General features: G+C 63.6%; 53 protein-coding genes and 1 pseudogene. 37 read left to right on the top strand and 17 right to left on the bottom strand.

The genetic code is table 11. From position 1 onward, the window contains the following. Positions 1–12: 12 nt before the first annotated feature. From uxaC to BLQ01_RS19405, 10 genes are all read left to right on the top strand, one after another. Entirely contained in the window at positions 13–1,419 is a 1,407-nt protein-coding gene (gene uxaC / locus BLQ01_RS19450) for a glucuronate isomerase (protein ID WP_026542299.1), read from the top strand. Next, a complete protein-coding gene (locus BLQ01_RS19445; protein WP_051420985.1) occupies positions 1,416–2,786 on the top strand; it encodes a mannitol dehydrogenase family protein in 1,371 nt (456 codons plus the stop codon). Before uxaC ends, BLQ01_RS19445 begins: the two co-directional genes overlap by 4 nt. 36 nt (positions 2,787–2,822) lie before the next feature. Then, entirely contained in the window at positions 2,823–4,052 is a 1,230-nt protein-coding gene (gene manD / locus BLQ01_RS19440) for a D-mannonate dehydratase ManD (RefSeq protein ID WP_026542300.1), read from the top strand. Then, a complete protein-coding gene (locus BLQ01_RS19435) occupies positions 4,042–6,327 on the top strand; it encodes a gluconokinase, GntK/IdnK-type (RefSeq protein ID WP_091553752.1) in 2,286 nt (761 codons plus the stop codon). The genes manD and BLQ01_RS19435 overlap by 11 nt, the downstream gene beginning before the upstream one ends. A gap of 346 nt (positions 6,328–6,673) precedes the next feature. After that, a complete protein-coding gene (gene chvE, locus BLQ01_RS19430) occupies positions 6,674–7,798 on the top strand; it encodes a multiple monosaccharide ABC transporter substrate-binding protein (RefSeq protein ID WP_026542302.1) in 1,125 nt (374 codons plus the stop codon). A gap of 122 nt (positions 7,799–7,920) precedes the next feature. Further along, positions 7,921–9,450 (top strand): multiple monosaccharide ABC transporter ATP-binding protein, encoded by a 1,530-nt coding sequence (gene mmsA, locus BLQ01_RS19425; protein ID WP_026542303.1) that lies wholly within the window; start codon positions 7,921–7,923, stop codon positions 9,448–9,450. A 5-nt stretch (positions 9,451–9,455) separates the two neighbouring features. Continuing rightward, positions 9,456–10,739: a multiple monosaccharide ABC transporter permease gene (gene mmsB / locus BLQ01_RS19420; RefSeq protein ID WP_026548132.1), complete on the top strand. Its 1,284-nt coding sequence runs from the start codon at positions 9,456–9,458 to the stop codon at positions 10,737–10,739. A gap of 99 nt (positions 10,740–10,838) precedes the next feature. Beyond that, positions 10,839–11,825, top strand: a complete 987-nt coding sequence (locus tag BLQ01_RS19415) for a LacI family DNA-binding transcriptional regulator (RefSeq protein ID WP_091553749.1) — start codon at positions 10,839–10,841, stop codon at positions 11,823–11,825. A 26-nt stretch (positions 11,826–11,851) separates the two neighbouring features. Beyond that, a complete protein-coding gene (pyrE, locus tag BLQ01_RS19410; protein ID WP_026542306.1) occupies positions 11,852–12,424 on the top strand; it encodes an orotate phosphoribosyltransferase in 573 nt (190 codons plus the stop codon). A gap of 106 nt (positions 12,425–12,530) precedes the next feature. Beyond that, the gene (locus tag BLQ01_RS19405; protein ID WP_091553748.1) at positions 12,531–13,655 is read left to right on the top strand and encodes a thioesterase domain-containing protein; all 1,125 of its coding nucleotides are present in this window, start codon (positions 12,531–12,533) and stop codon (positions 13,653–13,655) included. 1 nt (position 13,656) lies between these two features. On the opposite strand, the gene BLQ01_RS19400 is transcribed toward BLQ01_RS19405, so the two are convergent. Together BLQ01_RS19400 and BLQ01_RS19395 are read right to left on the bottom strand one after the other, a co-directional pair. Further along, on the bottom strand, positions 13,657–14,373 hold the full coding sequence (locus BLQ01_RS19400) for a tyrosine-protein phosphatase (RefSeq protein WP_026548129.1): 717 nt from the start codon (positions 14,371–14,373) through the stop codon (positions 13,657–13,659). Positions 14,374–14,382: 9 nt separating this feature from the next. Next, positions 14,383–15,204, bottom strand: coding sequence for an HAD-IIA family hydrolase (locus BLQ01_RS19395; RefSeq protein WP_035761154.1), 822 nt, complete (start codon positions 15,202–15,204; stop codon positions 14,383–14,385). Between the two features lie 303 nt (positions 15,205–15,507). On the opposite strand from BLQ01_RS19395, the gene BLQ01_RS19390 reads away from it, so the two are divergent. Both BLQ01_RS19390 and BLQ01_RS19385 read left to right on the top strand, forming a co-directional pair. After that, positions 15,508–16,845: a hypothetical protein gene (locus tag BLQ01_RS19390; protein WP_091553746.1), complete on the top strand. Its 1,338-nt coding sequence runs from the start codon at positions 15,508–15,510 to the stop codon at positions 16,843–16,845. Positions 16,846–16,924: 79 nt separating this feature from the next. After that, on the top strand, positions 16,925–17,581 hold the full coding sequence (locus BLQ01_RS19385) for a TrmH family RNA methyltransferase (protein WP_245232956.1): 657 nt from the start codon (positions 16,925–16,927) through the stop codon (positions 17,579–17,581). 36 nt (positions 17,582–17,617) lie between these two features. On the opposite strand, the gene BLQ01_RS19380 is transcribed toward BLQ01_RS19385, so the two are convergent. Next, positions 17,618–18,598, bottom strand: a complete 981-nt coding sequence (locus BLQ01_RS19380) for a hypothetical protein (protein ID WP_254779538.1) — start codon at positions 18,596–18,598, stop codon at positions 17,618–17,620. A 289-nt stretch (positions 18,599–18,887) separates the two neighbouring features. Between BLQ01_RS19380 and fbaA the strand changes: the two genes are divergently transcribed. Both fbaA and BLQ01_RS19370 read left to right on the top strand, forming a co-directional pair. After that, on the top strand, positions 18,888–19,907 hold the full coding sequence (fbaA, locus tag BLQ01_RS19375; protein ID WP_026542313.1) for a class II fructose-bisphosphate aldolase: 1,020 nt from the start codon (positions 18,888–18,890) through the stop codon (positions 19,905–19,907). Continuing rightward, a complete protein-coding gene (locus BLQ01_RS19370; protein WP_011773312.1) occupies positions 19,907–20,329 on the top strand; it encodes a DUF3151 domain-containing protein in 423 nt (140 codons plus the stop codon). Before fbaA ends, BLQ01_RS19370 begins: the two co-directional genes overlap by 1 nt. A 122-nt stretch (positions 20,330–20,451) precedes the next feature. On the opposite strand, the gene BLQ01_RS19365 is transcribed toward BLQ01_RS19370, so the two are convergent. Genes BLQ01_RS19365 through BLQ01_RS19355 form a run of 3 tightly spaced genes read right to left on the bottom strand, consistent with a single transcriptional unit; the run spans position 20,452 to position 23,389 of the window. Further along, positions 20,452–21,273, bottom strand: coding sequence for an ABC transporter ATP-binding protein (locus BLQ01_RS19365; protein ID WP_091553742.1), 822 nt, complete (start codon positions 21,271–21,273; stop codon positions 20,452–20,454). Further along, complete coding sequence (fepG, locus tag BLQ01_RS19360) at positions 21,270–22,334, bottom strand: iron-enterobactin ABC transporter permease (protein WP_091553739.1); 1,065 nt, start codon at positions 22,332–22,334, stop codon at positions 21,270–21,272. The genes BLQ01_RS19365 and fepG overlap by 4 nt, the downstream gene beginning before the upstream one ends. Further along, on the bottom strand, positions 22,331–23,389 hold the full coding sequence (locus BLQ01_RS19355) for an iron chelate uptake ABC transporter family permease subunit (protein ID WP_091553736.1): 1,059 nt from the start codon (positions 23,387–23,389) through the stop codon (positions 22,331–22,333). The genes fepG and BLQ01_RS19355 overlap by 4 nt, the downstream gene beginning before the upstream one ends. 175 nt (positions 23,390–23,564) lie before the next feature. Between BLQ01_RS19355 and BLQ01_RS19350 the strand changes: the two genes are divergently transcribed. Beyond that, the gene (locus tag BLQ01_RS19350; protein ID WP_091553818.1) at positions 23,565–24,578 is read left to right on the top strand and encodes an ABC transporter substrate-binding protein; all 1,014 of its coding nucleotides are present in this window, start codon (positions 23,565–23,567) and stop codon (positions 24,576–24,578) included. 364 nt (positions 24,579–24,942) lie between these two features. Here the strand turns inward: BLQ01_RS19350 and BLQ01_RS19345 are convergent, their stop codons facing one another. After that, complete coding sequence (locus BLQ01_RS19345) at positions 24,943–25,575, bottom strand: uracil-DNA glycosylase family protein (RefSeq protein WP_018780067.1); 633 nt, start codon at positions 25,573–25,575, stop codon at positions 24,943–24,945. A gap of 284 nt (positions 25,576–25,859) precedes the next feature. Here BLQ01_RS19345 and BLQ01_RS19340 point away from each other — a divergent pair, with 284 nt between their 5' ends. From BLQ01_RS19340 to BLQ01_RS19310, 7 genes are all read left to right on the top strand, one after another. Beyond that, the gene (locus BLQ01_RS19340) at positions 25,860–26,207 is read left to right on the top strand and encodes a hypothetical protein (RefSeq protein ID WP_035761145.1); all 348 of its coding nucleotides are present in this window, start codon (positions 25,860–25,862) and stop codon (positions 26,205–26,207) included. 144 nt (positions 26,208–26,351) lie between these two features. After that, positions 26,352–26,981 (top strand): SipW-dependent-type signal peptide-containing protein, encoded by a 630-nt coding sequence (locus BLQ01_RS19335; RefSeq protein WP_223944560.1) that lies wholly within the window; start codon positions 26,352–26,354, stop codon positions 26,979–26,981. A 3-nt stretch (positions 26,982–26,984) separates the two neighbouring features. Then, positions 26,985–27,644, top strand: coding sequence for a SipW-dependent-type signal peptide-containing protein (locus BLQ01_RS19330; RefSeq protein ID WP_091553732.1), 660 nt, complete (start codon positions 26,985–26,987; stop codon positions 27,642–27,644). Beyond that, complete coding sequence (locus tag BLQ01_RS19325) at positions 27,641–28,165, top strand: signal peptidase I (RefSeq protein WP_091553730.1); 525 nt, start codon at positions 27,641–27,643, stop codon at positions 28,163–28,165. The genes BLQ01_RS19330 and BLQ01_RS19325 overlap by 4 nt, the downstream gene beginning before the upstream one ends. Then, a complete protein-coding gene (locus BLQ01_RS19320) occupies positions 28,152–28,859 on the top strand; it encodes a hypothetical protein (protein WP_091553728.1) in 708 nt (235 codons plus the stop codon). Before BLQ01_RS19325 ends, BLQ01_RS19320 begins: the two co-directional genes overlap by 14 nt. A 29-nt stretch (positions 28,860–28,888) precedes the next feature. Next, positions 28,889–29,392: a hypothetical protein gene (locus BLQ01_RS19315; RefSeq protein WP_175493498.1), complete on the top strand. Its 504-nt coding sequence runs from the start codon at positions 28,889–28,891 to the stop codon at positions 29,390–29,392. Between the two features lie 233 nt (positions 29,393–29,625). After that, positions 29,626–30,915, top strand: a complete 1,290-nt coding sequence (locus tag BLQ01_RS19310; protein WP_026542322.1) for an adenylosuccinate synthase — start codon at positions 29,626–29,628, stop codon at positions 30,913–30,915. A 120-nt stretch (positions 30,916–31,035) separates the two neighbouring features. Here the strand turns inward: BLQ01_RS19310 and BLQ01_RS19305 are convergent, their stop codons facing one another. Together BLQ01_RS19305 and BLQ01_RS19300 are read right to left on the bottom strand one after the other, a co-directional pair. Then, positions 31,036–31,329, bottom strand: a complete 294-nt coding sequence (locus tag BLQ01_RS19305; protein ID WP_091553723.1) for a type II toxin-antitoxin system RelE family toxin — start codon at positions 31,327–31,329, stop codon at positions 31,036–31,038. Beyond that, complete coding sequence (locus BLQ01_RS19300) at positions 31,326–31,601, bottom strand: type II toxin-antitoxin system Phd/YefM family antitoxin (RefSeq protein WP_026542324.1); 276 nt, start codon at positions 31,599–31,601, stop codon at positions 31,326–31,328. The genes BLQ01_RS19305 and BLQ01_RS19300 overlap by 4 nt, the downstream gene beginning before the upstream one ends. Positions 31,602–31,767: 166 nt before the next feature. Here BLQ01_RS19300 and BLQ01_RS19295 point away from each other — a divergent pair, with 166 nt between their 5' ends. The 4 genes from BLQ01_RS19295 to BLQ01_RS19280 all read left to right on the top strand — a co-directional run bounded on the left by BLQ01_RS19295 (position 31,768) and on the right by BLQ01_RS19280 (position 35,394). Continuing rightward, positions 31,768–33,228, top strand: a complete 1,461-nt coding sequence (locus tag BLQ01_RS19295; RefSeq protein WP_091553720.1) for an MFS transporter — start codon at positions 31,768–31,770, stop codon at positions 33,226–33,228. Between the two features lie 10 nt (positions 33,229–33,238). Then, on the top strand, positions 33,239–34,111 hold the full coding sequence (locus BLQ01_RS19290) for an SMP-30/gluconolactonase/LRE family protein (RefSeq protein WP_091553718.1): 873 nt from the start codon (positions 33,239–33,241) through the stop codon (positions 34,109–34,111). Positions 34,112–34,205: 94 nt separating this feature from the next. After that, positions 34,206–34,439 carry a DUF6480 family protein gene (locus BLQ01_RS19285; RefSeq protein ID WP_026542327.1) on the top strand — a complete coding sequence of 78 codons (234 nt, stop codon included), beginning with the start codon at positions 34,206–34,208 and terminating at the stop codon, positions 34,437–34,439. A 34-nt stretch (positions 34,440–34,473) separates the two neighbouring features. Next, positions 34,474–35,394, top strand: coding sequence for an NADP-dependent oxidoreductase (locus BLQ01_RS19280; protein WP_091553717.1), 921 nt, complete (start codon positions 34,474–34,476; stop codon positions 35,392–35,394). Positions 35,395–35,397: 3 nt separating this feature from the next. On the opposite strand, the gene BLQ01_RS19275 is transcribed toward BLQ01_RS19280, so the two are convergent. Next, the gene (locus BLQ01_RS19275; RefSeq protein WP_091553714.1) at positions 35,398–37,146 is read right to left on the bottom strand and encodes an FAD-dependent oxidoreductase; all 1,749 of its coding nucleotides are present in this window, start codon (positions 37,144–37,146) and stop codon (positions 35,398–35,400) included. Positions 37,147–37,217: 71 nt separating this feature from the next. On the opposite strand from BLQ01_RS19275, the gene BLQ01_RS19270 reads away from it, so the two are divergent. Beyond that, complete coding sequence (locus tag BLQ01_RS19270; protein WP_091553713.1) at positions 37,218–38,159, top strand: LysR family transcriptional regulator; 942 nt, start codon at positions 37,218–37,220, stop codon at positions 38,157–38,159. 22 nt (positions 38,160–38,181) lie between these two features. Here BLQ01_RS19270 and BLQ01_RS19265 read toward each other — a convergent pair whose 3' ends face one another. From BLQ01_RS19265 to BLQ01_RS19255, 3 genes are all read right to left on the bottom strand, one after another. Then, a complete protein-coding gene (locus tag BLQ01_RS19265; RefSeq protein WP_091553710.1) occupies positions 38,182–39,168 on the bottom strand; it encodes a malate dehydrogenase in 987 nt (328 codons plus the stop codon). Positions 39,169–39,365: 197 nt separating this feature from the next. Beyond that, a complete protein-coding gene (locus tag BLQ01_RS19260; protein ID WP_091553816.1) occupies positions 39,366–40,688 on the bottom strand; it encodes an MFS transporter in 1,323 nt (440 codons plus the stop codon). A gap of 272 nt (positions 40,689–40,960) precedes the next feature. Further along, entirely contained in the window at positions 40,961–41,794 is an 834-nt protein-coding gene (locus tag BLQ01_RS19255) for an alpha/beta fold hydrolase (RefSeq protein ID WP_091553707.1), read from the bottom strand. Between the two features lie 95 nt (positions 41,795–41,889). Here BLQ01_RS19255 and BLQ01_RS19250 point away from each other — a divergent pair, with 95 nt between their 5' ends. The 4 genes from BLQ01_RS19250 to BLQ01_RS19235 all read left to right on the top strand — a co-directional run bounded on the left by BLQ01_RS19250 (position 41,890) and on the right by BLQ01_RS19235 (position 46,605). Next, positions 41,890–42,468: a TetR/AcrR family transcriptional regulator gene (locus BLQ01_RS19250; protein WP_091553706.1), complete on the top strand. Its 579-nt coding sequence runs from the start codon at positions 41,890–41,892 to the stop codon at positions 42,466–42,468. A 42-nt stretch (positions 42,469–42,510) separates the two neighbouring features. After that, positions 42,511–43,812 (top strand): cation:proton antiporter, encoded by a 1,302-nt coding sequence (locus BLQ01_RS19245; protein ID WP_091553703.1) that lies wholly within the window; start codon positions 42,511–42,513, stop codon positions 43,810–43,812. Positions 43,813–43,858: 46 nt separating this feature from the next. Further along, on the top strand, positions 43,859–44,992 hold the full coding sequence (locus BLQ01_RS19240) for an App1 family protein (RefSeq protein ID WP_091553702.1): 1,134 nt from the start codon (positions 43,859–43,861) through the stop codon (positions 44,990–44,992). A 107-nt stretch (positions 44,993–45,099) separates the two neighbouring features. Then, positions 45,100–46,605: a CoA-acylating methylmalonate-semialdehyde dehydrogenase gene (locus BLQ01_RS19235; protein WP_091553699.1), complete on the top strand. Its 1,506-nt coding sequence runs from the start codon at positions 45,100–45,102 to the stop codon at positions 46,603–46,605. On the opposite strand, the gene BLQ01_RS19230 is transcribed toward BLQ01_RS19235, so the two are convergent. Then, positions 46,602–48,146 carry a PucR family transcriptional regulator gene (locus BLQ01_RS19230; RefSeq protein ID WP_091553697.1) on the bottom strand — a complete coding sequence of 515 codons (1,545 nt, stop codon included), beginning with the start codon at positions 48,144–48,146 and terminating at the stop codon, positions 46,602–46,604. The two genes, BLQ01_RS19235 and BLQ01_RS19230, sit on opposite strands and share 4 nt — an antisense overlap. Before the next feature lie 125 nt (positions 48,147–48,271). On the opposite strand from BLQ01_RS19230, the gene BLQ01_RS19225 reads away from it, so the two are divergent. Beyond that, positions 48,272–49,606 carry an aspartate aminotransferase family protein gene (locus BLQ01_RS19225; protein ID WP_091553695.1) on the top strand — a complete coding sequence of 445 codons (1,335 nt, stop codon included), beginning with the start codon at positions 48,272–48,274 and terminating at the stop codon, positions 49,604–49,606. Here the strand turns inward: BLQ01_RS19225 and BLQ01_RS19220 are convergent. Beyond that, positions 49,576–50,664 (bottom strand): LacI family DNA-binding transcriptional regulator, encoded by a 1,089-nt coding sequence (locus tag BLQ01_RS19220; protein WP_091553692.1) that lies wholly within the window; start codon positions 50,662–50,664, stop codon positions 49,576–49,578. The two genes, BLQ01_RS19225 and BLQ01_RS19220, sit on opposite strands and share 31 nt — an antisense overlap. A 182-nt stretch (positions 50,665–50,846) precedes the next feature. Here BLQ01_RS19220 and BLQ01_RS19215 point away from each other — a divergent pair, with 182 nt between their 5' ends. From BLQ01_RS19215 to BLQ01_RS19195, 5 genes are read left to right on the top strand one after another with little or no spacing between them, the layout of a single operon-like run. Then, positions 50,847–51,713 carry an ABC transporter substrate-binding protein gene (locus BLQ01_RS19215; RefSeq protein ID WP_026548101.1) on the top strand — a complete coding sequence of 289 codons (867 nt, stop codon included), beginning with the start codon at positions 50,847–50,849 and terminating at the stop codon, positions 51,711–51,713. A gap of 33 nt (positions 51,714–51,746) precedes the next feature. After that, entirely contained in the window at positions 51,747–52,535 is a 789-nt protein-coding gene (locus tag BLQ01_RS19210; protein WP_026542342.1) for an amino acid ABC transporter permease, read from the top strand. Further along, positions 52,532–53,320, top strand: coding sequence for an amino acid ABC transporter ATP-binding protein (locus BLQ01_RS19205; RefSeq protein WP_026542343.1), 789 nt, complete (start codon positions 52,532–52,534; stop codon positions 53,318–53,320). Before BLQ01_RS19210 ends, BLQ01_RS19205 begins: the two co-directional genes overlap by 4 nt. After that, the gene (locus tag BLQ01_RS19200) at positions 53,320–54,363 is read left to right on the top strand and encodes a Gfo/Idh/MocA family protein (protein ID WP_091553691.1); all 1,044 of its coding nucleotides are present in this window, start codon (positions 53,320–53,322) and stop codon (positions 54,361–54,363) included. Before BLQ01_RS19205 ends, BLQ01_RS19200 begins: the two co-directional genes overlap by 1 nt. A gap of 39 nt (positions 54,364–54,402) precedes the next feature. After that, positions 54,403–55,515: an NAD(P)/FAD-dependent oxidoreductase gene (locus BLQ01_RS19195; RefSeq protein WP_026548099.1), complete on the top strand. Its 1,113-nt coding sequence runs from the start codon at positions 54,403–54,405 to the stop codon at positions 55,513–55,515. A 101-nt stretch (positions 55,516–55,616) separates the two neighbouring features. Here the strand turns inward: BLQ01_RS19195 and BLQ01_RS19190 are convergent, their stop codons facing one another. Both BLQ01_RS19190 and BLQ01_RS19185 read right to left on the bottom strand, forming a co-directional pair. After that, positions 55,617–56,051, bottom strand: coding sequence for a hypothetical protein (locus BLQ01_RS19190; protein ID WP_091553688.1), 435 nt, complete (start codon positions 56,049–56,051; stop codon positions 55,617–55,619). An 89-nt stretch (positions 56,052–56,140) separates the two neighbouring features. Beyond that, positions 56,141–56,325: pseudogene (locus BLQ01_RS19185) on the bottom strand (hypothetical protein); the annotation flags it as partial.

Below are 56,325 nucleotides of genomic sequence, written 5' to 3'. Positions count from 1 at the left end.
CAAGATTGATCTATGTCACAGTCCATCGCAGCACACCCTGACCGGCTCCTGCCCGCAGATCCCGGGACGCGCAGCATCGCGCGGTCCTTGCTGGAGCGCGTCCAGGACCTGCCCATCATTTCCCCGCACGGCCACGTTGACGCCGCAGTCATCGAGCAGAACACGCCGTTCCCCGATCCCGCTGCCCTCCTGGTCAGCCCGGACCACTACGTCACCCGCCTGATCCACGCCAACGGTGTTCCGATGGATCAGCTGCTTGCCGGCACCGCGTCCGCACCGGAGTCCCGGCAGATCTGGCGCACCTTCGTGGAGGCCTGGCCCCTGTTCGAGGGAACAGCTTCCGGATACTGGCTGCGCACGCAGTTCGACAACGTCTTCAAGCTCGGCGCCGACCTCAGCGAGCTTCCTGCCGATGCAAGCTACGACGCCATTGCCGCCAAGCTGGTGGAACCGGACTTCCGCCCGCGGCAACTCTTCAAGGACTTCAACATCGAGGTCCTGGCCACCACGGATGATCCCCTGGACAACCTGGCCAGCCACAAAGCCCTGTCCGAGGACCCGAGCTTCAACGGCCGCGTCCTGCCCACCTTCCGCCCGGACGCCTACCTGAACGTGGCCCACCCCAGCTGGAGCTCCAACGTGGACCGGCTCATCGAGGCCGCTGCCGACGGCGCCACCGGCTACGCCGGCTACATCGCAGCGCTGGAAAACCGGCGTCGTTATTTCGTGGAGCATGGCGCTGTCTCCGCCGACCACGGCGTCCGCACCCCGGCCACGCTCAAGCTGGACCCTGCCGACGCTGAAGCGCTCTTCGAACGGGCCCGCGCCGGCAAGGCAACGGCCGCAGACCGCGATGCGTTCGAGGCCCACATGATGTACCAGATGGCCCGGATGTCCGTAGAGGACGGACTGGTCATGACCATCCACCCAGGCTCGTACCGGAACCACCACGGGCCCACCTTCGAGAACTTTGGCGCGGACACCGGGCACGATATTCCGTTTGCCGTGAACTACACCGAGGCCGTCCGTCCGCTGCTGCAGGACTTCGGCACGGCCAAGGATTTCCACCTGGTGCTCTTCACCCTGGATGAGACGGTGTTCTCCCGCGAACTGGCGCCTCTGGCCGGCTTCTACCCATCCGTCTACATCGGTGCCCCCTGGTGGTTCCTCGACGCACCGGACGCCATGTTGCGCTTCCGTTCGGCCGTCACTGAAACCGCCGGATTCTCGCGCTCCTCGGGGTTCATTGACGACACCCGGGCCTTCTGCTCCATCCCGGCACGGCACGACGCCTCCCGCAGGATCGAAGCCGCCTTCCTCGCGCGTCTCGTAGCCGAGCACCGCGTGACTGAAGACCGCGCGCATGAGCTGATCCTCGACGTCGTCGATTCCTCGCCCCGACGGGTGTTCAAGCTATGACCGCCGGACTTCCGCGCCTTGGCCGCGACGTTGCGCCCCGCCCCAAAGCGCCAGTGCGCATCGTTCACCTGGGCCTTGGCGCCTTCCACCGTTCCCACCAGGCCTGGTTCACCCAGCACGCCGGCGACGCAGGGGAGTGGGGCATCGCCTCCTTCACTGGTCGACGCCCGGACGCAGCCGAGGTCCTGGCCGCGCAGGACGGTTTGTTCACCGTGGTGGAGCGCTCGGACTCGGGCGACACGTTTGAGGTTGTGGGCAGCATTGTGGAGGCCGTGGATGGCGCCAACATTGGCCGGCTGGTTGAATTGCTCGCCGCGCCGCAGACATCGGTGGTCACCCTGACCATCACGGAGGCAGCGTACGGCCTCGGTGCCGGCGACGCCCGGCTGCTGGTCTCTGGTCAGGAACCCACGACGCCGTTGGGCCGCTTGGTCTTGGGCCTCACCGCACGCAAGGACGCCGACGCCGGACCCCTCGCCGTCGTTTCCTGCGACAACCTCTCGGACAACGGCAACGTGGCCAAGGAAGGGGTGCTGGGTATCGCCCGGGACCTCGACGGCGGCCTGGCCGCCTGGATCGAGGCGAACGTCAGCTTCGTGAGCACCTCCGTTGACCGGATTACGCCTCGCACCACCCCTGACGACATTGCGCTGGTGGCCCGCGAGTGCGGCTACCGGGATGAGGCGCCCGTGGTTGCCGAGCCGTTCCGCAACTGGGTGCTCAGCGGTGATTTCCCTGCCGGGCGACCCCGCTGGGAAGACGCAGGGGCTGTGTTTGTGGGCGGGATCGAGCCTTACGAGAACCGCAAGCTGTGGCTGCTCAACGGCGCGCACTCCATCCTGGCCTATGCCGGCCAGCTGCGCGGACACTCCACGGTGGCCGAAGCACTGGCCGACCCGGTGTGCCTGCAGGCTGTGGAGGACTTCTGGGACGAAGCGTCCAGGCACCTCTCCGGTGACGATCTCCACATTCCCGAGTACAGGGCCGCACTCCTGGAGCGCTTCGGCAACTCCCGGATCGCCCACCACTTGGCCCAGATTGCCATGGACGCCAGCACCAAATTGCGAATGCGGGCAGTTCCCGTGCTGCGGGCTGAGCGTGAGGCCGGCCGGAGTGGTGAAGCCGCAGCCCGGATGATCGCCGTGTGGGCTGCCTATGTGGAGTCCAACCCGGGCCTTCAGGATCCCCAAGCTGCAGGCGTGGAGCAGGCCAACAAGCTGGCCGGGGTTGACCGCCTAGCAGCACTGGTGTCGCTGCTGGATACAGGGCTCGCGGGGGACCCCTCCGTAGTGGAGCTGGTCCATCGCCTCAGCGAGTCGTTCGCACCCCGCATGCAAGCGGTTGCCACCAGCGGCAATCCGAACTAACAACCTAACCACCAGCCACATCCCGGAAGGAAAGCTGTGAAAATCATTGCCGCTGAAGTCTTTGTGACCAGCCCGTCCCGTAACTTCGTCACTCTGCGCATCACCACGGAGGACGGTGTGACAGGCATTGGTGACGCGACCCTCAACGGCCGTGAACTCGCCGTCGCCGCGTACCTCAAAGAACACGTGGCGCAGCTGCTGATCGGGAAGGACCCGCACAGGATCGAGGACACCTGGCAGTTCCTGTACCGCAGCTCCTACTGGCGCCGCGGCCCAGTCACCATGGCGGCCATTGCCGCCGTCGACATGGCGCTGTGGGACATCAAGGGCAAGGTTGCCGGGATGCCGGTGTACCAGCTGCTCGGCGGTGCATCCCGGAACGGGCTGCGCGCCTACGGGCACGCGTCCGGTGCCGACATTCCGTCCTTGTTCGACTCCGTGCGGGAGCACCTGGAGCTGGGCTACAAGTCCATCAGGATCCAAACGGCAGTCCCCGGCATCAAGGCTGTCTATGGGGTGGCCGCCCAGGCCCAGGCTTCGGGTGAACGCTATGACTACGAGCCCGCCGGCCGCGGCAACTTCCCCCTGGAAGAAGACTGGGACACCCGCGCTTACCTTCGCCACCTGCCCACCGTCTTTGAAGCCGTACGCAACGAGTTCGGCCCCGAAATCCCCCTGCTGCATGATGGCCACCACCGCATGACCCCCATCCAGGCTGCCAAGCTGGGCAAGGCGCTGGAACCGTACGACCTCTTCTGGCTCGAGGACTGCACCCCGGCCGAGAACCAGGAAGGGCTGCGCCTGGTCCGCCAGCACACCACCACCCCGCTGGCCATCGGCGAAATCTTCAACACCGTGTTCGACTTCCAGACCCTCATCAAGGAACAGCTGATCGACTACGTCCGCGCAGCCTCCACCCACTTCGGCGGCATCTCACCGCTGAAAAAGGTCATGGACTTCGCCGCGCAGTACCAGATCAAGTCCGGCTTCCACGGCCCCACGGACATCTCCCCGGTGGGATTCGCCGCCCAGCTGCACGTCGGCCTGGCCATCCACAACTACGGCATCCAGGAATACATGCAGCACTCGGACAAGACCAACGAGGTCTTCCAGCAATCCATGACCTTCAAGGACGGCTACCTGCACCCGGGCGACAACCCCGGCATCGGCGTCGAATTCAACGAAGAAGCCGCAGCCGCTTTCCCGTACCAGCAGGCCTACCTGCCCTACAACCGCCTCGTGGACGGCACTGTTCATGACTGGTGAGGCTGCTGCCGCTGGAGTTGCGCCCCGTCACCACATCGTGGTGATGGGCGTGGCCGGTTGCGGCAAGAGCACTGTTGGTGCCGCCCTCGCCGAGCGCATCGGCGCTGGATTTCTCGACGGCGACTCGCTGCACCCGCAGGCGAACATCGACAAGATGGCCTCCGGTACGCCGCTGAACGACGACGACCGCGCACCATGGCTGGCCGAAATCGGCAGGCGGTTCCCGGCGTCGAACTCTGCCCTTGTCATCGCGTGCAGCGCGCTCAAACGCTCTTACCGGGACATCATCCGCAGCGCCGATCCGTCAGTGGTGTTTGTTCACCTGCACGGCAGCCGCGAGCTGCTGAACGCGCGCATGACTGCCCGGCCCGGACACTTCATGCCTGCCTCGCTGCTGGACTCGCAACTGGCCACGCTGGAACCGTTGCAGGATGACGAAGCCGGGATCGTTGTGGACATTGCACTGACTGTGGAGGACATAGTGAAGGACGTACATGCTGGGCTGAACGGCTCGGCCCAGGCGCCCGATGGAGCGTACCTCGTGGACCTCAAAGCGGCTCCATACAACCTTGATGACGCCGCCGTGGAATGGGTGGAGAGCACCCTCGGCTCCATGACGTTGGAAGAGAAGATCGGCCAGCTGTTCATCAACCACAACAATGACTACTCCCCGGCGTACCTGGATGACATTCTGGAGAACTTCCATGTGGGCGGCATGCGGTACCGGCCCGGCCCTTCGGCGGCGGTGCAGGAGCACATTCGCTACGCGCAGTCCAAAACGCGAATCCCGCTCCTGATCGCGTCCAATCCCGAGATGGGTGGGGCGGGCAGCTGCGACGACGGCACGTTCGTGTCCACGCATCTCCAGGCAGGTTCGCATCCGGATAAGTCCATTGCGCGGCAGATGGGGCAGGTGGCCGGTGTCGAAACTGCTGCACTGGGCTGCAACTGGGCCTTCGCGCCTATCGTGGACATCCACTACAACTGGCGGAACACGGTCATCTCCACACGGGCCTTCGGCAACACTCCCGAGATCGTGGTGGAACGGGCCAAGGAGTACTTCGACGGCATCAGCGAATCGCCCACGGTTTGCGCCATGAAGCACTTTCCCGGCGATGGCATTGATGAGCGCGATCAGCATGTGGTGACCTCCTACAACACCCTTGGCTACCAGGAGTGGAATGCCAGCTATGGGCATGTGTACCGCGAAATGATCGGGCACGGCGTGCAGTCCATCATGGTGGGCCACATCGGAGCGCCTGAGGTGTCCCGGCATTTCCGGTCGGGTTTGACGGATGCTGAGATTCGCCCCGCGACGCTGGCGCCTGAGTTGTTGCAGGACCTGCTCCGGGGTGAGCTTGGCTTCAACGGGCTGGTCCTCACGGATGCTTCCTTGATGGTTGGCCTGACGCAAACCATGAAGCGGCGCGACCTGGTTCCCGCCACCATCGCGGCCGGCTGCGACATGTTCCTGTTCTTCCGGAATCCGGAGGAGGACTTCGGCTACATGCTGGATGGCTACAAGTCCGGGATCATCAGTGAGGGACGTTTGCAGGATGCTGTGCGGCGGATTCTTGGGTTGAAAGCCAGCCTGGGGCTGCACCGTGCTTCCCGGGAATCGTTGGTTCCGGCGGCTGGGGCCTTGGCTGTTATCGGCAGTGAGGCTCATCGGGCTATTGCCTCGGACATTGCTGACAAGACCGTGACGCTGGTCAAGGACACCGCAGCCAACTTGCCCATCACGCCTGAAACGCATCAGCGGATCCGTCTCTACGGAATCTCGGGCGGCGCCGACTTTACCCGTGCGGATCCCCTGGCCTACCTGGACATTGTCCGGGAAGAGCTGGAAGCGGCAGGTTTTGAGGCCAGCGTGTTCAAGACCGCCGAGCAGCGCGAAGCCGCGGGGGAGACCGGCGTGAACTTCATGAGGGTCGTGTCCGAGGAAGCTACGGGGGACTATGCGGAACGGTATGACGCCGCCTTCGTGTTCGCCAACGTGAAGGGTTTCGCGCAGGAGGCTTCCATCAGGATCAAGTGGTCCTCGCCCATGGCCGCCGAAATTCCCTGGTACGCCACGGAAGTTCCCACGGTGTTTGTTTCCCTGAACCAGCCGAACCACCTGATCGACGTGCCCATGGTCAAGACGGCCATCCATGCGCACGCAGCCACCCGCGAGGCCATCCGCGCAACCATCCAAAAGATCCAAGGCAAGTCCGGGTTCCAGGGAACGTTCAACCAGAACGTGTTCTGCGATTCGTTCGACACCCGCCTCTGACTTCAGAAACCAGGCTGGGGCGTCAGCCCGGCACTGCCCACAAGGCGGTGCCGGGCTTTTCTGTTTCCTGCATCCCGGCTTTCGGGCTTCCGGCTGGAGCGCCAATTGTGAACGCTAACAACGTTTCAAGTCAATACCCTCAAGGGTGCTGGAAGGCTGCAACCATTTCGTGATCCACGGCACTTGACCAACGGTAATGTTAGCGTTCACAATGGCATTCGCATTACCTTTCAGTGGCTCGTGTTGCCCCCAGCAGGCGCAGCCCACATCGCTTTACCGTGCCGGACGCGCAGATGCTCCGGCTGCATCAGAGTTCGCGGCAATGCTGCCGCGGAAGGAGAGCATCGTGAGATTGAAGAAACTCCTGGGCGCCGTCGCGGTTGTCCTTACCTTGACGGTGGGAGCCACAGGCTGCGGCAGCCGCGGTGGCACCGCCGAATCCACCAGCAGCGCCAATCCCAGCGATTCCCTGGTAGGCATTTCGATGCCCACCCAGACCTCCGAGCGTTGGATCGCAGATGGCGCCAACGTAGAGAAGTCGCTGAAGGACCTTGGCTACAAGACTGACCTCCAGTTCGCCAACGATGACATTCCCACGCAGGTTTCCCAGATTGAGAACATGCTGACCAAGGGTGCAAAGGCCCTGATCATCGCTGCGATTGACGGCACCACCCTGACCGATGTCCTGGCCAAGGCCAAGGAGCAGAACGTCAAGGTCATCGCTTATGACCGCCTCATCAACGGAACGCCGAACGTGGACTACTACACCACGTTCGACAACTACACCGTGGGCGTCCAGCAGGCCACCTCGCTGCTGACCGGCCTGGGCCTGGTTGACGCCAGCGGCAAGAAGGTTGAAGGCAAAGGCCCGTTCAACGTAGAGCTGTTCGCGGGCAGCCCGGATGACAACAACGCCAACTTCTTCTGGACCGGCGCCATGGACACCCTCAAGCCGTACATGGACGCAGGCACCCTGAAGGTCCCCAGCGGCCAGACCAAGTTTGAGCAGGCAGCAATCCTTCGCTGGCAGGCACCCGTAGCCCAGAAGCGCATGGAAGACATCCTCACCTCGGCTTACAGCTCCGGCACCAAGCTCGACGGCGTCCTGTCCCCGTACGACGGCCTGTCCATCGGCATCATCTCGGCACTGACCAGCACCGGCGGCTACTCCACCGGCAAGCTGCCCGTAGTGACCGGGCAGGATGCGGAGAAGGGCTCCGTGAAGTCCATCATCGCCGGCGAGCAGTACTCCACCATCTTCAAGGACACCCGCCAGCTCGGCGCTCAGGCCGTGAAAATGGTAGACGCCGTGCTCAAGGGCAACGAGCCGGAAACCAACGACACCAAGACCTACAACAACAAGGTCAAGGTTGTTCCGGCTTACCTCCTGAAGTCCGTCATCATCACCAAGGACAACTACAAGAAGGAACTCATCGACTCCGGCTACTACAAGGATGCCGACGTCAAGTAACTCCTTGGCCTGTGGCCCCACCGTCCTGTGCCGAAATGCGCAGCGGTGGGGCCACAGCCTCCCCCTAGAGCCTGTCGAGTCCTCGGCCCGGCCAAGTTTCAACCAGTCAGCGGGAATTGACGATGAACGTACCCATTCTTCAAATGCGAGGAATCACCAAGACCTTCCCCGGGGTAAAAGCCCTGCAGGACGTCACCCTGGACGTCAACCGCGGTGAGGTTCATGCCATCTGTGGTGAGAACGGCGCCGGGAAGTCCACCCTGATGAAAGTGCTGTCCGGCGTCTACGCCCACAACACCTTCGACGGCGACATCCTCTTCGAGAACGAACCCTGCGAATTTTCCAGCATCACGGACAGCGAGAAGCGCGGCATCGTGATCATCCACCAGGAGCTGGCGCTGAGCCCGTACCTGTCCATTGCCGAGAACATCTACCTCGGAAACGAGCTGGCCAACAACGGCTGGGTGGACTGGCGGAAAACCAATCTGGAAGCAGCCAAGCTGCTGGCCAGGGTGGGCCTCAGCGAAAACCCGGTCACCCCCATCCAGCACATCAGCGTGGGAAAGCAACAGCTGGTGGAGATCGCCAAAGCGCTGTCCAAGGAAGTGAAGCTCCTGATCCTGGACGAGCCCACGGCGGCGCTGAACGACGAAGACTCAGACCACCTGCTGGACCTCATCCTGCACCTGAAGGGCCAAGGCGTTACCAGCATCATCATCAGCCACAAGCTCAACGAGATCCGCAAAGTGGCTGACGCCGTCACCATCATCCGCGATGGCAAGTCCATTGAGACCCTCCGCCTGGACCAGGGCCAAATCACCCAGGAACGCATCATCCGCGGAATGGTGGGGCGCGACCTCGAAAGCCTCTACCCTGACCGGACCCCCAACATCGGCGAGGAAGTCCTCCGCATCGAGGATTGGACTGTCCAGCACCCCCAGGACCATTCCCGCATGGTGGTGAACAACGCCAGCCTCAACGTCCGCAAGGGTGAAGTAGTTGGCCTGGCCGGGCTCATGGGCGCAGGCAGGACCGAGCTCGCCATGAGCGTTTTCGGCCGGACCTACGGGCGCGCCGTCTCAGGCAAGGTCTACAAATACGGCCAGGAAATCAACACGTCCACCGTCTCCGACGCCATTGAACACGGAATCGCCTACGCCACCGAAGACCGGAAGCACTACGGCCTGAACCTGATCGAGGACATCAAGCGGAACATTTCCATGGCTGCGCTGAACAAGCTGGCCAAACGCGGTTGGGTGGACGGCAACAAGGAAACCACCATAGCCAACCACTACCGCCAAAGCATGAACATCAAAGCACCCTCCGTTGCTGCCATCACCGGCAAGCTCTCCGGTGGAAACCAGCAAAAAGTGGTGCTGAGTAAATGGATGTTCTCGGACCCCGACGTCCTGATCCTGGACGAACCCACCCGTGGAATCGACGTCGGCGCCAAATTCGAGATCTACACGATCATCGCTGAACTCGCAGCGGCGGGGAAAGCAGTCATTGTGATCTCCTCTGAGCTGCCGGAGCTCCTGGGTATCTGCGACCGGATCTACACACTGTCCGCAGGCCACATCACCGGCGAGGTCCCCATCGCCGAAGCCACCCAGGAAACCCTCATGCACTACATGACCAAAGAGAAGGAATAGCGAACATGTCCGCCCTACGAGAATCCCTTGGCTTCCTCACAAGCCGCCTCCGCCAGGTTGGCATCTTCGTCGCCCTGATCCTCATCGTGATCCTTTTCCAGGTGCTGACCAACGGCATCCTGCTCGAACCCCAGAACGTCACCAACCTGGTGGTCCAGAACAGCTACATCCTGATCCTGGCCATCGGCATGGTCATGGTCATCATCGCCGGCCACATCGACCTCTCCGTCGGCTCCATTGCAGGCTTCATCGGGGCCGTAGCCGGTGTAATGATCGTGCACTGGGGCTGGGCCTGGTGGCTCGCCATCCCCGCTTGCCTCCTGGTCGGAGCGTTGGTGGGTGCCTGGCAGGGTTACTGGATCGCTTACGTGGGCATCCCGGCGTTCATTGTCACCCTGGCCGGCATGCTGATCTTCCGCGGGCTGACCCTCATCACCCTCAAGAACCAGCAGATCACCCCGTTCCCCAGCGAGCTCAGGGCCCTCGGCGGCGGCTTCCTTCCGGACCTCACCGGTGGCACGTCCGTCCTTGAGTGGCTGACGGTCATTCTCGGCGTCGGCGGTACGGCCGCCATCCTCTTCCAGGCCATGAAAGAACGCCGTGTCCGCCGCAAGTTCAACCTCGAGAACGAGCCGATGGCCTGGTTCGCCGTCAAGAACGGCTTCATCGCTGTGCTGATGCTCATCATCACCTTCCTTCTGGCCAGCTACCGCGGAACCCCGATTGTCCTGATCGTCCTGGCCGTCCTGGTAATCCTCTACTCGGCGCTGATGAACAACAGCATTTTCGGCCGCCACACCTACGCCATCGGCGGCAACCTCCACGCCGCCGAGCTCTCCGGCATCAAGACCAAGAAGGTCACTTTCCGCCTGTTCGTCAACATGGGCGTCCTGGCCGCACTGGCAGGCCTGGTGTTTACGGCCCGCCTGAACTCGGCGCAGCCTGCCGGCGGTACCGGGTTCGAGCTGGACTCCATTGCCGCGGCCTTCATCGGCGGTGCTGCAGTCCAGGGTGGCATTGGCACCGTGGCCGGTGCCATGATCGGTGGCCTGATCATGGGCGTGCTGAACAACGGCATGTCCATCCTCGGCCTCGGCACGGACTACCAGCAGCTCATCAAGGGCCTGGTGCTCCTGCTCGCCGTCGGGTTCGACATCTTCAACAAGAACCGGACCGGTGCCGGTGGCGGATCCGGCATGGGCCGCCGCTTCAAGTGGAAGACCACGCCTCCGGCAACCGAGGCAGCTCCGGCTGCCAAGGTGGAGCCTGTGGGCGTGGACGCGAAGTAGGAACGGATGTCACGCGGCGATCAACCGCCACCAGCGGGGTCCCGGGCATTGTCCGGGGCCCCGCTGGGCTCAGCGGCCCAGCCGGTGAGGCCTCCGGTCATGGGCGACGTCGCGAAGATGGCGGGCGTCTCGCATCAAACTGTTTCCCGCGTCCTGAACAACCATCCGAACGTCAGCGGGAAAACCAGGGAGCGCGTGGAATCGGCCATCGCCCAGCTTGGCTATCGACGCAACACCGCAGCCCGCAGCCTGGTAACGCGGCGGTCCCGGACCATCGGCGTGCTGGCGTGCGAAACGGGACAGTTCGGCCCGGCGAACACACTGCTGGGAGTAGAACAAGCGGGAAGGGAAGCAGGGTACTTCGTCAGTATCGCCAACCTCCGTGAAGTGACCGGCGAGAGCATCAACGACGCCATTGCCCATTTCCGCAACCAGTCGGTGGACGGGATCGTCATCCTGGTGCCCCATCCCGATGTCCTGGCTGTACTGGGCGATGTTTCCGTGCCTGTGCCGATCGTGGCGGTGGGCGCAGGGGCCGGCAACCAATTAACGGGGGCCTCCTTGGATCAACGCTTGGGAGCCCGCCTTGCCGTCGAGCACCTGATCGGTTTGGGGCACCGCAATATTGCCCACATTTCCGGTCCGCCGCACTGGATCGACGCCGCCGAACGTATCAAAGGCTGGCAGGAGGCGCTGGGCACGGCCGGGCTGGATGCCGGGGTCCTTCTGGAGGGTGGCTGGGATGCCGCGTCGGGGTATCGGGCCGGACGCGATCTGTTGGATCACCGCAGCATCACTGCCGTCTTCGTCGCCAATGACCAGATGGCCGTGGGGGTCCTTCGCGCCGTCCAGGAAGCGGGACGCCACGTGCCAGGCGACATCAGTGTGGTGGGCTATGACGACCAACCCGAAGCTGAATTTTTCATGCCGCCCTTGACCTCCGTTAAACAGGATTTCGAAGAACTCGGCCGCCGCTGCATGGAAGCTGTCCTTCAGCAATTGGACGGAGAACCGGCAAGTGACGAACAGATGGTCAACCCGCGCTTGGTGATCCGTTCCACCACGGCTGCCCCTGCGCCGCGCTGAACTCCGCTCCTACTAAACTAGGAGCCATGACTTCCTCGCCTGACACTGCAGCTGCCCGCGCCCGCCTTCTTGAACTCATCAAAGAACTGGCGGTGGTCCGCGGCAAGGTCATCCTCTCCAGCGGCAAGGAAGCGGACTACTACATCGACCTCCGCCGCATCACTTTGCACCACGAGGCCTCCAAGCTGGTGGGCCAGGTCATGTTGGGCATGATCGACGACGCCGGCGTTTCCGTTGAGTGCGCCGGCGGCCTCACCATGGGCGCCGACCCCGTAGGTACCGCCGTGATGCACGCTGCCGCCGATGCCGGCCGCGCAGTGGACGCGTTCGTTGTCCGCAAGGCCCAGAAGTCCTACGGCATGGGCCGCCAGGTGGAAGGCCCCTCCGTTGAGGGCCGTAACGTTGTGGTCCTGGAAGACACGTCCACCACCGGCGGGTCTGCGCTGACCGCCGTCGAAGGTGTCCGTAAGGCCGGCGGCAATGTTGTGGCCGTGGCTGTGATCGTTGACCGCGATACCGGCGCCAAAGAGAAGATCGAAGCCGAAACCGGTGTGCCGTACCTCTTCGCTTTCGGCAAGGGCGAGCTGGGCCTCGACTAAGGAGTTTTTGTACAGCACTTGACCTTAAAGGCGCATCTTAAGGGCATCAGCTGTACACAAACTACGGGGCTGTGAGTCACCGCCTTCCGAAGCCTATGCTTGCTGCGTGGACGTTCAAGTAGGGAAGTTCCCGGCACCGGCGGAGGTGGAAGAAAACCCCGCCGTGCCGGCCCCTCCCGAGCCGGAGGAAGCAGAGGATCCGGGTGACTGGGCCCGGATCCTGCCTTACGCTGCCCGCGTCAAGAAGAGATCCCGCCGCAACTTCCTCATCAGCGCCGGAGCGTCCGCAGCGCTGGCAGGGGACATGCTTTTCACCCGCCGTGTCCAGGCCGAACGGCGAGCCACCAAGATCCTCCGGGTTCCGGATCCGTACTCGGACCTGTACTTCCCCAAAGCCAGCTGGATCCTGTTCCCGGGGTATAAAACCAGCTGGGAAGAGGCCCAATGGATCCTCAACTCACTGCGCCCAGCCATGCACCAGCGCGGCCGCCTTGCCGCCGTCGGCTATTCCAACCTGGGACTGGACGTTGACGAGATCGTTCGTGAAATCATCCTCCATGTCCGCGAACTGGAACTGGAGAAGCTCTACTTTTATGGTCATAGTTTCGGCGGCATGCTCGCCACGCAGGTGGCCGCCCGCCTGCTGGAACTGCACGGGGTGGAAACACAATTGATCGTCCTGGATTCGAGCCCGTTCAGCCGCGCCGACGTCCTGGACCAGAGCTGGTTCGACGGTGTGGTGTTCCTGTACGAGAACGGTTTCCGGATCCCATCGGTGCTGCGCGGTGGCTATGAGCTGGGGGAGCGTGTGGCGCACAAGGATGAGCGGACATGGCGCCAAATCCTGGATCAAAGCCTGGAGCAGCTTTCTCCGATCGCCCCTTCCAGCGTGCTCATCCAGACCGAGTCGGCGTACATCTACCATTTCGACGGGCTCAGGTTGGCGGGAAAGATCGGTGGCGCCAAGATGGCGTTCATGGGCAACGCCAAAGATGGCACCGTGGACTACGAGTCGGCGCGGGCCGGCTGGAGCAAAGTCTTCGGAGCCAACATGGCCCTTCCCACGCTCAGCACAGAGGGTGCCCGGCCGGCCCACGCGAGCCCGCAATGGAACGGCGGCGTGTACCGGCCCTTGCTGGAACGGATCCAGAACGAGCTCCAGCCGCTCCCACCGGAGCCCGAGGAACCCTCCTACGAGCAGCCGAATGGCAAAATCATCCGTCCGGCCTAGGCTACGGAGCCAGTGATTGAACCTCGACGGCGGTCAGGCCCGCCTCGCGCAGGAAGCTCCGTGCGTCACCGAACTCCTCTGCGAAAGCGGCCAGGAAGTGCCGCATGGCAGCTTCAGGGCTCTGCAGGACCATCAGTTCGGGGCTGAAGTATGCCGCAGGAGTGGAAGGGACATGCAACCGCCATGTTTCAGCCATGATGTCCAGCATGGTGGGAAGGTTGAGGGTAGTGGCGGTGTAATCCTCCACTATGGAGTCCTCGGCGGCCCCCGCCGCTAGGAGCGCGATGGCCGACACCACGCCCGTCCGGTCCTTGCCCAGGGAGCAATGAACCAGCGTGCGCTTACCGCGGGCGGCGGGACGGAGAGCATCAGCAACCCACTCCGGCCGTAGCTTGATCCAGCCAAGGTAGAGCCCGCCCAGGTCTTCGGGGGTCTCCACAGCATGGAGCGAGCCGGCGATTGCGTTGGGATCCAGCGGGTTGTTCACGAGTTCGACGCCGGGCATGGCGGAGCCTGCTGAGCTGGTGCCGTCCGTCGAACCGTCGCTATTGATCAGCCAGGGAACCAATGAGCGCTCCAACTCGCTGCGCAGGTCCATGATCGCCTGGATGCCGTGCTCCGCAAGGAAAGCCGACGTCGCAGCGGCATCCAAGCCGAACGGCTGGCTCCCCCTGAGTATCCGGCCACCGGCCAGAGGACGCAGATTGAGCACAGCCATCTCTTGTTCCTAAATCTGGCTCTTGAGGTCGGCCACAGAGTTCAGGATCTGGTTGGGCCGGAACGGGAAGGACACGATTTCTTCACGCTGGGTGATTCCGCTGAGGACCAGGACCGTGTGCAGGCCCGCTTCCATGCCGGCAACGATGTCCGTGTCCATGCGGTCACCGATCATGGCAGTGGTCTCGGAATGGGCGTCGATCTGGTTCATGGCGGAACGGAACATCATGGGGTTCGGCTTGCCTACGATGTACGGTTCGCGGCCCGTGGCCTTGGTGATCATGGCCGCTATGGCTCCGGTGGCGGGCATGGGACCGTCCTTGGAAGGGCCGGTGGCATCCGGGTTGGTGGCGATGAACCGGGCACCGGCCAGGATGTGGCGGACGGCCATGGTGATCGCTTCGAAGGAGTAGGTGCGGGTTTCACCCAGCACCACGAAGTCAGGATCGGTGTCCGTGAGGATGAATCCGGCCTCGTGCAGCGCGGTTGTGAGCCCGGCTTCACCGATGGTGTAGGCGCGGTTGCCCGAATCCGAGGACTGGACCTGGTCCTTGAGGAACTGGGCCGTGGCCAGTGCCGACGTCCAAATGTTCTCTTCCGGTACCTCCAGGCCGGACGCACGCAGGCGGGCTGCGAGGTCGCGGGGAGTGAAGATGGAGTTGTTGGTCAGGACCAGGAACCGCTTGGACGTATCTACCCAGCGCTGGATGAGTTCAGCCGCGCCGGGGATTGCCTGGTTCTCATGGACCAGGACGCCGTCCATGTCCGTGAGCCAGCACTCGATTTCGTGGCCGTTCCGATAAACCGATGTGGACGTGGTTTCTTCTGCCATATTTGCCTCCGGCTGGGGTTGTTCATGCACTTCCACCAGTCTTCCATCAATCCGCGGCCCGAACATCCTGGAAGCCCGCTTATGTGGGTAGTTCTGCCCATGTGGATAACGGCTGTGACTTGCGCCCGGCGCCTCGAACTCGATTACGCTTGTGGCGGCGCAGGCGTGCCACCACCGTGGGTCGGGGGATCGACATGGTGGTTTTTATGCGTCGTCCACGCTTCAGCAGGTCCCCTCTTACGGTTTATCCACCGGATGTCCCAGAAACATCCCGGTGACCCACTGCTTTCGAAAGGGCCTGTCATGAGCAACAACAACGGAGCGCCGCAGCCTCCCTACAACCCCGACGGCGTGCCGCAGCCCCGCTACGACACCGGCCAAGGCCAGTACGGACAGTACAAGCCAGGGCAGGGCCAGCCCGGCCAATACCAGCCAGGTGAGGGCCAGCCGGGCGAGGGCCAGACCGAGGTATTCCCCACCCAGCAGCCGCCGACGCAGGCCTATCCGGCCCAGCCCTATCCGACGCAGGCGTATCCCACCCAGCAGCCGCCGACGCAGGCGTATCCCGCGCAGCAGGCGAACCAGCCGGGCCACCCCGACGGCGAGTATGCCGAGACCGTGCACCGCTACCCCGAGGCCCAGCAGGGTCCATCAGCGCAGCAGGACCAGCCCGGCTACCCGGGCTCAGGCTACCCGGCGCAGCCCGGCGGACCCGGAGCAGGCTACCCGGGCCAGCCCGGCTACCCCGGCCAGCCCGGCGGACCCGGCCAGAACCCGGGCGACCACAACCGGAAGTCCCTGTTCCTCATCCTGGGTGGTGTCGCCGTCGTCGTGATTATTGCCCTGGTGGTGGCGTTCACGTGGCTGATCCCGTCCATGACCAAGCCCACCGCAGTGGAGTCCCCGTCGCCGTCGGTGACGTCCTCGGATGAAGCCTCGGAAGCAGCCGCTGAACCGTCCGCTGAACCATCCTCCGAACCTTCGGGGGAGTCTTCGGCGTCCTCCACCATGCCCGCCGGTGCCATCCCGCTGCCGTCGGTGTGGGAGCAACTCGCCGGCCCCAGCAACGTACCCGCCGACGGTGATCCGTTGTTCAACAGGTGGGTGACGGGCGAATCCTCCTTCCAGTACTTGGCCGAATGGACCCACGACGAGTCGTTCGGAATCACCAAGGACCCCACCACGGGTGAAGAAATCCAGAAGAAGGCCCAGGGCACGGTGGAGACCGACGGTGACGGCATCGCGCTCGCCTATGCGTTCTTCGCCGAGTCGGAGGAGGGCAAGTTCGGCAAGGATCCTGTTGAGGTCAAGAAAGCCATCCAGGACATTGAAGCCCGCTACAAGGGCATGTCGGCCACCGAGTTGCCGCAGAACCTGGTGGGCCACAAGTGCGCTTCGAACTTCAAGACCTCAATGCCGGAAATCCGTGAGTTCCGCCGCGGTGCAGCAGTTGTTGTCGGCTTCACCTGCGCCAACGCCCGTGGTGAAGCCATCCAGGCCGTCAACCTGTTCTCCGTAACTCCCTGGGGCACACCGCAGATGCTTGGTGTCAGCGGCCACAAGGAATACTGGGACGCGCACCCGGGGCTCTTTGAGCAGCTGGCGAACTCGTACCGCATCAACAAGTGGAAGATGGGCTAGTCCCGGCGGGTCCAAGCGGCAGGGCTAAAGTTGAGGGGTGACTGACCTTCCCCCCACTACAGCCCTGCCCACCCCTGCCCTGTCCTCGGCCGACACCACAGGGGACGGCGAGGCGGAAGCGAAACCTGAGGTCGGCGTCGGGCCCTGGGAAGGTGAGTGGCCCGTTGGTGACCACTGGGACCCTGACCTGTTGAGGGATGGTGACCGCCGCAACGTGGTGGACCAGTACAGGTACTGGAAGCACGAGGCGATCGTCGCGGACCTTGATTCCAAGCGGCACGATTTCCACATCGCCATAGAGAACTGGCAGCACGACCTCAACATCGGCACGGTGGTGCGGACAGCCAACGCTTTCCTCGCCAAGGAGGTCCACATCATTGGACGACGGCGGTGGAACCGTCGCGGGGCCATGGTCACCGACCGCTACCAGCACGTCCGCCACCACCCCACGGTCGAGGACTTCGTGCAGTGGGCCGAGGGGGAGGGGCTTGCCGTGATCGGCATCGATATCTTCCCGGATTCCGTGCCCCTGGAGACGTACGACCTCCCGAAGAACTGCGTGCTGGTGTTCGGGCAGGAAGGCCCCGGCCTGACACCCGAGGTGCACGATGCCGCCGTCGCTACGCTTTCCATCGAGCAGTTCGGCTCCACCCGGTCCATGAATGCTGCTTCCGCGGCCGCCATCGCCATGCACGCCTGGGTCCGCCGCCACGTGTTCCAACAGCCCGTGAGCTAGGCGAGCTGTCAGTATCACCCCGGGCAGCTGCCCGTTCTATTGGTCTTTGAGAGTCGCTTTTCCGTCGACGATGTGGATCTCACCAGAGGCTCTGGGTATTACAAGCTCAACCTTCGGCTCCCATTGTGGGGCGTCGTCACGGCCGCTGTTCACTTCGTAGCTCACCGAAGCCGCGCCCGATTGCGCCGACTGAATGATCCAACTGTCCTCGCCGCGAAGGAGAGTGAAGGTGGGCTCCTTCTCGATGGTCCATTTCACGTTGCGGGTAGGTCGGTATTCGGAGATCGCAAACCCGGAACAGCCACGACGCGTCGCTTCGGCGGTACTAGCCAGAGCGGAGGCAGTGCATTCAGTCCGTTTGTTCTCAAGAAGTGTCCGGGTCTCGTCCAGGAGCAGCTGGGTGGGTAACACTTTCAAACGTTCGGTGTTCTTGGAAATCGCCCGGTCAATGCTGATCAAGGCCTTCTGCTCTTCTGCCATTGTGTACTTGTCTCCGGAAATGCCGAGGGTGTACTCGCCGGGGAAGGCCGGCATCAGCAGGGAATCACTGGCAGCGGTTCCGGAGTCAGGGGCGGCAACAACCACGCCGTTCACGGTGAACAACCCCACGGGACGGTTGGAACTGATCCGGATTTTCTGGAAGTTTTTGGGCCCAACCTTCCACTCGCCTTCACGTGACTTGGTCATCCTCAGAATGATTTCCTGCTTGCGGCCGTTCTGGGTGACTTCGGCAGTGACGAACTCCGACCTTGCCTCCAGGATCCGGTAACCGTCAATGTGCTGCTTTGCATTTTTGTACACGTTGTTTTGGAGGAGAGCCCGTTCATTCTCCGGGACGCCGGGGTCCGATACGCTGAGGGCTTTCTCGCCGTCACCATCGATCAGGGCCTGGAAGTATGTTTTTGCTGTGGCGCTCATGCCCCGGTCCGGTGAGAACAGCGGTAAAACCAGGAGAACCAGAGCAACGATGGCTGCGGTGAGGACTACCGCCGCGCCAGCTGTAATGGCAATAATCATCTTCCGCTTCCGCCCGGGGTGCGCTTCCGGAAAAGTACCGCCCTGGGGCGGCAGGGGTGGCGTTGGGCGGGGCTGATGGTTTGCGCTCGGGGGGAACTCCATTCCGGCAGTATATCCACCGTCTCGATGAATCAGGGGTAGCTGGCGGATTGTGAACCCGGCGGAAGTGTTAAGAGCCCCAGTGACCCGAAACACGGCGTCCCGGCGGATATCGCTAGGATGGGTGCTAGCCGTAAGCGGTCTACTCCAGGGTTACCAACCCACAGACGAATTCAGCATAGGAGTCACCATGCCCATTGCAACCCCAGAGATTTACTCCGAGATGATCGACCGCGCAAAGGCAGGCGGATTCGCTTTCCCCGCGGTCAACGTGACGTCGTCGCAGACTCTGAACGCTGCGATCCGCGGTTTCGCTGAGGCCGAATCGGACGGCATCATCCAGGTTTCCACCGGTGGCGCAGCCTACTGGTCCGGCGCTTCGATCAAGGACATGGTTGCCGGCTCGCTCGGTTTCGCCGCGTTCGCCCGCGAAGTTGCCAAGAACTACAACGTCAACATCGCCCTGCACACGGACCACTGCCCGCAGGACAAGCTGGCGGACTTCGTCCTGCCGCTGCTCGCCGCTTCCGAGGAAGCCGTCAAGGCCGGCAACGACCCCATCTTCAACTCGCACATGTGGGACGGCTCGCACGAGACCCTCCCGGAGAACCTGCGCATCGGCCGCGAGCTGCTGGAACGTGCAGCTGCTGCAAAGATCATCCTCGAAGTTGAAATCGGCACCGTTGGTGGCGAAGAAGACGGCGTTGAGAACGAAATCAACGAGAAGCTCTACACCACCACCGAGGACGCACTCGCCACGATCGAGGCACTCGGCGCCGGCGAGCACGGCCGCTACCTCACCGCGCTCACCTTCGGCAACGTGCACGGCGTCTACAAGCCGGGCAACGTCAAGCTCCGCCCGGAACTGCTCAAGCAGATCCAGTCCGAGGTTGGCGCCAAGATCGGCAAGGAAAACCCGTTCGACCTCGTCTTCCACGGCGGTTCAGGCTCCACCGAGCAGGAAATCGCTGACGCCGTTTCCTACGGTGTCATCAAGATGAACATCGACACCGACACCCAGTACGCCTTCACCCGCCCGGTTGCCGGCCACATGTTCTCCAACTACGACGGCGTCCTGAAGGTCGACGGCGAAATGGGCAACAAGAAGACCTACGACCCCCGCGTCTGGGGTGCTTCGGCCGAAGCCGGCATGGCCGCGCGCATCGTCGAAGCCGCACAGCAGCTCGGTTCGGTGGGCAAGACCTTCTAATGTCTGACGAATTCCGCAAGAACCTGATGGGGCCGGAGCCCACGCTCCTGCCCGCTGAAACCGAGATCTACCAGCACCTGGCGCTCGGCAACGAAGCGCTGGACCTGGTGGCCAAAAACCCTACGTCGTCCCTGCTGTGGGCCATCCTCGCCGAGGAAGCCTGGGCCGAAGGCCGGACCATCGAGTCCTACGCCTACGCCCGCGTGGGCTACCACCGCGGACTGGACTCCCTGCGCCGTAATGGTTGGCGCGGAGTTGGACCCATCCCGTGGGAGCACGAGCCCAATCAGGGCTTCCTGCGTGCCCTCTACGCGTTGGGCCGGGCAGCATCGGCTATCGGCGAGGCTGAAGAGCCGGAGCGGATCGAGAAGTTCCTGAACGACTCGGACCCCAAGGCCAAGGCAGCGCTCGAAGCCCGCTAAAGCGGACTCAACAAAGCACACGACGACGGCGACCCTCACCGAAAGGCGAGGGTCGCCGTCGTCGTTAAGGGTGTTAGTCGAACAGCGCTCAGTCAGTAACAGCGCTCAGTCAGTAACAGCGCTCAGTCAGTAACAGCGGAGTGCCGCGGCCTCCCCAGCGGAACCACCAGCGGCGTGTGCGTCACGGGATCGTCAATAATCCGGCAGGCCATGCCGAACACTTCCTCCACCAGGGACTCGGTGATCACGTCAGCGGGAGCGCCCTCGGCCACCACCACTCCGTCCTTCATGGCGATGATGTGGTCCGCGTAGCGGCTGGCATGGTTGAGGTCGTGGAGCACGGCCACCAGGGTGTGGCCCTTGTCCAGGTTGAGCTCGCGGAAGAGTTCCAGCAGCTCGATCTGGTGGGCGATGTCCAGGAAAGTGGTGGGCTCGTCGAGCAGCATCAGCGGTGTTTGCTGGGCCAGGACCATGGCCACCCAGACGCGCTGCCGCTGGCCGCCGGAGAGTTCGTCCACGAGCCGGCCGGACAAGGCTGCGACGCCGGTGGCCTCCATGGCGTCGACAACGGCCTTCTCGTCAGCCTCGGACCACTGGCGCAGCAGCTTCTGGTGCGGGTACCGTCCACGGGCCACGAGGTCCGCCACGGTGATGCCATCGGGGGCTATGGACGACTGCGGCAACAGCCCGAGGCGCCGGGCAAGTTCTTTCGCGGGAAGCGCGGTCACGGATTTCCCGTCCAGCAGCACCTGGCCGCTCCGGGGCTTGATGAGCCGGGCGAGGGCGCGCAACAGCGTTGATTTGCCGCACGCATTGGGCCCGACAATCACCGTGAACTGCCCCTCCGGAATGCGGACGTTGAGGTTCTCGGAAATGACGCGTTGCTCGTAGCCGATGGTGAGTGCTTCGGCGTGGAGCTGCGGGGCAGCGGTGGTGAGGTTCATGATTTCCTTGCTTCCCTGGCCAGCAGCCAAACGAGGTAGATTCCGCCGATGCATACCGTCACAACGCCCACTGGCAGCTGGATCGGGGCAAAGAGGCGTTGGGCCGCGAGGTCGCTCGCTGCCAGCAGGAAGGCTCCCATCACGGCAGAGGGAACCAACATGATGCCCGCGCTTCGAGTGAGCCGCCGCGCAAGTTGCGGTGCCGCGAGGGCAACGAAAGCGATGGGACCGGCAACCGCGGTGACAGCAGCCGTCAGTGCGACGCCGAGGACCAGCAGCAGCAAGCGGGTGTGTTCGGCCCGGACGCCCAAGGCGCGTGCGGCGTCGTCGCCCATTTCCAGCAACTGCATCCGGCGCGCGGCTGCCAGCGTGCCCAAGCCAACCACTGCAACCACGACGGCGGCGGGCGCCGCTTGCTCCCAGGTGATGCCGTTGAGGGACCCGGCTCCCCAGACGGCGGCCGCCAGCGCGGCCTCAAGCTCGGCCCGCAGGATCAGCCAGTGGTTGAAGGCGGCCAGCATCGCACTGATGCCGATGCCCACAATGATGAGCCGGAAACCTTGGGAGCCGCGGCGGTAGGCGAGCAAGTAGACGGCCAACGCGGTGAGGATTCCGCCAACCAAGGCCCCTGCAGCGATGCCTGAATATCCGCCGCCGATGGTCAGCATCACGATCAGCGCTCCGGTGTAGGCGCCGGTGTTGAAGCCGATGATGTCCGGGCTGCCCAGTGGGTTGCGGGTCATGGATTGGAAGATTCCGCCGCTCATGCCAAGTGCTGCACCAAAGACCAGTGCTGCCAGGACGCGCGGGAGCCGCCACTCCATGACGATGGTTTGGGCAAGACCCGGTGCGTCACCGGCGAAGGCCTGGAGTACTTGCGGCACTGAAACGTCGTAATCACCGGTTGCCAGGCTGGCCACCGCCACGGCCAGCGCGGCCAGAATCAACGGGATGCAGACAAGGATGCTGCGGATGTCGACACGGAAGCTCAGCCAACGGTTTCGGACCACAGCGGTGGACCGGCCAAAGTCGGTGCGGTTGCTCTGGTCCAGGCGCGTCACAGCCCACTCACTTTCCGCCGCCGTGCAAGGGCAATCAGCACCGGCGCGCCAATGAATGCGGTCACCACGCCCACTTGGAGTTCCCCGGGAGCAGCGATCCGGCCCACTACGTCCGACACCAGCAGCAGGATGGGGGAGAGCACCACAGTGGTGGCAAGGATCCACCGCTGGTCCGGGCCCACAATCCAGCGGGCTACGTGCGGAATCATGAGGCCCACAAAACCGATGGCACCTGCACCGGCTGTTGCCGCTCCGCTGAGGAGGGTGATGGCCACGACGCCCAGGATGCGGGTGCGGTTGACGTTGGCGCCCAAGGAAGTGGCGAGGTCGTCGCCCAGCGCCATGGCGTTGAGCCCGCCCACGCAGAACACGGCGATCACCAAGCCCAGGCCCATGAACGGCGCCACAGTCAGGACCGATTCCATGGTGCGGGTGTCCAACGAGCCGATGCTCCACGAGCGCAGGTGGTCAAAAGCCTTGGGATTCAGGAGCGTCAGCCCTGAGCCGATGCCGGTGAGGACGGCGCCCAAGGCAACACCGGCCAAGGTGAGCCTGATGGGATTCACCACGTTCCTGCCGGAGGTGCCAATCAGGTACACGGCAGCCGTGGTGAGGATGGCGCCCGCGAACGCAAACCAGATATAGCCGCTCAGTGAGCCAATCCCGAAGACGCCAATGGCAATCACAATGGCAAACGACGCGCCGGCGTTGACGCCCAGGATGCCCGGATCAGCCAAGGGATTGCGCGTTATCGCCTGGATGAGCGCACCGGCCACACCCAGCGAAACTCCGACGGCGATGCCCATCAGGGTGCGCGGGAGCCGATTCTGCAGGATGATGGCGTGATCGGCGGAGTCCTGTGGGTTGGTGAAGGCCTCAAGGACCGTGGATGCCGGGATGAACTTGGCTCCAATGCCCAGGCTGAGCAACACCGCACCCACCAGGGCGGCCGCTGCCAGGGCGAGGAAGAGGACCCTCCACCGGGACTTATTGACGACGCCGGAACCGGCAGCCGCGCTGACAGCCGGAAGGGCAGGAGCGGCTACCGGGGACATGACACCGTCGATCGGGACACAGCAGGGACCATTTCGCAGAGGGGCGGTAATAAGACGGGCATTGTGGTGACTGTCGTCACAACGTCACAGAAGTGTGCCTTAATTAGGTTAGCCTTACCCAGTGAAAAATGACGATTTTGAAGTGCAGCCGGGCAAGGCTTCCCCCCAGCGCCGGATGGCAGTGCGCAAGCTTGTGCTGAAGGCGGCAGGTGCCGTCCTGGCGGTTGGCCTGATCGCGGGCTGCGGCACCAGTGGTGGCTCAGGGTCTGCTGCCGGCAACGCCGATGTTGCCACGGGCGGCTCCAAGTTCACCACCGCGGACCAGGAGACGGCCAAATTGGGCACCGACGCCGCTCCCGGTGTCTTTCCCCGCACGCTCAAGCACGCCAACGGTGAAACCACGTTGGAGAAGAAGCCCACCCGCGTAGTGGTTCTGGACACCGGTGAACTGGACGACGTCGTAACGCTTGGCATCACTCCGGTGGGCATGGCAACCACCGAAGGTGCCAACCCGGTCCCCACCTACCTGGCCGACAAGGTCAAGGATGTGGCGTCGGTAGGCACCATCCAGGACCTCAACCTTGAGGCCATCGCTGCGCTGAAGCCGGATCTCATTTTGGGTAGCCAACTCAGGGCCGACAAACTCTACAAGCAGCTCTCCACCATTGCTCCCACGGTGTTCAGCATCCGCCCCGGCTTCCCTTGGAAGGAAAACTTCCTGCTGGTGGGCAAGTCCCTGGGCGAGGAAGACAAAGCCGTCAAGGCACTCAATGACTACCAGGCCGAAGCCGATGCGCTCAAGGCTGACGTGAAGGGCGATCCCAAGATCTCCCTGGTGCGCTTCCTCCCGGGCAAGATCCGTTTGTACGCGAACAAGTCGCTGATCGGCGTGATCCTCAAGGACGCCGGGCTGGCCCGTCCGGAGAACCAGGACATCGATGAACTCGCAGCCGAGATCTCGGCCGAGAACATCGAGCAGGGCGATGCCGACTGGATCTTCTACAGCAGCTACGGCGACCCCGCGGCCACGGGCGAAACCTCCGTGGTTGAAGGCGCTGTCTGGCCCAAGCTCGGCGCAGTCAAAGCCGGCCAGGCCAAGGCCGTCAGCGACGACGTCTGGTTCCTGGGGCTCGGCCCCACCGGCGCGCAGCTGATCCTCAAGGACCTCCGCAGCATGCTGGCCGGCTAACGCCGCCCAACAACAAGCACCCCAACGACGACGGCGGCCCTCACCAAAAGGTGGGGGCCGCCGTCGTATGTGCGTTGTGAGGCCTGGTCTACGCGCTTACCCGGAGGTTTAGGGCGCATAGCGGGCCACGCAACGAGGGGTGCGTGCGTTGTGAGGCCTGGTCTGCGCGCTTACCCGGAGGTTTGGGGCGCATAGCGGGCCACGCAACGAAGGGTGCGTGCGTTGTGAGGCCTGGTCTACGCGCTTACCCGGAGGTTTGGGGCGCAAAGCGGGCCACGCAACGAAGGGTGCGTGCGTTGTGAGGCCTGGTCTACGCGCTTACCCGGAGGTTTGGGGCGCAAAGCGGGCCACGCAACGAAGGAAATTACGCCTTGCGGGGGATGCCCGTGCGGGCCATGGCCTCGGCGTAGGCGCCGTGGATGGCATCCAGGTATTCCTGCTGGCGGGCCGGGGTGCCGGCGAAGGAGCGGCCACCGAGCGAGCGGACCTTGAAGGTCTTGAAGCCACGGCGGGCGATGCTTGCCGGTGCGGCCTTCATGAGCTGGTCGGCCAGACGGTGTGCCTCGTTGCCGTGTGCCACCAGGGCGGAGGTGCGCGGCAGGAGCTGGAGGAGGCGCAGGAGCGGCTTCAAGCCCTCGGTGATGTTGGCAGGTGTGAGCTTGCCCGGTTCCTCGTTGGGTTCGATCCAGGGGTACGCGTTCCAGGGCATCATGAGCTCGGGACGGAGGCCCAGCTGCCACTGCATACCGAGCATACGGGTGGCGGCTTCCTCGTCGCCGGGGGTGATGAAGCCCTCGCCGGTGGTGGTGCGCTGGTTGGAGAAAAGGCTGACGATGCGGCAGTCATCCATGCTGTGGGCGGGGTCGATGTAAAGGACCTCGCTGCCCGGCTTCTGCTCCTTGATGGAGTCGCACAGCTCGTTGACCTCGGCAATGTGCGGTTCGTAGCGGCGGTTCCAGAGGATTTCTTCGGGTGATTCAGTCGCCAGTTCTTGCATCAGGGGTTAGGTCTCCTAGGTGTTACAGCGCACCGTTCCAAGGGGCCGCGGGCATGCCGCGGCCGAACCTCAAAGGGTGCTGTTGGGGGCTAACTAACCTTACCGGACTATGGGGGTTAACGGGTCCTGCTCCGGCGCGCCCTTTAAATGCGACGCGGCGTGTTGCCCGGAAACGTGTCCGGCGTCTCGGACGGCGGGGCCAACACCTTGCAGGAGCCGGAGCCGGAGCCGGAGCCGGAGCCGGATCTCGACGAAGGCCCGCGGCATGGTACATGATGCGCCCTATGGAGAAACAGGAATCGTCGGCTGCTGCCGTTGCCGCATTCGAGGGGCTGGGGGAGGACTTGGCGCCGGCAGGTGTGGTGATGGGAAAGATGTTCGGCGCCACCTCCCTCATGCTCAACAAGAAGGCGCTGGCCTGCTTGAACGGCGACAAAGTGGTCTTCAAATTGGGCCGTGACACCGCGGAGCATGCCCGCGCACTGTCCCTTCCCGGAGCCGTCCTCTTCGACCCTTCACGCATGGGCCGTCCGTTCAAGGACTGGGTGGAGCTGCCCTTCGCCGAGCATGAAGATTGGCCTGCTTTCGCCGAAGCCGCCCTGGAGTTCGTCGCGGGGGAGCAGGGGACCTAAAAGCATTTGTCCACGTCAAAGCGTTGACATACCTTCACGGGAATGATCAGTTGGAACCAAGGTTTTGGGGGAAACCAACTGGGGACCCCCACCTCCGGACTGACGATCCCTTGTTCGTCAGCAACAACAATCGTGGGGGTAATAGTGGTTGCATCAACAGCGTCGCCGGAAACGGACCCGGGCCAGCGTGACATCGGGTCCCGAAAGTCACCGAAAGTCCGTGCCATCCTTGCCGGCGGACTGGTCCTGGGGGTAGGCGCGGCCATCACCTTGGCAGCTTGGAATGACTCCGAATTTGCCCAGGGAACTTTCACGGCAGGTGCCTTCAACCTCGAGGGCAGCACGGACGGGACCTCGTTCGGAGAGAACCCCGTCGACGACCCGGCAACGCTCGGCTTTACTGCCGCGCCGGCCAATCTGGCACCCGGCGACGTCGTCACGGCGCCTTTCGCAGTCAGGTTGGACGACACCACGAGCAACGACGCCACCGTCACAGTTACTACGGAGACCTCCACCGGAGCCCTCACCGGCCTGACCTACTCGCTGACGCAGTCCGCTGGTTTCGGGTGTGGAGAACCCGTCACGGAAACGTTGGTGGCAGCCGGGCAGGCCCTGGGCACCACACCGGCCAGTGTCACCTTCGACCTGGTGCAGGGAAGCGGCACGGCCAATGGCACCGCCGTGAACCTCTGCTTCCGGATTACCGCAGATGATGGCCTCGTCCAATCCCAATCCGGGACCACCACCTGGGAATTCGCCGCACAATCGCAGTAACCCATGGGCAGACGAGAAGCCGAAACCAAGCGCGGTGCGGCGCTGATCCGCATTCGCGCACTGCTGGCAGGGGCCTTGGTGCTGGGGCTGGGCAGTTCCGTGACCCTTGCTTCGTGGACTGACAGCGACTTTGCCAGCGGTGCCTTTGGCGCGAGCGTATTCGTCACCGAGTCCAACGTCACCAAACCGTACAACGCGTCAGGGACGTGGAGTGCCAACGACGTTGCACCCGGTGCAGCGTTGGTGTTCACGGCCACTTCCATGAGCCCAGGCAGCGTGGTCTATGCTCCCTTCGCCCTCCGAACCAAGGCAAACTCGGTGGCAGGTGAGGTGGTGCTCGGGATTCCGGCCGTAACCAGCAGCGGGACGGGAACCGCTGACCTGGGCGCCGCCCTGCGCTACAGGGTGGTCCGCTCGGCTACCTGCGATGCTGCGTCCTTCAGCGGGACACCCACCTTCGTGGTGGGCAGCGACGGTACCAAGCCATTGACGCAAGGGCAGGCGGCCGGCGTCGTCAATCCCTTGTCGGCAGCGTCGGCGACGCTGCCTGGAACGCCCACGCAGTTCTGCTTTGAGGTCACGCTGCCGGCTGGTGCCAACAACGCGCTCCAAGGCCAGACTGCTACTGCGACCTGGCAGTTCACTGCCACCTCGAGCTCATGAGCGGCCGCCGATTCTGCAGCAGGCTGCGTGAAACATTGCTGAACCTTGCTGCCGTGGGCGGCGCCGTCTGCATCCTGGCGGTGGTGTGCGCCCTGCTCTTCAATATCACCTTGGTCATGTTCAAAACGGGGTCCATGTCCCCGGCCATTCCGGCCGGATCACTGGCCGTGGTCCGCCAAATCCCGGCAGCTGATATCGGCATCGGGGATGTAGTCACCGTGGACAGGCCCGGCAAGCTGCCCATCACGCACCGGGTCCAATCCGTGGAGCCTGCGGAGGGAGCCGCACGGACCATCACCATGAAAGGCGACGCCAACACTGAAGCCGATCCCGCCCCTTACGTGGTGGAGAAAGTCCGGCTGGTGATCTGGTCCGCGCCGGGGCTCGCACACCCGCTGGCGGCTGCGGCCAACCCGGTGGTCCTCGGCGCCACCACGGTTGCCGTGTCCGCATTGGTGACGTGGGTGCTGTGGCCGAGGAGCACTCGCCGACGCAGGACCGGACAACATGTGGCGGCGTAGCGCGGCGGGGCTGCTGGGCGTGCTGCTTCCTGGCGTATTGATGCTTGGCGCCGTGCCCGCTGCACCGGCAGTCGCACCGGCTGTTGCCACCGACGGTTACCCGCCCGGCTGGTTGGAGCTCGACGCCGGACCCACCGGCCAGGTGCATCGCCTCACCCCTGGTGGAAGCGCGGATTGGGTGGTGGATGTCCAGGTTCGTGGTGAACCCGCCTCATCCCTGAAGGTGGGCATGGAGCCCGGTCCCGCGGATGCGGAGGCCCTGCGAGACTTCCTGAGCGTGGAGCTCCAGGGCTGCTCCGAACCCTGGACGGGAAGTTCCTGCGCCCAAGGTCCCCGTGTTCTGATGAAGCGGACGCCCCTGAACAGGGCCGACGGCGTGCGGGTGGACCTCATGAGCCCAGGAGCTTTGGAATCCACCCATGCCCACGTTTTGGTGAGGGCAACACTGGCCGAGGATGTTCCGCCTGAAGTGCGGGGGAGCCGGACACAAATGGTGCTGGGCTTTCACGGTTCTGGTGGCGGCGCTGGTTCTGGTGACGGTGCTGGTTCCGGAGGCTCACCCGGAAACCCGGCGGAACCGCCGTCGGACGCTCTTGCCCACACGGGTTTCAGGCTGGGCGGGTTTGCGCTGCTCGGCAGTGTGGCGGTCATGGCAGGTTTCGGGCTGGCGCGCCTGCGGGGTGGTGGCCGGTGAGGGTATGGGCCAAAGTGCGGTCGGGGCTGGTGCTGGCTGTGCCACTCGCCGTGGTGCTTTCCGTGGTGAACCCGCCGGCTGCCACGGAGGCGGCGTGGCAGCGCGATCAGTTTGCGTCGGGGAGCTTCGGGACGGTGACCATTCCGGCTCCCACACTCAATGGCCAGTGCACCTACAACCCGGGCGTTCTTGGCCTGGGGGCGTATGTCCGCATCCTGTGGAAAGCGCCGGCGGGGTATTCCTTGGCGAATGCTGAACTGCAGGTGTCCACCAGCGGATTGGGCTCGGCGTTGGCCCCGCTGACGGGGTACAACCTGGCGGCCAACACCACGGGAAATGCCGCTTCGGGGTACAGCACCGAAGTCCAGGCAAACCTGCTGGGCGGGCTCCTGGGGCTGGGAACCGAGCTCCAGATTGCGATTACGGTCAAGGACCCGGTGTCAGGATGGACGTCGAAGGCTGCTTCCGTGGCGTCAAATGCAGGGTTGGTGGCCGGTCTTGGCGGAAGCTGCCGCAATCTGCCCGCGGCCTGATGCCGGCGCGCCCGGGTTTCCCTGGGGAAAACTTCACCAGGCTGCCGTTCAAGACACCTTGACACCAGAGAAAGCGGTCCCATCGGCTAAACTTGGCTGGTAAGAGCCCCGAACTCTTGCGTATGCCGGCCGTCGTGGCAGGCTGCACCGGTATCGTCGGGGCATTCTCATGTACGGCGTCGAGTCCTGGTCATCCGGTCAGTGTCTCGCCCGAAAGAATGGGGGAGGATCCCATGCCCGCTATCGTGATCGTCGGAGCCCAGTGGGGCGACGAAGGCAAAGGCAAAGCAACCGATCTGCTCGGTGGCCGCGTTGACTACGTCGTCAAGCCCAACGGCGGCAACAACGCCGGGCACACCGTGGTTGTTGGCGGTGAGAAGTATGAGCTGAAGCTCCTTCCCGCGGGCATCCTGAGCCCCAACGCCATTCCCATTATTGGCAACGGCTGCGTGGTGAACCTCGAGGCCCTGTTCCAGGAGATCGACGGCCTTGAAGCCCGTGGCGCGGACACCTCGCGCCTGCGCGTTTCGGCCAACGCCCACCTGGTTGCCCCGTACCACCAGGTCCTGGACAAAGTGACGGAGCGCTTCCTTGGCAGCCGCGCCATCGGTACCACGGGCCGCGGCATTGGCCCGGCCTACATGGACAAGGTGGCCCGCCTGGGTATCCGTGTCCAGGACGTCTTTGACGAGTCCATCCTCCGCCAGAAGGTGGAAGGCTCGCTGCGTCAGAAGAACGAACTCCTGGTCAAGGTCTACAACCGCCGCGATATCGTTGCGGACGAAATCGTGGAGTACTTCCTTTCCTTCGCCGAGCGGCTCCGCCCGCTGGTCATCGACAGCACACTGGTCCTCAACAACGCCTTGGACGAGGGCAAGGTTGTGCTCATGGAAGGTGGCCAGGCAACGTTCCTGGACGTCGATCACGGTACCTACCCGTTCGTCACCTCTTCCAACCCCACCGCCGGCGGCGCTTCGGTTGGCTCGGGCATTGGCCCCACCCGCATTTCCCGGTCCATCGGCATCATCAAGGCGTACACCACGCGTGTTGGCGCCGGTCCGTTCCCCACGGAACTGTTCGATGACATGGGCGTGTACCTGCAGAAGACCGGCGGCGAGTTCGGCGTTAACACCGGGCGCCCCCGCCGCTGCGGTTGGTACGACGCCGTCCTGGCCCGCCACGCTTCCCGCGTGAACGGTTTCACGGACTACTTCGTCACCAAGCTGGACGTCCTCACGGGCATCGAGCAGATCCCGGTCTGCGTTGCCTACGACGTCGACGGCGTGCGCCATGACGAAATGCCCATGACCCAGACCGAGTTCCACCACGCAGTGCCCATCTTCGAGTACTTCGACGGTTGGACAGAGGACATCACCGGTGCCCGCACCCTGGAAGACCTCCCGGAGAACGCGCGGAACTATGTGCTGGCCCTGGAAAAGCTCTCCGGCACCCGTTTCTCGGCCATCGGCGTCGGCCCGGACCGCGACCAGACGATCGTGGTCCACGACCTCATCAACGACTGACACCAGCCCATTCACGACGACGGCGGGTCACCTTGGTTCCTCACGGAGCCGGAGGTGACCCGCCGTCGTCGTTCTTATCCCGGTTCGGGCGGTGCGACTGCCGATAATCCTGCGTGGAGCTTATCGGGGTTTGTAAAGATCAGATCGATGTTCGATGCGGTGGACAAAAAGGACATGTTCTTCAAGGTCCAGAGTGAAGAGCACCCGATAATCGCCTCGCCGAGCGGTGCGGAGTCCGAGGAGTTCGTTCGTCAAAGGCTTGCTGAGCCGATGCGGATTCTCCGCCAGGGGTCCGGTGACGAACTCAATGATCGCGGTAGCGGCCTTTTCCGGTAAGCGCCTGAAGCCGCGCAACGCCGGGCTTGTGACTTCGATCGTCCATGGACTTGGACTGGTGCCGGCCGAATCGGTCACCGGGCCGGGAGTCCAAACTCCCGGCGGAGATCGTCCCCGCTGGTGGTGTTGCCCGCGGCGATGTCGCGTTTAGCCTGGTCCAGGTCTTCACGGATACCTGGCTGCGAGAGCCAGTGGATGGTTTCCTGCAAAGATTCCAGGTCGTCCGCGGACATGAGAACGGCAGATGGATGGCCGTGTCGCGTAATTTGAATGATCTCGTGCGTTGCGTCTGCTTCTTCGACCAAGGCGGACAGCTTGTCCTTGGCTTCACTCAGTGGCACTGTTCTCATAGCTGTATTTTAGCCAAACTTCAGGCCAGAAACTAGCCTAATTATTGGCTAAATTACATCGAGTGAAGCAGTTCGCACAGGTCTTTCCTTCCAGGGACTAATCTCCAGGCCCGTGGGGTTACTCCTTTCGGAGCGAAACCAGTGATGACGACGGAATGAGGGCACCATGACAACGGAAACCACCGAAGGAGTCGGATTCCGGTCCCGGCGCGGACCGATCCTGATCGCGCTGATGCTGGCTACCGGACTGGTGGCCATCGACTCGACGATTGTGGCCACGGCGGTTCCGTCCATTGTGGAAGACATCGGCGGATTCAGTTCCTTCCCCTGGCTTTTCTCCGCGTACTTGTTGGCACAAGCTGTGTCGGTGCCGATTTACGCCAAGCTTTCGGACGTCGTAGGCCGGAAGCCCATCATCCTCAGCGGCATCGGATTGTTCCTGCTGGGATCGATCCTGTGTGGGTTCGCCTGGAGCATGCCGGCGCTCATTGCCTTCCGCGTCCTTCAGGGCTTGGGCGCGGGGGCGGTGCAGCCGGTGGCTATTACCATCGCAGGGGATATCTATACCCTTGCCGAGCGGGCGAAGGTGCAGGGCTATCTGGCCAGCGTGTGGGCCATTTCTTCCGTAGTGGGGCCAACTTTGGGAGGGGTTTTCGCTTCCCTGGAAATTTGGCGCTGGATCTTCTTCATCAACGTTCCGTTGTGCTTCCTTGCGGGCTGGATGCTGATAAGGACGTTCCACGAGAACATTGAGCGCGCCAAGCACAGGATCGACTACCTGGGCGCCGGTCTCCTCACGGTTTCCTTGAGCCTGCTGATTCTCGGGGCTTTGGAAGGTGGCCAGGCGTGGGCGTGGAACTCTCCGGTCAGCATTACTGTCTTCGCGGTGGGTGGCTTGTTGTTTGCAGCCTTCGTCCTGGCCGAGCGGAGGGCGGCGGAGCCGATCCTGCCCGCATGGGTGCTCTCCCGGCGGCTCCTGGCAACAACGGCGTTGATTTCCTTTGGTGTTGGTGCGGTCATGCTGGGCCTGACGTCCTATGTTCCAACGTTCCTTGAGGGGGCCCTGAAGACTTCTCCCATCCTCGCCGGCCTTGCCCTGGCCGCCCTGACGCTGGGCTGGCCGATCAGCGCATCCCAGGCCGGACGGTTTTATCTCCGGATCGGTTTCAAACGCACCGCCTTGATTGGAATCGTCATCTCCGTGGCGGGCGCGGCAGTGCTTGCCTTCACGGCGTCCTCGCCCAACGTGGTGTTGGTGGCACTGGCCTGCTTCATTGTGGGCCTGGGGCTCGGGCTGGTTGCTACCCCCAGCCTCATTGCCGCCCAGTCGAGCGTGGAGTGGAACGAGCGCGGCGTGGTCACGGGCACAAACCTGTTTGCCCGTTCGATCGGCAGCGCCTTGGGTGTGGCGGTCTTCGGTGCAATAGCCAACGCCATTTACGCCGGTGGTCCAAGCGGCGGTGTCGATCCCCAAACAACTGTGAACGCCTCCGCAGCGGTGTTCCTCGCCGTGCTGGTCAGTGCCGTTCTCACTGTTGTGGCCGTGATCGCCATGCCTGCTGCCCAGCGGGCGGACAGCAACACCCCGTCGGACGCAAAGGCCGCAGCGGGACCTGTGGAGGACTAGTCTCTAACGCATGGACGAACTGATCACCGGCACTCTGGAAAAGCTCTTCGAAGGAACCGTGTGGGCAGAAGGGCCGGCCTGGATACCGGAATCGCAAACAGTCCGCTGGAGCGACATCCCCAACAACCGCATCCTGGAGTTCAACCCGGCAACCGGTGCAACCCGTGAGTACGCCACCGGCGTCGAATACACCAATGGCCGGACGCTGGACCATGACGGCAGCGTGGTGCAGTGCAGCCACGGCCGCAGGCGGGTGGAACGGGACCACGACGGCGTGGTGTCACCGATCGTTGAAGCGTTCGGTGGGCATCGGCTCAACTCGCCCAACGACGTTGTGGTGGCCGCCGATGGAACGGTGTGGTTCACGGATCCGCCCTACGGAATCCTGCCCGGGACGGTGGAAGGCCACGAGGGCGAGCAGGAGTACGGCGGCTGCTACGTGTTTCGGTTCAACCCCGCAACCAATGACCTGACGCCGGTGATTACCGATCTGGTCCATCCGAACGGTTTGGCTTTTTCACCGGATGAATCGCGGCTGTACGTCTCCGATACCGCCGGCGCGTCCCATGGAGTCCCGTTCCGTATTGCCGCCTATCCGGTTGAGGATGGCGGGTGTGGGGCCGGAACCACCTTTGTGGAACTTGAAGAGGACCGGGCCTCCGACGGTTTCCGCGTTGACGTCGAGGGCAGGGTGTGGACTTCGGCCGGGGCCTCGGTGCGGGTTTACGCGCCCGACGGCGGGCTGGTGGCCGCCGTCGAACTTCCGGAAAGGGTGTCCAATCTCTGTTTCGGCGGAGTCGACGGGCATGACCTCTACATCACGGCCACCACATCCCTGTATCGTGTGCGGACGGCGACGCGTGACACAGTGTGGGGTCGCTGAGAGTTTCACCGGATTTGTAAGGTTGCTGTGGTTCTGGCCGTGCCGGTTCGATACGCTGGGTCAAAGCGTCACCACTGCTACAAGGGGAGTGAGCGTGTCAGGACCCAATCCCGATCCGTATGAGGACAAGATCACCGGCCTTGAGCCCGGCGGCGGAGTGCCACCGGGAGAAACGCCTCCGGGCGAATCCTCCACCGCAGGCCCCCAAGGCCATGACGAGGGCGGCCCCCGGAAGGGAACCCAGGCCTTATGGCTTGCCGCCATCGGCGCCGGAGTCCTGCTCTCGCTGCTGTACTTCATCGGCTACATCGTTGGCTTCTTCGATTAGGAATACGCTGCGCTAAACGGGAGTTGTCGCTCATATGAAGGCAATGACTTACAGCAAATACGGAAACCCCGACGTCCTTGAACTGACAGAGCAACCAATGCCCAAGGTGGGGCCGGGAATGGTCCTGGTCAAAGTGAAGGCATCCTCCGTCAATCCGGTGGACTGGAAAATCATGGGAGGCCACCTTGATCCGCTCATGGACCTCCAATTTCCGGCGATCCCCGGGTGGGACGTCGCGGGCGTTGTGGAAGCTGTTGGTATTGACGCTCCCCACTTCAAGCCCGGCGACGAAGTGATCTCCTACGGCCGGAAGGACTATGTCCACGGCGGCAGTTTCGCCGAGTACATCGCCCTGCCGGAGCGGCTGCTTGCCCGCAAACCGGAATCGTTGGACTGGAATGAGTCGGCCGGGCTGCCCCTGGCCGGACTCACCGCGTACCAGGTGCTCAACCGCCTGGGCCTTCAGTCGGGCGAGACAGTCCTGATCCACGGCGGGGCCGGCGGGGTGGGCTCCCTCGGTATTCAGATCGCCGTGGCGCGCGGCGCGAAGGTGATCGCCACGGCATCTGAAAAGAACCACGACTTCCTGCGGTCCCTGGGTGCCGAACCTGTTGCCTACGGTGAAGGCCTTGCCGCCAGGGTGAAGGCCCTGCGTCCCGAAGGCGTGGACGTGGTGGCCGACTTCGTGGGCGGCAACCTTGAAGCCACGCTTGAGGTCCTGGCCGAAAACGGGCGCCACGCCTCCATTGCCGACAACGAGGTGGAGGCCCACGGCGGTACCTGGATGTGGGTCAATCCCGTGGGCGCCGAGCTCCAACAACTCGCTGACCTGGTGGACGAGCACAAGATCCGGGTGGAAGTAGCCACCGCGCTGCCCCTGTCCGAGGCAGCTGATGCTTTCCGGCTCAACATGGAGGGCCACACCCGCGGGAAGATCGTGGTCACCGTTCCCTAAGGATTACTCCACGAGCTTGCCGGCAACGGAGTCGTCGGCATTGGCCTCGGCCAGTGCCCGGAACGAATCCGGAGCAGGGGGCAGGCTTTCGAACCTGACCCCCTCATCGGTGGACCAGATGAAGTTCCCCTGCAATGCCGGATCTGCCGTTGGAAAGTCGGCACGGTTGTGGGCTCCGCGGGTTTCGCGGCGTTCCAGCGCGCACTCCAGGGTGGCCCGTGCCGCGAGCAGGGAGCCCAGGAGGTCGTAGGCGTGGGCCAGGTCATCAAACCCTGCGATGTCCGGATGGGCTGTGACCAGTTGGGCGCGTTCCTCCAACGCGGTCAACTTCTCAAGTCCCAGCTCCAGCCCTTTCTCGGTGCTCGCTGCCCCTGCGTGCTCGGTCATGAGGTTGCGGAGTTCACGCTGCAGCCGCCGTGCGGACTCTGTTCCGCGTTCGCTGAGCAGGGTCTGCATTTCCCGGCGGGCGATCTCGACGGCGGCAGTATCCCGGAAGATGTGCGTGCGTGAATGGACGTAGTCAGCCACGTGCCCACCGGTGATCCGGCCGTAAACCAGCAGCTCAATGAGTGAATTGCCGCCCAAACGGTTGGCACCGTGAAGCCCGGAAGAGGCTTCGCCGATTGCGTAAAGGCCGTTCACTCCTGTTCCGTGGTCCTCCGGTGCCACCCAGACCCCGCCCATGGAGTAGTGCGCTGTGGGAGCGATTTCGATTTTGGTGGTGGTGATGTCCAGCATCTGCAGGTCGATCAGGGTGCGGTAGACCCGTGGCAGCTTTTCCATGACGGTTTCCCGCGGCAGGTGCGAAACGTCCAGGTAGACGCCGCCCTTCTCCGTGCCGCGTCCCTCGGCCACCTCGGTATATGCGGCCAGCGCGACCCGATCCCGGGTGGAAAGTTCCATGCGCTCGGGGTCGTAACGTGCCATGAAGCGCTCGCCGAGGGCGTTGGTGAGGATGCCTCCTTCTCCACGGGCGGCCTCGGAGACCAAGGTTCCGGCAGCGTCGTCGGGCTCCAACAAGCCGGAGGGGTGGAACTGGACCAGCTCGGCGTCGCGGATGCTCGCCCCGGCCAGGGCTGCCAACCGGAAGGAATCCCCGGTGTTCTCATCGCGCCGGGAGGAGGTATGCCGCCAGATACGGGTATGTCCGCCTGCGGCCAGGATGACCGCATCGGCGTGGATCTGAACGGGAGTGCCGTCCACGACGTCGAATCCATAAGCGCCGAAGACGGTGCCGTCGGCCACGAGCAACCGCGTGATGTAGACGGTGTCGATGATGGGCACGTTCAACTCTGCGGCCCGGCGCATCAGCGTTCGCTGGATCTCCAACCCGGTGTAGTCCCCGGCGTAGGCGGTGCGGCGATACTTGTGTGCCCCGAAGAAACGCTGGGAGATGCGTCCATCATCCTCCCGGGCGAAGGGCATTCCCCACCGTTCAAGGTCCTCAATGCCTTGGGCGGCGTTCCGGGCTACCGTCTCGACGATGGACGGGTCGGCAAGGAAGTACGACTCCCGCAAGGTGTCGGCTGCGTGCTGCTGCCAGCTGTCTTCGGGATCCATCGTTCCCAGGGCCGCGTTGATGCCCCCGGCGGCCAGGCTGGTGTGGGCGTCGTGTTTGCGTCGCTTGCCTACCGCCAGTACCTCCACACCCCGCTGGGCGAGTTCAATGGAGGCGCGCAGGCCTGCGCCGCCGGTGCCGATGACAAGCACCGAAGTGGACATGAGTCGTTCTGGAGTGGCGTTGAAGTTCATGGCATCAACGCTAGGACGGTCCTCTTCATGTATCCAATGAATTATTTGGCTCAACCTGATGCGTTTATGCTATGAAGATGAAGTTGGAGCAGTTGCGCTCATTCGAGGCCCTTGCCAGGGTGGGGCATTTCACACGTGCGGCCGAGCAACTCTACGTGGCGCAGCCATCCCTGAGCAGGCAGATCGCTGCGCTGGAAGCAGATCTGGGAACGGCACTGTTCCACCGTGGACCCGCCGGAGCCACGCTGACGCATGCGGGAGAACTGCTTCTGCCCATCGCCCGGCGCATGCTCGGTGACGCGGAGACCGCCCGGGAGCAGATGAATGAGCTGGCGGGTTTGCGCCGGGGCCGCGTCCGCCTGGGCGCCCCGCCCACGCTGTGCGTCTCACTGGTGGCTGATGTACTGGCTGCTTTCCGCAGCGCGCATCCCGGAGTGGAACTGCATATCACTGAAGGCGGCTCGCGTTTCCTGGTCGATGCCCTGAACGAAAGCGCCCTGGACCTGGCCCTGGTGGTCACCCGCGGAACAGATCCCGCAGTACAGGGCACCGAACTGGTTCCGCTGCTGACCGAAGAGCTGGTGGTTGTCTCCGCCGCCGGATCAGGGTGGCGGGAAGAACTCACCTTGGAGGAATTGGCCGACATTCCCCAGGTGGCCTTCAATCGAAGCTATGACCTGCGGGTGGCCACGGAAGCCGCGTTCGCCGCCAAGGGGCTGGAACCGGTGATCGCCGTCGAGGGCGCCGAGATGGACGCAGTGTTGAGGTTCGTCGACCGTGGCTTGGGCGTGGCCGTGGTGCCGGCCATGGTTGTCATCGGCAGGCCCGGGCTGCGCAGTGCCCGCCTGGTCAACCCCTCGCTGAGAAGGACCGTCAATCTGGCCCGGCGCAATGACATTGGTCCTTCAGCAGCCACCGCAGCAATGCAGGAGTTCATCTTCAGCACTGTTGACCGGCTGGCGGCGCCGGGCACCGAGCTTGCCCGGCTGGTCACGCCAACGGCACGTCACTGACGGAGATCAGATCAAGCCGGGTTCAGATCAAGCCGAGTTCAGCCACGGCGGCCCGCTCCTCAGAAAGCTCGGCGGCTGTCGCATCCATCCTTTTGCGGCTGAAGTCGTTCACTTCCAGCCCTTGAACAATTTCCCAGTTCCCGCCTGAGGTAGTCACCGGGTACGAATAGATGAGGCCTTCGGGCACTCCATATGATCCGTCAGAGGCAACAGCCATGGAAACCCAATCGCCCTCCGGCGTGCCGAGCAGCCAGTCGCGGGCTGCGTCGATGGTCGCCGACGCTGCCGATGCCGCGGAGGACGCACCCCGGGCATCGATGATCGCCGCACCCCGCCGGGCAACCGTGGGGATGAATTCGTTCTCTATCCAGTCCTGGTCGTTCACCGCCTCGGCCGCGTTCCGGCCGGCGACCTCTGCATTAAAGATGTCCGGATACTGCGTTGCGGAATGATTGCCCCAGACCGTCATTTTGCGGATATCCCCTACGGGGATCTGGAGCTTTTTGGCAAGCTGTCCAAGGGCGCGGTTGTGGTCCAGCCGGGTCAGGGCGCTGAACCGCTCAGCGGGGATGTCAGGGGCGTTGCTCATCGCAATCAAGGCGTTGGTGTTGGCCGGGTTGCCTGTCACTCCAATGCGGACATCGTCGGCCGCGACCCGGTTCAGTGCCTTGCCTTGTGCTGTGAAAATTGCGCCATTTGCACTGAGCAGGTCGCCGCGCTCCATGCCCTTGGTGCGCGGACGGGCGCCAACGAGCAAGGCGAGGTTCACGCCGTCGAAAATGTGATCGGCGTCGTCGCCGATTTCCACGGAGTCGAGCGCGGGAAACGCACAGTCATCGAGCTCCATCACCACACCCTCAAGTGCCTTCAACGCCGGCGTGATTTCCAGGAGCCTCAGTTGCACCGGAGTATCGGCGCCGAACAAGGCGCCACTGGCGATCCGGAAGAGGAGGCTGTAGCCGATCTGGCCGGCCGCGCCGGTCACAGCGATCTTGATGGGTGTGCTCATGTCACGTTCTCCTTGCTGATCCGGGGTACCCGTTGGGCTTTGCAAGCTGTATGTCATCGTGCCACAGGGCTGGTCAGCGACTAGCTACGGGATCGCCGGAAACGCGCGAAATCGCCGGAACCGCGCGAAATCGCCGGAAGGGACCAGCGAGCTGGAGCCGTTCCGGCGATCTCGGTGCACAAGGGGCGATTTCGGCGTCAGCGCGCTTCAAGGTCCTCGAGCGACTTGCCCCGGGTGTCAGAGGACAAGAGCGTTGCCACAGCGGACACAGCACAGATTCCCAGGGTGGTCAGGCCAATAACCAGGGGAATGTTGGCTGAGCCCGGGGGAGCAATGGCGGTGAACAGGCTCGGGAAGAACGAGGCGATCATGAGGCCGATGTTCTGGGAGACCGCGAAGCCGGTGACCCTCATCCGCATGGGGAACTGTTCCTGGAAGAACGTAGCGAAGGTGGCGTTCCACATCTGGAAGAGGATGCCTTGGACAATCACGACGCAGACGAATACCAAGGGCAGGCTGCGCTGTTCGATGGCCCACAGGTAGCCCACGGTGAGCAGTCCGCCCGCAAGGCCACCGGCGACCATCAGGGAACGCCGGCCGATCTTGTCGGAAAGCGCACCGAACAGCGGGATGGTCAGCACTGCTGCGACGTTGGCCGCCAAGGTAACCCAGAGGAACTCGCTGCTGGAGAAGCCGATGCCGTAGCCCTTTTGGGTGGCGAAGGAGACCCCGAAGATGAGGGTGGCCATGCCGATCACGTTGGTAAAGGTCATGATGACGCACCGGACCAGAACCCAGGGGTGGGTACGCAGGAGGTCCACCAGCGGGAAGCGGCGCTTGGCGCCGGCGTCCCCGGACTGGGCCAGATAGGCCGGCGGCTCGTCCACGCGGCGGCGGATGACGTACCCGGCCAGGATCACTACTGCGCTGAGCAGGAACGGCAGGCGCCAGCCCCAGGCGTGGAATTGCTCGTCAGGGAGGAAGGCGGCGAGCGGAATCAGGACGGCGGTTGCAAGGATTGAACCCACCTGCGTGCCTTGGAGGCTGAAGCTCGCGAAGAAGCCGCGCTTGGCGTCGGGGGAGTGCTCCACGATCATGGCGCTGGCACCTCCGAGTTCACCTGCCACGGCGAAGCCCTGGATCAGGCGGAGGATTACCAGGAGGACGGGAGCCAGGAGGCCCACCTGTCCGTAGGTCGGCAGGAGGCCGACCGCAAACGTGGCGAAGCCCATGAGCAGCATGGCGAAGACAAGGACTTTCTTGCGCCCGTGCCGGTCTCCGTAGGCGCCCAGGATCACGGCACCGAGCGGGCGGGAAACGTAGCCCACGGCGTAGGTTGCCAGCGAGGCGATGATGCCCACCGTGGGGTTTTCCGTGGGAAAGAAGATGGTGGGAAACAGGAGCGTTGCTGCCAGGGAATACAGCGCGAAGTCGTAGTACTCCAGCGCGCTTCCGATCCAGCCGCTCATGGCGGCCTTCTTCGGATCTTTCCCGCCGGTGCTGGATTCCGGACCTGTGATGGGTTCGGGGGAGGTGCTGAGATCCCTCCGGTGCGTGACTGTCACGTCGCTGTACTCCTCTGGCGTCGTTGGCAAGGAACAAGAACTCTTCCCATCCAGGACTGAACAAAGTGGTCATTCAGCGTGAGGAAGGTTACATCTTGAATCGATTCATAAATCATAGGTCGTGACGTGCGCTACGTCAACGCACGACGGCGGCAGCCCGCCTCTGGTTCGGTTGGAACCAAAGGCGGGCTGCCGCCGTCGTTATTGAGGTCTTGTCCGGTGTTGGCCTACTTGGCCAGGAAGCGCAACAGGATCTCGTTGATTTCAGCCCCGTGCGTCCACAGCATGCCGTGCGGCGCGTCTTCGATCTCCACGTATTCGGCGGAGGGCAGGCGCTTGGTGAACTCGCGGCCGGTGGCATCGATCGGCAGGATGCGGTCATCGGTGCCATGGACAATCAGGGACGGGACCGTGACCTTCTCGATGTCGGAGCGGAAGTCGGTGAGCCAGGAATCCACTACTGCGAAGGATGCGTACCAGGAAGAGCCGGCGGCGACGTTCCAGGAATTGCGCAGCGCTTCTTCGCTGAGGCGGTTGCCCAGGAAGTTATCGGTGTTGAAGAAGTCGTTGTAGAAGTTGGTGAACCAGGCGTAGCGGTCCTCAATGGCGGCGTTGCGGATGCCGTCGAACACTGATGACGGAACGCCGGTGGGGTTGTCGTCCGTCTGGAGGAGGAACGGCTCGAGGGATGCCAGGAACGCGGCCTTGGCTACGCGGGCTTCGCCGTAGGTGCCGAGGTAGCGTCCGACTTCGCCGGTGCCCATCGAGAAGCCAACCAGCACTACATCCTGCAGGTCCAGGGTTTCAAGGACCGTGTTGAGGTCGGCTGCAAAGGTGTCGTAGTCGTAGCCGATGGTCGGCTTGCTGGACTTGCCGAATCCGCGGCGATCGTAGGTGATGACCCGGTAGCCGGCGTTGAGGAGGGCTGCGGTCTGCTTTTCCCAGGAGCCGCCGTCCAGCGGGTAGCCGTGGATCAGGACTACGGGCTGACCCGTTCCGTGGTCTTCGTAGTAGAGCTCAATGTCCGTGGTGTTCTCGGTGCCGACCTTGATGAAACCCATGATGTGTCCCTTTTCTCGAAGTGGAGAACGATCGTTCTCCCTCTGTGTTCTCCATAGTAGAGAACGTTCGTTCTCAATGCAAGTAGTATGGGTACATGGATATTTCCGAGGTCCGCCAACGAATCGTTGCCACTGCCGACGAGCTCTACAACGCCAAGGGCATCCAAGCCGTGGGCATGGATGAACTCCGTTCCGCGGCGGGGGTCTCGCTGAAGAAGCTCTACGGGGAATTCCCGTCAAAGAGCAGCATCGTCATGGCGGTGATGGAACACCGGCACCAGTCCTGGACCGAGGGGTTGGACGCCACCGTCCAACAAGCCGCGACCCCCAAGGAACGGCTCCTCGCCATCTTCGACTACCTCGCAGGATGGTTCTGCCAGGACTCCTTCCGGGGGTGCGGATTCATCAACAGCTTCGCCGAACTCGGAGCGGTCAGCCCGGAGGTGGCCGAGTACGCACGCAGGCACAAGGAATCGTTCCAGGAATACGTGGCCCGGCTCGCCCTCGATGCCGGCGCCCCGGCCTACCTTGCACCCCAACTGGCAATCCTCGCCGAAGGAGCCCAGACCACAGCCGCCATCGCAGGAACAGCGGAGGCTGCCGGACACGCGCGCCAAGCCGCCCAGGTCCTCATCGAGGCAGCCATGATCGACGCAGCCCCGTCTGCGGACTAGGCTTTCTGACACCGCCCAACGGCAGGCAGGAAGAAGACCATTTTGTTTGAAGCCCCCAGCATCCTGTTTCTCGCGGCAGGAGTTGCCGTGTTGGCCGCAGCGGTCCTGCCGAAACTGTTGCGGCAAACGCCACTCTCCATGCCGATGGTTTTCCTCGGCAGTGGAATGCTGGCGTTCACCCTCCTGCCCGATCTTCCGGACCCGGATCCCATCCTGCATGCGGACTTCACGACCCACCTCACCGAGGTCTGCGTCATCATCTCCCTCATGGGCGCCGGTCTGGCCTTGGACAGGCCCTTCCGCTGGCGCGGATGGTCCACCACCTGGCGCCTGCTCGGCATCGTGATGCCACTGTGCATCCTGGTGATGACCCTGCTGGGGTTGTGGGTGTTGGGCCTGGGGCTCGCCGCCGCCATCCTGGTGGCCGCTGCCATTGCCCCCACCGACCCCGTCCTGGCCTCCGAGGTCCAAGTGGGCAGGCCGGCGGACACCGAAGAGGACCCGGACGAGGACGAGGTCCGGTTCGCCCTGACCTCCGAGGCCGGCCTGAATGACGGGCTCGCCTTCCCCTTTGTGTACCTTGCCATCCTCATCAGCGTGGTGGGCGCATCACCGGGCGCCTGGTTTGGGGAATGGGTGGGGTTGGATGTCTTCTGGCGTATGGGCGTCGGTATTTTGCTCGGCTTCGGAACGGGCAAGCTCCTGAGCCTGATCTTCTTTGCCGCCAAAGGCAAGAGCTTCCGCCTGTCCGAACACGCTGAGGGTTTCGTGGCACTCGCAGCAACATTCCTGGCGTACGGCGCTGCGGAAATGCTGGAAGGCTACGGGTTCGTAGCGGTCTTCGTCTGTGCTCTGACCATCCGTTCCGCCGAGCGCCACCACAGCTACCACCAGGTTCTCCATGGCTACGTGGAGCAGCTCGAGCGTTTGATGACGGTGGTGATCCTGGTGCTCCTTGGCGGAGCCATAGCCCGTGGACTCCTGGAGGGGATCGGTTGGGCGGAGCTTGTGGTGGCCTTGGCATTCCTCCTCCTGGTCAGGCCCCTGGCCGGATGGCTCGGGTTGATGGGCGGCAAGACCGGACCGCGCGAACGGCTGGCCATCTCCTACTTCGGCATCCGCGGGATCGGCTCAATCTATTACGTCGGCTATGCGCTGACCCACGGCAACTTTGACGCCGAGGCGCACCAACTTTGGGCCTTCATCGGTTTGGTGATTGCGTTGTCCATTGTGGTGCACGGCGCCACCACGGCACCCCTGATGAACCGGTTGGACCGCCTTCGCCTGGCTGAAGCGCGCAAGCTGCACGGTGACGAAGGCAGGGCGCCGACCACTGCCGTGTGACGCGCGGTTGTGACGCTCCGCTGTGTCGTCGTGGAAGACTGGACGCATGGCTTCCCGTCCCCTGAAACCGCGCCCCACATCCGACGCCGTTGATAACGGCGGCACCAGGCAGCCCGGCAAAACCCGCCGCCACCTCGCGTTGAGGCTCGACGACGCGTGGCTAGGTTTCCAGACGCAGCTAGCCATCCGGCGTGGCCGGGTGGAAACGGTGATTCCCTACACCGGCTATGGAAGTACCAAGTGGGTGCGGGTGCTGGCGCGCGTTGTCCGCAGTGACCCCCGGGATGCGGCAGGGCATGCAAAGCCGTTGCAGGAGAGCATGCGCGGGTGGCGGAATTTCACGAGTGCTCCCGTGGCTCACGCCGATGTCAATGTGACCGTCGCCGGTACCGTTTTCACTGTGCGGGCGGACCGCGGCGGCGTAGTGGATGCCCGTATTCCGGTGGCCCTGGATGCCGGCTGGCACACCATCACGCTGCAATCCGGGGAGTCGGAAACTGTGGAGGCTCCTGTGGAGATCGTCGCGGACGACGCTGACTTCGGCGTCGTGTCCGACATCGACGACACCGTGATGGTGACCGCGCTGCCGCGTCCGTTCCTGGCGGCCTGGAACACTTTCGTCCTCAACGAGCACGCCAGGACTCCCACCCCGGGGATGGCTGTGCTGTATGAGCGGATTGCCAGGACGGCGCCCTCTGCCCCTGTGCTGTATCTGTCCACTGGGGCCTGGAACGTTGCCCCAACCCTGTCCCGCTTCCTGTCCCGCAACTTGTACCCGGCCGGGCCCAAGCTCCTGACCGACTGGGGTCCTACTCCCGACCGCTGGTTCCGCAGCGGCCAGGAGCACAAGCGGAACTCCCTGGAACGCCTGGCGGAGGAGTTTCCCACCATGAAATGGCTGTTGGTGGGCGACGACGGCCAGCACGATGAAGCCATCTACTCCGAATTCGCCCAGCGTCATCCGGAAAACGTCCGGGCAATCGCCATCCGCCAACTCTCGGCAGGGGAAGCAGTGCTGGCGGGTGGTCGTTCAAAGTCCGGGGGTCAACCAACCCCGGGTGTCCCGTGGATCTACGCACCGGATGGAGCGGGGATGTCCGCACAGCTTGAGGAACTCGGCATTATCCGGAACGAAGTCCGTTCCGCCGATGATCCCGAGGAAGGCGAAGTCGCCCCATAGACATATGTCCAACAAGCTCGTTGTCTTTCGCTCAATGTACTGACACGTGGGCGAGCCTGCGAACTTACGGTGGAACACATCCATCCCCCGTAAGAGAAGAGAACGCAGTGTCTGACATCAACCAGCTTCCCGTGGTCCCGCACTGGATCGGAGGCGCCGGCTCGCCATCGGCCGGCGACCGCACCGCCCCCGTGTTCGATCCCGCCCTCGGCCGTGAAACCAAGCTGGTCAACCTTGGCAACGCCGAGGACATCGAGTCGGCCATCGCATCGGCCCACAAGGCATTTCCTGCCTGGCGGGATATGTCCATCACCAAACGCCAGCAGATCATTTTCCGCTTCCGGGAGCTGCTGAACGAGCGCAAGGGCGAGCTCGCGGAGATCATCACCTCCGAGCACGGCAAGGTAGTCTCCGATGCCCTCGGTGAAATCACCCGGGGCCAGGAAGTCGTGGAACTGGCTACCGGCTTCCCTCACCTGATCAAAGGCGAGCATTCAGAAAACGTCTCCACCGGCGTCGACGTTTACTCCACCAAAGCGCCGCTGGGCGTGGTGGGCATCATCAGCCCGTTCAACTTCCCTGCCATGGTGCCGTTGTGGTTCCTGCCGATCGCCATCGCGGCCGGCAACACTGTGGTCCTCAAGCCGAGCGAGAAGGACCCGACGGCGGCCAACTGGCTCGCTGCCCTGTTCACTGAGGCGGGCCTTCCGGACGGAGTCTTCAACGTCCTGCACGGCGACAAGGAAGCAGTGGACGGCCTGCTGGAACATCCCGATGTGAAGGCCATTTCCTTCGTCGGCTCCACTCCGATTGCCCAGTACATCTACGAGACCGCGGCCCGCAAGGGCAAGCGCGTCCAGGCCCTTGGCGGTGCGAAGAACCACATGCTGGTCCTGCCCGACGCAGACCTCGAGCTGACCGCCGATGCCGCCATCAACGCGGGCTTCGGTTCGGCGGGGGAGCGGTGCATGGCCATCAGTGTGGTGGTGGCCGTGGAACCTGTCGCCGACGCGTTGATCCAAAAGATCACCGCCCGGATGTCCACCCTGAAGATCGGCGACGGCCGCCGCAACTGCGACATGGGCCCACTGGTCACCCGCCAGCACCGCGACAAGGTGGCGTCCTACATCGACGTTGCCCTCGAGGACGGTGCCAAGGTTGTGGTCGATGGCCGCGGCATCGAGGTGGACGGGGATGCAAACGGCTTCTGGCTTGGGCCTACGCTGATCGACGACGTCCCGGTCACCTCCCGTGTGTACACCGAGGAAATCTTTGGACCGGTCCTGGCAGTGGTGCGCGTCAAGAGCTACGAAGAAGGCCTGCACCTGATCAACTCCGGCGCTTTTGGCAACGGCACGGCGATTTTCACGAACGACGGCGGTGCGGCCCGCCGCTTCCAGACCGAGGTTGAGGTGGGGATGGTGGGCATCAACGTGCCCATTCCCGTGCCGGTGGCGTATTACTCCTTTGGCGGTTTCAAGGACTCCATTTTCGGCAGCTCCAAAGCGTACGGCTTGCAGGGCTTCCAGTTCTTCACCCGCGAAAAAGCCATCACCTCACGCTGGCTGGACCCCAGCCACGGCGGCATCAACCTGGGCTTCCCGCAAAACTAGGACGATGTCTGCGGGCGCTCTTCCACAAACTCGACGGCGGCGAACAGTTCCAGCCTGTCGCGCAGGTTGTCGAGGTTGAGGCCCAGGACGTTCCCGGCGGCGTCGATCCGGTTCCGGAGGGTGTGCCGGTGGATCCCCAGCTCCCTCGCCGTGCGGTCCCAGACGCAGTTGTTGGCCAGCCAGGCCGTAACCGTGGGCAGCAGCTGCGTCTGTTCGGTGTCGTCATGCCTGGCCAAGGGCTCAAGGAGCCGGCGGGCAACGGAGGCAGCTTCGTCACGTCGGAGCAGCCCGAGCATCCCGCCTTGGGAGATGTCCTCGAAAGCCACCAGGGGCCGGCTCAGCTCCGTGGCGCGTTTCAGCGCCCGCTCGGCTTCCGCCAATGCCTTGGGCAGGTGGGCGAAGTCCGTTTCTGCCGAAACCCCCGCCTTTGCGCCGTACTTGTCCAGGAGGGTGCTGACTTTCGGCTGGAGGGCGGGTCCGGCCAGCACCACGATGTTTTCGTTCCGCTGGGCGTAGAAGATGGCACCCCGATGGTCATCGGACAGCAGCTCGAGCGCTTCGAGCAGGTTCTGTCCCTGTCCGGGAGGCTGCGCCAGGGTCACCAGCAGGGGCTGTGCCGGCAGCCGGCCCCAAACCTGGCGTCCGGTACGTTCGGCAACATCGAAGCTGCCGGCCAGCAACTGCTCCAAGACCCCGGCACGCAGATGGCGGCGGGCAGTATCCAGGGTCCGGGTTTGCTCCAGGGCGAGGCTGGCCAAGGCGATAACGCTGTTGATGATGTCGGTGCGGGCCGGGTCCAATGGCTCGATGGCGCCCAAGACCAGGACGCCACGCAGATGGTGCCTGCGGCCCAGCGTCTGCAAGGTGACGTGTCCGCCGTCGATGGTCAGTTGCGATACCGACCGCGATCCCTTGTCCAGCGATTTTCGGACGGCTTCTTCCACACCCGGCATCAGGGCCGATGGCACGGGACGGTTGTTGGGCATCAGGATGTGGTTGCCCGCGGCGTCAAAGAGGGCAACCCAGCCGTGCAGTTGGCGCTCGAGTTCGGCCAGGATGGACCTGAGGCCATCGGGACGAAGTGCAGCCCGTGCGATGGCGCGCTGGGCCTGGAGCGACCACTCGGAGCGCGCATGCTGTTCGGTTGCGAGCCAATCGGCCACGAAACGGATGACGGCGATGAACGGAGTCCTGTCCGGAACCTCAAGCAACGGCAAACCCCGGGTCCTGCAGGCTTCGACCAGCCCTGCAGGCAGCACCCCATGGATCACCTGGGTGGCAAAACCAAGGCCGCTGATCCCATGGGCCACCAGCCGCTCCACGTAGTCGCCATAGAGCGCAGCAGGAGCATCGCCCACCGGAAATTGTGTCCCATCCGTCAGGAGCAACTGCCCTGGATCGAGGAACGGAGTGGGGTCCCCAAGATCGGAACTGTGGACCCAGGATACCGGCACCTCCGCAGCAGCATCCCCCGCCTCCGGCGTTACCAGCCGCAGGTTCAAAGTGCTGTCGCGGACGATGGCGTTGAGGGTCGGTGGCATACTCGTGGCTCCTTGGAAAAACGTAGTTCCGTCAGGAGTTCACTATACAAATGTCGAGAGGGACTGCGGCTATCACCGGCGCATGATGAAGGGACATCCAGCCCCGCCAGAGAGAGGACCCTCCCATGTCACCCACCCGCACCGCCCCGGCTGCTTCCTTGGCAGCAAGCAACTCCGAGGTCGCAGAAAGGGATACCGCCAGCGTGTTCCATTCGTGGTCTGCCCAGGGTTCGTTGAAACCACTGGCGATCGCCGGCGGTTCCGGCAGCACGGTTTGGGATCATGAGGGCAGGACCTACCTGGACTTCTCAAGCCAACTGGTCAACACCAACATCGGCCACCAGCACCCGCGGCTTATCGAAGCCATCAAGGAACAGCTGGACACGCTCACCACCGTTGCTCCCGCGCACGCCAACCGTACGCGCGCGATGGCGGCCGAGAAGATCCTCTCCCATGCGCCGGAGACCATGGACAAGGTGTTCTTCACCAATGGCGGCGCGGACGCCAACGAAAACGCCATCCGGATGGCCCGGCTCCACACTGGCCGGGACAAGGTCATCTCCCGCTACCGTTCCTACCACGGCAACACCGGGGTAGCGATCGTGGCGACCGGGGACTGGCGCCGCATTCCCAACGAATACTCCCGCGGCCACGTCCACGTGTTTGGGCCGTACCTTTACCGTTCCGAATTCTGGGCCGAAACCCCGGAGCAGGAAGCAGAACGGGCACTGCAACACCTGCGCCGGACCATCGAACTCGAAGGTCCGCACTCCGTTGCTGCCGTGCTGCTGGAAACCGTTCCCGGTACCGCCGGGATACTGCTTCCGCCGCCGGGATACCTTGAAGGTGTCCGCGCGCTCTGCGACCAGCACGGAATCGTCCTGATCCTGGACGAAGTCATGTGCGGCTTTGGACGCACAGGTGATTGGTTGGCCCTTGACGCCTTCAACGTCCGGCCGGACCTGGTCACCTTCGCCAAGGGCGTCAACTCCGGCTACGTCCCGGTAGGCGGCGTCATCATCTCCGAAGAAATCTCCCGGACCTTTGATGAGCGCGTCTTCCCGGGCGGGCTTACCTATTCAGGCCATCCCCTCGCGGCAGCTTCGATCGTTGCCTCCATCGAAGCCTTCGAGGAGGAGGGCATCGTCCGGAACGCCGCACGCATTGGCGCCAACCACCTGGAACCGGGCCTGAAAGCCCTCGCTGCCAAGCACGACGTCATCGGCGAAGTGCGCGGGCGCGGCGTGTTCTGGGCTTTGGAACTCGTCGAAGACCGCCAAGGCCGCACACCGGTCAGCGCCGCCTTCATGGGCAAGCTTAAAGCGGAACTGCTCCACCGTGGACTGTTGCCCTTCATGGCGGACAACCGCGTGCATGTGGTGCCTCCCGCCGTCGTGACCCCCGAAGAAGTACGCCAGGCGCTGGCGATTTACGACGACGCCCTGACCGCCGTCCGCTGAGGCGCTCCCACCGAGCCGCGCTGGATTAAGCGTGCCGCCAGCTCCGGTGTTGGCGCTGCGGCTTTCCTGCCTTCGATCCGACGGATCAGGGCGGTTGCCGCCGCGATCCCCATGTCATAGACGGGCTGTGCGATGACGGTGAGCGGGGGAGTGGTGAGGCGTGTCCAGGCGAAGTCGTCGTACATCAGGAAAGAGACGTCGGCGGGGATGGCAAGTCCGGCCTCCTGGATGGCTTCCACCACGCCCAAGGCGATCAGGCCGTCGGAAGCGATGATGGCGGTGGCCGGGTCCGGCCCTTCGAGCAGCCCCCGGGTAATGGCTTTCACGGATTCGGAGTCACCGGCGTTAAGGCGGACCAGATCGGCGGGTAAAGCGAGTCCCTCGTCCTTGAACGCGCGGCGGATCCCCTCCAGGCGGTCCGAAATCTGGGAGGAGTCCAGCACCATCCCTTCCTCGTAAGGCCTGTCTGTTTTCAGAGTGGAAACGAACGCGATCCGCTGATGCCCGGACTCGATCAGGTACTTGGTTGACTCATAGGAAATGCCGCCCATGTCCACGGCGAAGGTTTCTGCGTCCAGCCCTTGGGCGGCGCGGTCCAGAAGCACCAGGGGGCGGCCCGAATCCTGGACCTGCTGCAGATGCGAGGTCTCCACGGATGATGCCGGGGCCACGATGAGTCCGTCCACGCGCTTGTCCAGCAGCACGCGGACGGCGTCGACCTCGGCAGCCCTTTCCTCGTCGGTATTGATGAGGATGACGTTGTAGCCGCTCTTCTTGGCGGTGTCAGTAATGCCCCTCATGGCGAGGCCAAAGTGCGGGTTTTCGATATCGCCCACCACCACGCCAATGGTGTTGGACCTTCCAGTGTTCATGCTCCGCGCCAGCTCGTTGGGCCGGTATTCGAGCTCTTCCGCCGCGGCCAGGACACGCTCCCGGACGTCGTCGCTGACTGCTCCGTAGTTGCCCAACGCGCGGGCGGCTTGCGCCTTGGACACTTTTGCGGCTTTGGCGACGTCGGCAACCGTTACGTCCCGCCGTCGGGATCCGTCAGTGCTCATGTTCACCTTTCAGTGGGGTGTTGACGCGGCTTTGTGAGTTCCGCTACATTTCTTATCAATCGATGTGAGTCCGGTCTCAATCTTAGGGGCTGAGACCGGACTCAACAAGACCCCGCATCGAGCAAATAACTTCCAGCGGCTCCTGACAGCACCGCTTAGACCTCCCACGATTGGACAACGCTGTGATTAAACTGAACTTCCGCCCGGCAGCGCTCGCAGCCGCAGCAGTGGCGGCTCTCCTCGCCCTTTCGGGCTGCGGCGGGTCGCCCGCCGCCAACTCCCCGTCCGCCGAAAACCCTTATGGCCTGATCCAGCCCGGCACCATCCGCGTGGCCAGCCTGGGCGACTCCAAGCCGTACACCTTCACCGACGGCTCGGGAAACTTCACCGGCTTTGACGTGGAACTCTTCAAGGACGTGGCCCACCGCGCCGGCGTAGACAACGTGGTCTTCACCGGACAGGACTTCTCAGGGCTCCTCGCGGCCGTGGCCAACGGACAGTTCGACGTCGGTGTCGCTGCCATCGGCATCACGGACAAGCGCAAGGAAACCGTTGACTTTTCCGATGGCTACCTCGCCGGCTACCTGACGGTCATCACCACCAAGGACTCCGGCATCAAGGACGCGGACGCACTCAACGGCAAGCGGCTTGGAGTTGTCCAGGGAACCCTGCAGGAAGCCTACGCAGTGAAGAACTTCACCTCCGCGCAGCTGGTCCGCTTCCCGGACAACAACACGGCAATCTCCGCAGTCAACAGCGGGGCCGTGGACGCCCACTTCCTCGATTACGAGGCAGCCAAGGAATACCAGGAGCAGTTTGGACTGGTCAGCGCCGCGGACATTCCGTCGTTCGACGCCCCCGCCGGATTCGCCATTGCCAAGGACAAGACCGCTTTCAAAGAGGCCTTGAACAAGGGCCTGGCCGAAGCAATGGAAGACGGCACGTGGAAGACGCTCTACCAGAAGTGGTTCCCGGGCTCGCCGATGCCGGAGCAGTACCTCCCCAAAGCCGAGCAGACCTCAAGCCCGGCCCCGACCGCCAGCAAGTAACCGCACCAAACAACCAACGTCTGAGAGCACTCAATGGATTGGCTCAACACCATCAGCCGCACGTTCTTCGATTTTGACGCCATGATCGAAGTACTGCCCCAACTCCTCGGAGTTGGCCTCCTGAACACCCTCATCATCTCCATCGCAGCAACCATCCTCGGCGTAGTGATGGGAATGGTGGTGGCCGTCATGGGCATCTCCCGCTCCAGGTGGCTGCGTATCCCTGCAAGGATCTACACCGACCTCTTCCGCGGGCTGCCCGCCATCTTGACCATCCTGCTGATCGGCCAGGGTTTTGCCCGGTTGAGCCAGTCGGTCTTTGGCCCCTCTCCTTATCCCTTGGGCATCATCGCGCTGAGCCTGATCGCCAGTGCCTACATCGGAGAGATCTTCCGCGCCGGCATCCTCAGCGTGGACAAGGGCCAGGGAGAAGCCTGCCGCGCACTGGGCATGAGCTACGCCAAGTCCATGTCCCTGGTGGTAGTCCCGCAGGGTGTACGCCGGGTGCTTCCGGCCCTGGTCAACCAGTTCATCGCCATCGTCAAGGACTCCTCCCTGGTCTACTTCCTGGGACTCCTCGTCAGTGAACGCGAACTGTTCCGGGTGGGCCAGGACGCAGCAGTGTTGTCCGGCAATCTCTCGCCGTTGGTCATGGCCGGCATCTTCTACCTGGTGATCACCGTGCCGCTGACCCACTTGGTCAACTACTTCGACAACAAGTTCCGCACCGGCCGCCGTCGTCCCACGGCACCCACCAGCGGACTGAAGGAAGTCAAGGAACTCGACGCGGCCTCGCCGCTCATCACCGGGAGCAACACGTGAACCTCACCAGCAGCAGCGCCACCAGCACCAAGAATTCAGCACAGGATATTGAGAAGTTCAACGGCTCGAGCCTCGAACTCCAGAACCTGACCATGGCCTACGGCGACGTCGAGGTGCTCCGGAACGTCAGCCTCAACGTCGCCCCGGGGACCACCACCTGCATCATCGGGCCTTCGGGATCAGGGAAGTCCACGCTCCTGCGCGGCGTCAACCGCCTGCACGAACCCAAGAGCGGGGACGTCCTCCTGGCCGGTGAAAGTGCCCTCAAGGTCAAGCCGGACATCCTCCGCGCCCGGATCGGCATGGTCTTCCAGCACTTCAACCTCTTCCCGGACCACACTGCCCTTGAGAACGTGGCGCTGGCCCTATGGAGCGTCAAGGGGATGTCCAAGGCCGAAGCCCGGGAACGTGCCCGGCGCCGTCTCGCCGAAGTCGGGCTCGCCGAACGGGCCGACCACCGGCCACGCGACCTCTCCGGCGGCCAGCAGCAACGCGTCGCGATCGCCCGGGCACTGGCCATGGAGCCCGAAGTGATGCTCTTCGACGAGGCCACCAGCGCCCTGGACCCGGAGCTGGTCAAAGGCGTCCTTAACCTCATGGCAGGCCTTGGCCGACGCGGCATGACCATGCTGGTTGTCACGCACGAGATGGGCTTTGCCCGGAAGGTAGCTGACCAGGTGGTGTTCATGGATGAGGGCGAAGTAGTGGAAATCGGTACTCCCACAGAACTCTTCGACAACCCCCGCAGCGAACGCCTGCAGCGCTTTCTCTCGGAGGTCCTGTGATGGGGGAGGTAACAGCGGCACCCATCCGGACCGCCGTCGTCGGGTTCGGCGTCTCGGGCAAGGTGTTCCACGCGCCGCTCATCGAAGCGGACCCGGACTACTCCCTGGACGTCATTGTGACCGCGGATCCACGACGAAAAGCCGAAGCGGAACGCCTCTACCCGCAGGCAAGGATTGTCCCCACGCCGGAAGACATGTTCGCCCTTTCAGGCAACCTGGACCTCGTGGTGCTGGGAACACCGCCGCTGACGCACCTTGAGCTCGGTGCCACGGCGATCGCCCATGGCCTGAACGTTGTGGTGGACAAGCCTTTCGTCACTACAGTCGCCCATGGTGAGGAACTGGCAGGGCGGGCGTCCGACGCCGGTGTGCAGCTGACGGTCTTCCAGAACCGCCGGTGGGACGCCGATTTCCTGACGCTGTCAAAGCTGCTGAAGGACGGCGCCCTTGGCGAGGTGCGAACCTTTGAATCACGCTTTGAATGGTGGCGTCCGGAAGGCTTCGGGAACTGGCGCGATTCGGCCACCCTGGCCGAAGGAGGAGGCATCCTCCACGACCTCGGCGCCCACCTGATCGACCAGGCCATCCAGCTGTTCGGGCCTGTGGAGGAGAGCTACGGCGAAACCGCCAACCATGGCCCCCATCCTGATGCCGCGGACACTGAAGCTTTTGTGTCGTTGCGCCACGAATCCGGTGTCCGCTCGCGGTTGTGGATGAACGGCATGGCCGCCCAGGTTGGCCCGCGCTTCCACGTCCTCGGCTCCAAAGCCGCGTACACCAAGTGGGGACTGGACAGCCAGGAACCCGCCCTCGCCGCCGGCATCACGCCGTCGGACGCCTCTTACGGCCGCGAACCCCAGGAGTCTTGGGGGCTGCTGGGTGTGGACGGAACAGCAACGCCGGTCCCGGCGGAAAAGGGCGCCTACCCACAGTTCTACCGGGAGCTTGCCGCCTCGCTCCGCGGCCAAAGGCCCCTTCCCGTGCAGCCGGCCGAAGCGCTGGAAACCCTCAAAGTCATCGAAAACATCCACGCCTTCGCCTAGGCGCATTTCACAGCTTCAACACCAAAGAAAGGGAGAACCATGTCCTCCACCAAGCACGTTGCCGTCATCGGAGGCGGCATCCTGGGCGTATCCACTGCCGTCCACCTGCTCCGCCAAGGAGCTTCCGTCACTTTGCTGACGGAGCAGGGCCTGGCCAGCGAAGCCACCGGCCGGTCCCTGTCCTGGCTCAATTCAGCCGGGGAACGTTCCACGCCCTACCACCAGCTGCGCGTCGCCGGGGTTGACCGGTACCGCACGCTGTTCGCCGCGGACCCAAGCCGTGAATGGCTCCAGTTCGGTGGCGGGCTCATGTGGAACGCGTCCGGCCAGGACCAAGCCACCGAAGCCCGCCACGCTTACGAGAAATCCATTGGCTACGATTCCAAGCTCTTGGCCCCCGAAGAGATCGCCAGCGTCACCCCGGGCATCGACTCCGGCGCAGTCCCCGGGAAGGCCATCTTCAATCCCGGCGAAGGGTGGGTCAGCCTGCCGGACCTGGTGAACTTCCTGATGGAGGAATTCCACGCCCTGGGCGGCCAACTGGTCCTCAACGCCGGAAAAGCCTCAGTGATGGTCGACGGCGGACGCGCCACCGGCGTCGAAACTGCCGGCGGTGAAACGTACCCCGCGGACGCCGTATTGGTTGCCTGCGGTGCTGCAACGCCCGCCGTCGTGAAGCCCTTGGGAGTGGAGATCCCCAACGGTTCCCCCGTGTCCATGCTGGTGGTCACCAAACCGGTGGAACACCACGTCACCGCCGTGATGAACACGCCGCGTGCCGCCGTCCGCCCCAACCCCGGCAACACGTTTGCCTTGGACCACGACTGGTACGAAGAGAGCATCACCGAACACGCTGACGGGTCCTTCACGATTCCCGATGACATTGTCCAGGAATTGGCGGACGAGTCCTCCAAGCTGATTGCGGGCAACCCCGAGCTGAAGCCGGCCTCATGGAAGATCGGCTACAAGCCCATTCCCGGTGACGGCGAACCGGTATTCGGTGAGCTCGGCCAGGTGCCTGGCTGTTTTGTTGCGTTCACACACTCGGGAGCCACGCTGGGCCTGATTGCCGGTGAACTGTTGTCCGGTGAGATCCTCAGCGGTGAAAAACACCCGATGCTGGCCACATTCCGGCCGGGGCGCTTCTCCTAGGCGGGCTTCTCCCAGGCGCTTCCCAAACAGGCCAACGGCCCCGATACGCCATCTGCATAAGCGTGTCGGGGCCGTTGGAGTTTTTGGTGTCCCAGGGCGGTTCAGCAGCTCAGGCTGCCTTTGAGGACTTTGCCCGTCCAGGTGTTGGTGGTGCCGGGGACTTTGTAGTAACCGCGGATCTCGTAGCTCCACGTTCCGATGATCTCGTAACCCGATGTGTAGGTCTTGCCGGCGGCCTTGCTCAAATCACCCGTGAATTCGAGGTTCCCGGAGCGGTCGAAGATCCTGACATCGTGGTAGTTCGCGTTGGTCACGGTGCTGAAGGAATTGACCGTGATGGTGGCGCGGATACCGAACGAGCATGCCATGGATACGTTGGCTGCGGCCGGAGCCGCCAGGCTGGCGGTGCTGAACTGCGGGGCGGACTGTGCTGTACCAGTGAACGCAGCGAATGCGGCTGTGGGTGCCGCTGCCAGGCCCAGGACGACGGCGGCGGCGATCACCAGGGTGCGCAGGAAGCCTTTCCGCGGTGTCATGGTGATCGTTCTCCTTGCCTGTGCTTGGTGGTGGTAGAGCTGGGGTTTGCCGGGTGCTGCCGGGTGTTCTTGGTGTTACTGCTTGGGTGTTATTTGGTGGTTTCGGTGCGTTGGGTGCCGGTGAAGGAGAAGGCGAGGGTGGAGGTGGCGCCTTGGAAGGTGTTGTCTGCGGTGGCGGGCAGGGTGGTGGTGACTTTGAGGTTGTCGGTTTTGGTGGAGGTCAGGGAGGTCAGGTTGTTCAGGACCTTGTTCGCTGTGATGACCGGGCCGTTGG

Origin of the sequence: Arthrobacter sp. UNCCL28 (assembly GCF_900102805.1) — a bacterium.
Classification (GTDB): Bacteria; Actinomycetota; Actinomycetes; order Actinomycetales; family Micrococcaceae; genus Arthrobacter; species Arthrobacter nicotinovorans_A.
This window is presented reverse-complemented; position numbering and strand designations above follow the sequence as displayed.

Bases quoted from the DNA above. Each gene is read 5' to 3' on its own strand.
- BLQ01_RS19350 (WP_091553818.1), top strand. From the start codon at position 23,565: ATGGCAGTGCGCAAGCTTGTGCTGAAGGCGGCAGGTGCCGTCCTGGCG.
- BLQ01_RS19200 (WP_091553691.1), top strand. From the start codon at position 53,320: ATGGGGGAGGTAACAGCGGCACCCATCCGGACCGCCGTCGTCGGGTTC.
- BLQ01_RS19270 (WP_091553713.1), top strand. From the start codon at position 37,218: ATGAAGATGAAGTTGGAGCAGTTGCGCTCATTCGAGGCCCTTGCCAGG.
- BLQ01_RS19190 (WP_091553688.1), bottom strand. From the start codon at position 56,051: ATGACACCGCGGAAAGGCTTCCTGCGCACCCTGGTGATCGCCGCCGCC.
- BLQ01_RS19380 (WP_254779538.1), bottom strand. From the start codon at position 18,598: ATGATTATTGCCATTACAGCTGGCGCGGCGGTAGTCCTCACCGCAGCC.
- BLQ01_RS19240 (WP_091553702.1), top strand. From the start codon at position 43,859: ATGGCTTCCCGTCCCCTGAAACCGCGCCCCACATCCGACGCCGTTGAT.
- BLQ01_RS19395 (WP_035761154.1), bottom strand. From the start codon at position 15,204: ATGGCAGAAGAAACCACGTCCACATCGGTTTATCGGAACGGCCACGAA.
- BLQ01_RS19295 (WP_091553720.1), top strand. From the start codon at position 31,768: ATGACAACGGAAACCACCGAAGGAGTCGGATTCCGGTCCCGGCGCGGA.
- mmsA (WP_026542303.1), top strand. From the start codon at position 7,921: ATGAACGTACCCATTCTTCAAATGCGAGGAATCACCAAGACCTTCCCC.
- BLQ01_RS19325 (WP_091553730.1), top strand. From the start codon at position 27,641: ATGAGCGGCCGCCGATTCTGCAGCAGGCTGCGTGAAACATTGCTGAAC.
- BLQ01_RS19365 (WP_091553742.1), bottom strand. From the start codon at position 21,273: ATGAACCTCACCACCGCTGCCCCGCAGCTCCACGCCGAAGCACTCACC.
- BLQ01_RS19355 (WP_091553736.1), bottom strand. From the start codon at position 23,389: ATGTCCCCGGTAGCCGCTCCTGCCCTTCCGGCTGTCAGCGCGGCTGCC.
- BLQ01_RS19230 (WP_091553697.1), bottom strand. From the start codon at position 48,146: ATGCCACCGACCCTCAACGCCATCGTCCGCGACAGCACTTTGAACCTG.
- fbaA (WP_026542313.1), top strand. From the start codon at position 18,888: ATGCCCATTGCAACCCCAGAGATTTACTCCGAGATGATCGACCGCGCA.
- BLQ01_RS19275 (WP_091553714.1), bottom strand. From the start codon at position 37,146: ATGAACTTCAACGCCACTCCAGAACGACTCATGTCCACTTCGGTGCTT.
- BLQ01_RS19340 (WP_035761145.1), top strand. From the start codon at position 25,860: ATGGAGAAACAGGAATCGTCGGCTGCTGCCGTTGCCGCATTCGAGGGG.
- BLQ01_RS19255 (WP_091553707.1), bottom strand. From the start codon at position 41,794: ATGGGTTTCATCAAGGTCGGCACCGAGAACACCACGGACATTGAGCTC.
- BLQ01_RS19330 (WP_091553732.1), top strand. From the start codon at position 26,985: ATGGGCAGACGAGAAGCCGAAACCAAGCGCGGTGCGGCGCTGATCCGC.
- uxaC (WP_026542299.1), top strand. From the start codon at position 13: ATGTCACAGTCCATCGCAGCACACCCTGACCGGCTCCTGCCCGCAGAT.
- BLQ01_RS19390 (WP_091553746.1), top strand. From the start codon at position 15,508: ATGAGCAACAACAACGGAGCGCCGCAGCCTCCCTACAACCCCGACGGC.
- BLQ01_RS19300 (WP_026542324.1), bottom strand. From the start codon at position 31,601: ATGAGAACAGTGCCACTGAGTGAAGCCAAGGACAAGCTGTCCGCCTTG.
- BLQ01_RS19225 (WP_091553695.1), top strand. From the start codon at position 48,272: ATGTCACCCACCCGCACCGCCCCGGCTGCTTCCTTGGCAGCAAGCAAC.
- BLQ01_RS19290 (WP_091553718.1), top strand. From the start codon at position 33,239: ATGGACGAACTGATCACCGGCACTCTGGAAAAGCTCTTCGAAGGAACC.
- BLQ01_RS19415 (WP_091553749.1), top strand. From the start codon at position 10,839: ATGGGCGACGTCGCGAAGATGGCGGGCGTCTCGCATCAAACTGTTTCC.
- BLQ01_RS19435 (WP_091553752.1), top strand. From the start codon at position 4,042: ATGACTGGTGAGGCTGCTGCCGCTGGAGTTGCGCCCCGTCACCACATC.
- BLQ01_RS19320 (WP_091553728.1), top strand. From the start codon at position 28,152: ATGTGGCGGCGTAGCGCGGCGGGGCTGCTGGGCGTGCTGCTTCCTGGC.
- BLQ01_RS19265 (WP_091553710.1), bottom strand. From the start codon at position 39,168: ATGAGCACACCCATCAAGATCGCTGTGACCGGCGCGGCCGGCCAGATC.
- mmsB (WP_026548132.1), top strand. From the start codon at position 9,456: ATGTCCGCCCTACGAGAATCCCTTGGCTTCCTCACAAGCCGCCTCCGC.
- BLQ01_RS19280 (WP_091553717.1), top strand. From the start codon at position 34,474: ATGAAGGCAATGACTTACAGCAAATACGGAAACCCCGACGTCCTTGAA.
- BLQ01_RS19370 (WP_011773312.1), top strand. From the start codon at position 19,907: ATGTCTGACGAATTCCGCAAGAACCTGATGGGGCCGGAGCCCACGCTC.
- BLQ01_RS19250 (WP_091553706.1), top strand. From the start codon at position 41,890: ATGGATATTTCCGAGGTCCGCCAACGAATCGTTGCCACTGCCGACGAG.
- BLQ01_RS19210 (WP_026542342.1), top strand. From the start codon at position 51,747: ATGGATTGGCTCAACACCATCAGCCGCACGTTCTTCGATTTTGACGCC.
- BLQ01_RS19445 (WP_051420985.1), top strand. From the start codon at position 1,416: ATGACCGCCGGACTTCCGCGCCTTGGCCGCGACGTTGCGCCCCGCCCC.
- BLQ01_RS19220 (WP_091553692.1), bottom strand. From the start codon at position 50,664: ATGAGCACTGACGGATCCCGACGGCGGGACGTAACGGTTGCCGACGTC.
- BLQ01_RS19310 (WP_026542322.1), top strand. From the start codon at position 29,626: ATGCCCGCTATCGTGATCGTCGGAGCCCAGTGGGGCGACGAAGGCAAA.
- pyrE (WP_026542306.1), top strand. From the start codon at position 11,852: ATGACTTCCTCGCCTGACACTGCAGCTGCCCGCGCCCGCCTTCTTGAA.
- BLQ01_RS19195 (WP_026548099.1), top strand. From the start codon at position 54,403: ATGTCCTCCACCAAGCACGTTGCCGTCATCGGAGGCGGCATCCTGGGC.
- BLQ01_RS19400 (WP_026548129.1), bottom strand. From the start codon at position 14,373: ATGGCTGTGCTCAATCTGCGTCCTCTGGCCGGTGGCCGGATACTCAGG.
- BLQ01_RS19345 (WP_018780067.1), bottom strand. From the start codon at position 25,575: ATGCAAGAACTGGCGACTGAATCACCCGAAGAAATCCTCTGGAACCGC.